Origin of the sequence: Planococcus sp. ANT_H30 (genome assembly GCF_008369335.1) — a bacterium.
Classification (GTDB): domain Bacteria; phylum Bacillota; class Bacilli; order Bacillales_A; family Planococcaceae; genus Planococcus; species Planococcus kocurii.
Genome location: NZ_VOBJ01000010.1, coordinates 57,672 through 108,722, shown reverse-complemented (window position 1 = coordinate 108,722; position 51,051 = coordinate 57,672). Strand labels below are relative to the sequence as shown.

The following is a 51,051-nucleotide window of genomic DNA, read 5'->3' as shown; positions in this document are numbered from 1 at the left end:
GCGGAGAAATGCCTTCATTACTGTTCTGTGATTGTCGATTTCAATTTTATTCCAGTTGATCTTTGGTTTTGTGTTGTCAAAATTCCTTATAGTTAGCGCTTGACTTATTTCACATTAAACGCTGTGTAACTTGCATAATAACTTTTGAACTGTCGTTTCTAAATTTTCTGCTTATTGGTAATATAATCATATACATATTCGAATAAGATAAATGCTGGAAACAGTCCACGTGAAAAAGACTAAACTGAAAGCAGGCAGAATTTAATGAAAGCTAAAACAATTGCAAAGAATTTTGGTTTTGAATTAGAAGAAGAGCCAATCAGTATCTATCCGTTCTCGCCAGTTTACCGGCTAAAAAGACCTGAAGGCGACTTTATCGTCAAAAAAACGCAACATCCAATTCAGAAAGCGAATCGTCTCATGAAGTATACAAAAACAATAAACAAACAAGGCATTGAGGTGATTATTCCAGCAAAGATTCCTGTAGAAAACCCGAGGACTTTCGACGAAGAAACCTACGTTGTTTATCCGTTTATTCATGGAGAGTCTTATGTAGGGAAGGATTGGGAAATCCAAGAAGCAGGAAGGTTGCTTGGAAGAATTCACGCGCTATCTCCTGTTAATAATGAATTTGAACTGGATATCTACAATGTATTTGATTTCACGGAAGAGGAAGTCACAGAGAGCTTCCAGTACATTGTGCAAAATGCAGCTCCACACGGCATCACGATAAATCCAAAATTAGAAGTCCGGCTTCTGCAAGCGGTTCGTCAACAGGCAGAGCTGAAGCAAGCAGACCTTATTTCCGTTGCAACACCGCATGATTTTAAAGCGAATAACCTTGTCTATACGCCAAAGCCTTATTTGATTGATCCGGATAATGCTGGATGGATTCCGCGAATTTTTGATTTGGCGCTGGTCCTGTTGTTATTTCACAATGAACTGGTCTCTGCGCCAGATCGACCTTTTACAAAACAGCAGTGGCACCTGTTTTTACTAGGGTACGGGGAATTTGTGATCCTATCTCAAGTGGAGAAAGCGAATTGGCTAAAAGCACTGGAACATGTTTTCCTTGATGAAGTCATGTGGCTAATGGCAGATGTGGAAGAAGATTGGCAGAATTCAGTACAACGCACGTTGTTTGAAAATCTTATCCAGTTGTTCTTAGATTTTGAAGAGTACAGTTTAACTTGAGTAATATGGAGTTAATTGAAGAAATAACTAGGTTTTGAATGTACCATAAGTCTAATTAAGATATATTCAAGACCCTTACTCTAAAGAAGTCAGAAGTACTTCGAAAGAAAATGGATTTATTAGGGGGAGTAATCCCTTCAAAAGATGCATTTTAAGAATTTAAAACTGTATTTTTGAATGGATGAAATTTAACATATCGCAGCTTATTGAAAGCTGTGTAAATAAGAGAGGAGAGAAGAGGTATTTCAAAGCACCTCTTTTTTCTCTTTTCTTAAAAAGTAATCATATACTAAAATCCCTTTTTAGATATGAGAAAAGAATATTTAAGATATTGAGGTAAATAATGGTATAATTACCTTGAAGTATAAGGGGATATTCACCATGTGTAAATCAAGACTAGTACATGAAAATAATAGAAATGTATGTTGAAAAATGCGCATAAAATTTCTCGTGGACTACAAAAAAGAAAAGAAAGACCTTTTGGTGTCGGATGAAATTATCATGACCAATTCACGGAAAAGTGGACTTCTTTAGGACGTATTTTTTAACAGCTATTTTTCGCTCTCAATAAAACTACGTCTTTTTAAATAATTATTTTATAGGTTATTAAGGAGTATATTAAATGAGAAAAACTTTCACTACTCGAAAAGTAAGTTTAGCAACGTTGTTATCTTTACTTGTCTCCGTTTCTGTGATATCAACTCTTTTGATTCTTACGATTTCGACTTATCATTCGAATAAAGAGTCCTTAACATCAACTTACTTGGCGCTTAATTTTTCCAAGGCTAAAAAGATGAGCCATTCTGTCGACTCATTATTTATTTCGATGAGAACCCATTTAGAATCTACCGCAGAGTTTTTGGAAGACCATGAGGAGATGACTGATCCAGAAATCCAGGAGCAACTAGAGCTTTTAAGAGTCAGCAGTGGCTATTTCAACTCTTTATCGTGGGTTGATGAAACGGGAGTTATCCGAGTTAACAGTCCAGGGGGCATTGGATTGCAAGGAACAAAAATAACCTCTGGTGTTACTAAAGATGTCTTAGATGCACGAGTGCCCATGCTGACTAAACCTTATGTGGGTCCCTCGAATCAGCTACTAGTTTTGATGAGTCAACCCATCTATTCGAATAATGGAACTTATAGAGGGATGATCGGAGGAACCATTTATCTTCAAAAAGAAAATGCCTTGAATCAGATTCTTGATAATGAGGCGAGTGATACTAGTGGTTCCCACTACTATGTTGTTGGCCCCAACGGAATATTGTTGTTTCATCCACAAAGCCAGCGGATTGGTGAAAATTTTTATGAACATTCACTGGTACGTAAAATAGCAGAGGGAAAAAGTGGAACAGAGATTGCGGAAAATGCCATAGGAGTTTCCATGCTATCAGCTTATAGTTATGTTCCAGAAGCAGGATGGGGAATTGTGCAGCAAACTCCGTATTCATTTGTTGAGAATTTACTGCTAACTGAGCTCCGGCAATTGCTAATGAAGGTGTTGGTGCCGTTTTTGTTTTTGCTTCTGTTGTCAATCTTGATCGCGCGAAAGTTAGCAGCTCCTTTTAATCGACTGGGCACTCTCGTAAATCGATTAGCTGAAGGAAAACCGATTTTCCAATCGGAAAAGGAAGTTCTGACAGAAGCTCATTGGAACCGGGAAGCGGACCTGTTAACCAAAAGTGTGGGTTTGGCTTTTGAAACAATCGAAAAAAATAATCTGCAACTCACTCAATCTGCACAGACCGACTCGTTGACAGGACTACTGAACCGGAGAAATCTGGACGAAGTTTTAAGCATCTGGTCAGCGGAAAGCCGGTTGTTCTCTCTACTGGTGCTGGATATCGATCACTTCAAGTCCGTTAATGACACGTATGGACATCAAGTGGGAGACAAGGTTTTAAAAATGATGGCCGAAACACTTTGTACAGTTGTAAGAAAAAATGATGTTTGTTTTCGATATGGAGGAGAAGAGTTTGTTATACTTCTTCCCCATACCGATTCTCAAAGTGCTTATAATGTGGCAGAAAAGATTAGGGGAAAAGTTGAAAAGACCAACTACATACCTAATAAAACCATTACAGTATCTATTGGAATTTCAGAATATCCAGCACAAACAAATTCGGTAACCGAAATTTTCGGGTTCGCGGATTCGGCATTGTTTACATCAAAGGTCGCAGGAAGAAACCGAATTACGATTTACTCAAGTTAAGCGAAATTCACTTATCCTTGTTAACCTTTTATAATCCGATTTGTAAAAAAAGTGTTCATCCTATTTTGTTACTGAATGGCAATCAAGGCTAAAGTATTAATCATACAGTTTTTGAAGAAATAACTGAGGATTTAATTCGATGGGTGGAAGAACATTTTGAGCAATAAGAAAGAAACTCAAATAAGAGCTTCTCAGATTGCAGACAAATGAATTTTTATGTTAGTTAAAGAATAAATAGTCGATTCATCTTGGGGATACAGGATTCTGCGTTCCATGCGGACGCTTTCCGCGGACAAGTCTTTGCGACGAAGCTAGCGCAGCGATACAGGAGCATCTCTTTGCTCTTCGCCGCATTGCACTCCGAATCCTTGAGAGAGTATTGATTAAAAGCAGATTCGTTGGTTACTCTCGCTAATCTGAGTCACATGCTGACAACCGGTTAAATTATACATTATTATTCATTTTTATAGACTTTGTCTACAGTCTGAGAAGCTCAAATAAGAGCTTTTTCTTTTTGTATGAATGAATCTGGACTACTATTATTTACTGAGATTTTCTTTTTAATACTGTATATTCCTCTAATGGAATTTATGGTAAACTTTACATAAATGAATTTTCTAAATTAAAAGTAATTAAAGTGGCGAGGAGGTTTTATGCTGGAACACACATCTTAAAAAAGACGTAAGAGCAGAAAAAGGTATCGCCAGTTACGGGCATTACAACGAAGAATATCCTTTTAGTAATAGGAATGCAGAACAAGAAGATTCATCAGAATTTTTTGGTTTAAAAAAGATACGAATTTTTTAGATACCAATAACAATTGAATGATGAGTTGTTATCGTTTCGATTAGCTTCCAGAAGGCATTGAGACGAACGAATAACAAAATGTAATAGTTAAAAACTGTGGCACATTCAGAGTGCTACTTCAGCAGGCTGATAAAATTAAAAGTATTTACAGTATCTATCAATGTTTATGGAGAGTAGGTTTGGTATGAAAGCGGTTCGTAATGTTTTGGAATTTTTAGAGGAAAATGGTGTTAAGTACGTATTTGGAATACCAGCAGGTTCGGTCAATGCTTTTTATGATCAGCTTTTAGATTTTCCAGAAATCACTCCAATTGTCACAAAACACGAAGGGGCTGCCTCTTATATGGCAGCATCTTATGCAAAATATTCTCAGCAGCTGAGTGTGTGCATCGGCAGTAGTGGCCCCGGAGGCACTAATTTATTGACAGGAGCTGCGAATGCAATGCGGGAGCATTTGCCCATTCTGTTTCTTACTGGGGCAGTGCCGGTCAGCACAATGGGACTAAATGCTTCACAAGAACTCGATGCTCAGGCACTCTTTCAACCTATAACCAAGTATAGTGTTACGGTTTTGGATTCAGCGAATTTATTGGATGAGATTGTAAAAGCGACACAAATTGCCCTTTCTGGTATACCCGGACCGGTTCATGTTGCGATGCCAATAGATGTGCAAATGGGGAATGTCGAAAAACTTCCTATACCAAAGATAGAAATAGAGCGACATCCACCTATAGATGCGACATTAGTCAAACAAGTAGCTGATCATTTGCTGCAGAAGAAAAAAGGCTTTATCTTTGCGGGACAAGGCGTACGTAATTCGGTAGCGCAAGTACTAGAACTTGCAGAATTGCTCAATTGGCCAATTGTTGCAACACCTGTGGCAAAAGGGCTTTTCCGAGAAGACCACCCTTTATTTTCTGGAGTGTTTGGTTTCGCCGGAAAAGATGATACGTCTTTGTTAGTGAATGAGGGAGATGCAGAAACACTACTTGTTCTGGGATCAAGTTTAGGTGAAACAGCGACAAGTAATTATAACCCAAATCTGGCAAAAGACCGATTCGTCATTCAAATTGATTTTGATTCTACCGTTTTTAACCGAAAGTATCCGGTTGATGTTCCAATACATGGAGATATGTCAGAGGGTTTAACTAAACTAATTGAAGAACTCAAAGCAAGAGGACTAGAGCGACCGACAACTGTGAAGGCAATTGGACGAGAGTCATCCGCTGATACAGAAGAGGAATTTAATACAAAGAATGTCTTACGGAAGTTACAGGAATTCTTACCAACTTCTACTCGATATACGATAGATATCGGAGAATTTATGGCTTATGTAATCCATGACATGGAAGTGTTGGAGGAAGACACGTTCGATATCAACGTACATTTTGGTGCAATGGGAAGCGGATTAAGCGCAGCAATTGGCTCGAAACTTGCTGAACCCAATCGACCGGTAGTTGCCATCACAGGAGATGGTTGCTTCTTTATGCACGGGATGGAAATTTTAACTGCGAAAGAATATAAATTGCCTATTTTGTTCGTCGTAATGAATAATGCGCGTTTAGGGATGGTATATCAGGGACATACGTTGCAATACAAGCGTTCACATCCATCCTTTGAACAAGAACCCGTCAATATTGCAGCAATGGCTGAAGCATTAAATATCCCGAATTTCCGTGTAGATAGCTTTGAAGATTTATCTCAAAATGTGTTAAATGCATTAACTTATTTAAACGGTCCAGCAATTTTAGAGGTTGCATTGGTTGATAACAACATCCCGCCAATGGGAGATCGAGTTAAATTTCTTTCTTCTTTTGGGAAGTAGGAAAGAAATTGCTATTGATAAACTGATTTCTAAAAGGTTACTGTTTAAAAAGAGAGGCCATTTAAGCTTCAGTAAACGTAATATCATTAAGAAAATAGCGTAGGCGATATTGAAGAAATGAAGTTTATCAAAAGGCTATGCCTTATTTGAAAATCTATAGAAATAGAATAAACGCCACAGCTCACTTTGTCATAGAGCTGTGGCGTTTATGGATTAAAGCGTATACGAAGTGATTTTTACTAGGATGTACACTTGTCTAGTAAGAGCTTAAGCATTTTCTCAAGAGAAAGACGCTTATATCTTTATTTTTTAAATTCAGCTTTAAGAAGGTAGACAAGATCATATTGTGCTAGTTCATCTATGTGATTTTCAACATCGTTAAAAAAATCAGTAGATAGACTACTTATAACTTGATCATTTGAATAACTAATATTAGCTAATACCAACTCATCGTCAATCGACTTTTTTTCACCTTCAAGTTGTCCCCAAACACTTGCCATATCAACCAAATCTTCTGGATTAATTTCTATATTACTTACGGAACCTGTATGACCGTTACTACTAATTCCAATATTAAACGTCTGTTTTTCACCATCGTTCTCTAGTTTGGAGGTTGCAAAAATAATAGTACCGTTACCCTCTGCCTCTGCAGATAGAGAACCAACTATCTCCTCAATCAATGTACCTGATTGGTATTTTTCAACCCATACAGATACCTCTTTGTATTCACTATTAATACTGAAATCGAAAACAAATGATTTATCTGAAGTAGTTGTCAATATCGCACGTTCTTTCTCTGTTAATTCAACAGCAGAAATAGAGTTTGATTTTTCAACATCATTTGCACAGGCGCTCAAAAAAACGAACGACAGTGCGAGAAGTGTAGTTACTCTTTTCATTTAATGCCTCCTTTTATCTATCTATTCTATTATCTGTTTATAGTCTAGTTGTGTTGAAGAAACTAACTGAATATTTTTATTATATCGCAAGAAATAGATTTTGACTGATGATTTGCTGGAAATTCATCTTTTTACAAGTTTTGTATTGGTTAATCATTAGTTTTAACGAGTCTATATAAAGAAACAGTATGATAAAAGCTAATCTATGAGAAGAGAAAGCTATTATTCTTCTCATCTCAAAGCCAGAGTAGTCGAAACTAGTCAAGGACAATCTGGAAATTTGCAGAAGGCAAAAGCAACTAAAAAAGCTTCCTTTTTACTGAGTTAGCTATTTGAAAGTAATAATAAATAGGGTCTGTTCTTTAAGGAGTTTGACTTAAGGAAATTAGTAGGGTATGCTAATTGAAAAATATGTAAATTCTATGATGAAGAGAGTAGTTGTAATTAGATCCACTAGCGAGTCAGGGATGGTGAAAGCCTGATAGGTTCTATTACGATGAAGCGCACTTCTAAGAAACTGCCTGAATAATTTAGTAGGGTATTGTCGGGATATCCCGTTATCATGTTGAGCCGGTCCATAATAGTTGGACAATAAGAGTGGTACCGCGGGAAAGCCCGTCTCTGTATAACATATACAGAGACGGGCTTTTTTATTTTTATCTAAAAAAGGGGGAGATTGTATGGATTTATTGAGAACTTACGCTGATGAAATTGCTTCAAGTTTGAGCGGAATACTGGAGTTTAATGAGGTTGTGAAATTGATTGAACAACCAAAATATAGCACACAAGGAGATATAGCTTTCCCCTGTTTCACATTGGCAAAGCTACTTAAAAAGTCTCCAGTAGAAATAGCAAAAGACTTGGCACAAAAAGTTTCCCATCCTTTTTTTGAAAAGGTAGTGGCGGAAGGTCCGTATGTAAACTGTTTTTATAACAAAACTGTTGTCAGTTTAAAAACGATAAAAACAGTTTTACATAAGCGCACTGAATACGGATCTTCTGATATGGGACAGTCAAAGGTTGTGACTTTAGATTTCTCTTCTCCAAATATTGCGAAACCCTTTTCTATGGGTCATCTTAGATCAACTGTTATTGGTAACTCTTTAGCAAACATATCCGAAAAATGTGGCTTCCAAACAGTTCGAATCAATCACTTAGGTGACTGGGGAACTCAATTCGGTAAATTGATTGTTGCTTATAAAGCTTGGGGGAAAGAAGCAGATGTAAAAAATGAACCCATTAGTGAATTGTTGAAGCTGTATGTTAAGTTCCATGAGAAAGCTGAGGCAGATCCGGCCTTGGAAAATAGCGCGAGACTGTGGTTCAAAAAGCTTGAAGACGGAGATGAGGAAGCGAGAAAATTATGGGAATGGTTCCGAAACGAGTCGCTTCAAGAATTCGCTAAAATTTATAAATTATTAGATATTGATTTTGATTCCTATAATGGTGAAGCATTTTATAACGATAAAATGAATGAAATAGTGAAGTTGCTTGAGGAAAAACAATTGTTGGTGAAGTCAAATGGAGCTGACATTGTTGATTTGAGCAACTATAACTTGCCGCCATTATTAATTAGAAAATCAGATGGTGCTACACTATATGGCACCCGTGATTTAGCAGCAGCTGTTTTCAGAAAAAGAAATTATCAATTTGATAAATCCTTTTATGTAGTAGGACAAGAACAGACACTGCATTTTAAACAATTGTTTTTTGTGCTGGAAAAACTGGGATACGAATGGGCAAATGACATGATCCATGTTCCTTTTGGTTTCATCTTGAAGCATGGGAAAAAGATGTCCACTAGAAAAGGCACAGTAGTATTACTGGAGCAAGTCATCAAAGAAGCAATTGGACTGGCAGAGAAAAATATAGCTGAAAAAAGTCCGACTTTGGCTTTCAAGGACGAGGTTGCAAAAATGGTCGGAGTTGGAGCTATCATTTTTCATGATTTAAAAAACGAACGTCAAAATAATATAGAATTCTCGCTTTCAGAAATGCTGAAATTTGAAGGTGCTACGGGTCCATACGTTCAATATGCGCATGCAAGAGCTCGTTCGATTTTAACCAAGTCTGGCATTGATAGTTATCATCTCAATCCAGTGGGGTTAAATGATGACTACAGTTGGCCGATCGTAAAGTTATTACTTGCATTCCCAGAAATTATTGCAAAAAGCTTTGATCATGCTGAACCTTCACAAATTGCTAAATACCTAATTTTACTGGCACAAGAATTTAACACCTATTATAGCCACGTGAAAATACTAAACGAAGATCTTGAGCAAGAAGGGAGATTAGCATTGGTTCAAGCAGTAACAATTGTCTTAAAGGAAGGGTTACGATTACTGGGAGTCAAAGCACCTGAAAAAATGTAAGGAAGAAATTTAGCGAAGTGCACGAACTAACTCTTATTTTGATAATAAACGCTAGAAACGTTTTATCTAGGATTGAATATCAGGAAGGGAGGAAGTTAAAGTGCTTTTCTCTTGCTTTATGTCTAGGATCAAATCATATGTACCCGTTTCACTGTTTAGAAGTAGCTATCTGGAGTTCGTATGAGTATATTTAATATAAAGATATGAAATACTCCGGTATACTGAAAGGCTAAACGAAGAAATAGCGGATAGCACGGCCATTTTTTTACTTGAGGGAGTATGTAGAATGATGTTGAAGTACTATACGAAACGTTATGAAGTAATCAAGCAGGGAGCGTATCCGACAAATCGGAAAAAACGAATGTTGGCTACTCTTGTGAGTGACATGGAGGCAGCTTATGCGATTCCAATGCAGAGAGATTTAACGTGGGAGAAGGAAAATGAAGAGGTTTTCTCACTTTACCGTCAGGTTTCTGCAGATAAAGAACTATTTTCTTAATTCTAGTGGATTGCTTTCAAAAAGAAAACGCCCAACCAGGGAACTGGTTGGGCGTTTATGCTTTCGTGTGCAGGGTGTATAAATGTCTCGAATAGCGAGTGCTTTTTACGATAACTAGATCACAAAAAGTTTATCGAGGAACGTTCGATTAATCGTTCGGACATTTGCGCAATACGGTCTCATCTTGTATGCATCCAAAAATCGTTTTTTTGATTCGTTAATCGACTAATTGTTTTACAACAGCCATTTCTTTGCCGAACCGATCTCCATGGTCCTCGAATCCCAAACTTGCATATAAATTATGGGCATTCAAGTTGTCTGGATGATAGCCGACGACAATTTTTGTGGCATGCAGTGATTTGGCCATCTCAGCAATCATTAATTTAGTTGCAGCTTTCCCAATTCCTTGACCTTGGAAGGCTTTGTCCACCATTATTCGGTATACCCAATAACCGTCAAGTTCCTCCGGAATAGAGTTATACATCAAAAAGCCGACTGCTTTCTCACCTGTATAGATGGCGTAAGGTTTTAAGCTAGTTTCAAACTTCGATTGAGCAATTGATACAGCATTTGGTTCCATGTATTGTACTTGTTCTTCTGCTACCTCTAATTCACAGCAGTCATACCAATTTTCTGCAGTCAATTCGACGATTTTCACATTTTCTATACTCATAATTTTCCCCTTTCGATTTTCGGGGAATGCGAAATAATGTTAATTAGGCGCTATCCCCTTGTACTCATTAATGGAAACGGTAATTTTGTTTGTCATAATAAACGCCTCCTTGTAAAGCACTGGCTCGTTTAGTGAAATTTCTGATCCTGTTGACTATAGCATTTCTTAGTAAATTTTTCTAGATGATTGAGGAATAATATACCAAAAAATTGTGTCATAAAAAACAAGAAGATAGAAGATTCGCTAGAAAAATGATGCATTCAATTGCTTATTTGTCCAAATTTATATACAACTTTTTTTAAACAGTAAATCTAGCTGATTTGGAAATTTTTATTGTTTGTGGGAATCAAGTCTAATAATTAAAATCTTTACTTTTTAACAATCTTTTAATTGTTCGAATTTGTCCGCGATGGTTAATCTCATCCTCCATGACATGGAACCAAAGATAGTAATTATTATAGAGAGTGCCACTAGGCCATATTTTTTCTTCTGCTAACCAACTGTCCTGCTTAGATTTTAGTAATGCTAAAGTGTCTTGTCGAACTTGATGTAATTCGTTCAAATAATAAACAAGAGGATTTTTTTGGATCTCCACTCTAGCTGTATCTCCAAGTTCTAAAGAAGTTCTCCATTTTATGTATTCACTTTCTGTCAAATCTCTATTTTCGCTTGAAATAGTTTGATGAACAAATTCAATAGATGCAATATGGGCCAAAAGAGAACCGATGGAATTCCCTCTTTTATCGGATAAATAATCCAGATCTCTTTGACTTAAATCAAAAATCTCATTTAGCGTAACTTCTCTCGTATGTTCCAACATGGAAACAAGTTCCCCAATTTTTTCAGAAAAATTTTCTGTGGGTATTATTCGATAATCTATCATCTGGTTGCCTCCATTCTTTATTAAGATTACTCGTAATATAGATTTTTTAAAGACTTATAATTCCGAAAGTTTTGATATAATTATAGCTACACTGTAAAGACGACCACCTGATGATCTTTTTTCTCTGGCTAATAGTAAATACTTGTGGAAGGGGAGAGAAGTCCGTGATTAAAAGTGAGAACGATATTATTGAATTGATACGAAAAGACGCATGGATGATGAAACTACTTAAAACGGTGAAGGGATTAAATCTTCCTGATAGCTGGATTTGTGCGGGTTTTATTCGCTCGAAAGTCTGGGATACCTTGCATGGATATGGTGAAAGAACTACTCTACGGGATATTGATGTAATTTATTATGATGCTGAAAATTTAGATGAAAAAATAGAAAAACAACTAGAAAGCACCTTAGTAAGTTTACTTCCTAATGTGCCATGGTCCGTAAAGAATCAGGCACGGATGCATAGTAGAAATAGAGTAGCACCTTATAGTTCAGCTATTGACGCAATAGCAAAGTTCCCAGAAACTGCGACCGCGCTAGGAATTAAATTAGACAAAAACGATAACCTAGTATTAATAGCCCCTCATGGAATCATAGATGTAATTAGCTTAACGGTTAGACCGACTCCTTTTTTCACGGCAAATAAAGAGCGTATTGCAGTCTATCAAAAGCGCATTCAACAGAAAAATTGGAAGCTTACTTGGAATCGGTTAATCATTACCTTACATATAAATGAGTAAAAGCTTCTTCGATAAATGTAAAGTAACCTAGCATCAGTTGTCAGAGACTAAATGACCGTAAAAGGTGGAAATATGGCGCAACCTTCCCCCATGATCCACTTGCTGATAATTATAGCGATTTGTTGTGGTTCGTCCCATTGAATCATATGTGACGAACCACCTATAGCTATTACTGAAACATTTTCAACATTGCTTCGCAGCTGACCAATCCCTGTCACTCTTGCCGCGTTCAAGCTCTTAGGAAGTTCTGCATAAAGCAAGAGTGTTGGCATCTTGATAAATGGATAGACTTCTGTAAAAGGCTCTTTAAAAAATGCTTTGATAATAGCGAGAACGGTAAAAGTCGATGCTGCCAATTCAAAGTTTCCATCCTGTCTCTTTTTAAAAAGGGACGCAGCGTATTTCTCTTTGCGTGAATCCCACCGGTTTGTATACGTCAGGTACTCCTGGGAAATTTCTTCTTCATTTGCAAATACCGACTGTTCCATGTAATTTCTCCACCCTTTATAGACATATTCAAATGTCATTTCGGGCTGGTTTTGCGGGAAAGTAAAACCGCCATCAAGCATGATCAGACCCTCAATTTTTTCTGGATAAAAGCGTGTAAAATGCAGCGCCATATCTGCGCCCCAAGAATGCCCCATAAGATAAAAAGATCCGGAAATAATTTTTTCAATCACTTGATGAAGCCATGTTGCTAAATTCGAAAAAAGATAATCATCTTCATTTAAAAAAGAAGAAGTCTCTCCATGTCCAGGACTATCCACTACAATTAAGTGGAAATTTTCTTCAAGAAGAAAGGCAAGTTCATCGAAACTATACAACCCATTTCCTGCAAGTCCATGAAGGCAAACAATGCTCGGATTTTTAGCATCCCCGTATTCATAGTAATTCGCTATTCCATCTTGTGTAGTTATTTTATAGTTCTGCATTTTTCTCTCTCCTTTACTTGAAACTCAAGCATCCTGATTGGGTTGTGATGAAAAAGTAGTCATTGCGGTAATACTATGTACAATTTATAAGTCCACATCGGTAAATCAAAAATCTGTACGCTTCTACTAATAAATAATAAAGTATTTTCATTATACTATTATTTCGGGCGGTAACTGGATTAAAATAGAAAAATTGGATATAGTAAATGAATCGTATTCTAGTTATCAGAAATAACTGTAAAAAGAGGTGGTTGTATGGATGAAGCAAAAAACCCTATTGTTATTGCCATTGCCAGTATTTCTGGTGGCGGAAAAACAACAATTACTAAAAAGTTGAATGAAAGATTATCAAATTCTAAAGCACTTTACTTCGATGAGTATGATTTAGAGGGCCCTGAAAATGTAATAGGTTGGCTAAATCGTGGAAATGATTATAATGAATGGAATCTTTCTCCTTTTGTAAAGGACTTGGAAAAATTGTTGACGGAACCTTTCGATTATATTGTATTGGATTTTCCGTTTTCCTATCGGCATGCTGACATGCATTCTTTCATCAGTTTTTCCGTCTTTATCGATACACCCTTGGATATTGCATTTGCACGTCGAACGATTAGGGACTTCCAACATAGCTCTACAGAAGAGATTATGGAAGCGATGAAACACTATACCTCACAAGGGAGAAGGGGCTATCTGGAGATGCTGTCCACAGTAAAGCCAAGTGCTGACTTCGTCGTAGATGGATCTCAATCGGCAGCTAGAATTGTAAGTTTAATACTCGAACAGATATAACTGTTTTCAATTTCTGCTGGTAGAGAAAATGGAGAGAAGGAAAATATTTTTCGTTAAATTTTTAAACAATATTCCGGTAGAGTGACTAACTTTTTATGGTTGAACTAATTGGAGCTAAAATCGACTTAGTTAAAAACACGAAAGAAAACTTGAACAAACTGTATTTTTGGAGATTTGAAGAAAAAAGCAGGAGGCAAAAAATGGAATGATTCGTACTACAGTATGTGATACAGAAGAAATATTGGAAATACTGTTTGACTGAAGAAAAAATCATCAGGAGTTCCAGCTTCTCTAGTAATTAGAACTGAAGAAAAAGTTATGGGCTATGTGGGGCATATTGGATAGACAAGAATACGAACTGACTCGAGACGGGAGTTGTCATTTACGATAAAGAATACTGGAATGGAGGATATGGTTCTGAAGCTTATGAACTTTGGATCAATTTCCTTTTTAACTCTACCAAAATGGGGAGTAGTCAGAATTGCTTGCTAATTAATCACCAGTTCTTCTTATTGTAGTTACATTAAGGATGAAAGTGAAAGGTTACCGACACAAGAATATAAGAACGAACAAAGAAATGCTATTTTAAGTCAATACAAGTTGAACATTTTAACTTCATACTAGAAAGGAGGATTGGATATATGACCACGTCTTATGTCAGATGGGGAGAAGCCACAGTTAAATTAATTTGGGAAGCGAATGATTCCCTTCCTAATTATCAGTTAATAACTAGTGTGCATGGCTTTTGTTTTTATGAAGGTCAGTTGCTCTTAGTCGAATTGAATCATCGTGGATGGGATTTCCCTGGAGGACATATTGAAGAAAATGAAACTCCACAGGATTGTTTTCAAAGAGAAGCGATGGAAGAGGGATATGTTTCAGGGGATTATCAATTGCTAGGACACCTCATTGTGGATCATTCTGAAAATTTGATTTGGGATGAAAATGGGAAATATCCTAAGGTCGGGTACCAAGTATTTTATCGAATGAATATCGAGACATTGCATCCCTTTAAAGCGGAGTATGAATCCTCACAAAGAATATTCGCTCCAATCAATGAAGTTGGTTTATACTACCCGAAGTGGAATGAAATTTATCAAGAAATTCTTCTGGAAGCGGCTAATTTCAGAACGAAATAACCTAATGAAGCAAAGGTGGCGTTAGCCCTTTTCTCGAGGATTTTTTAAGAATGCATAGTCTGTAACGAATTTTCTTAATGATATACAGAATTTAATGTTAAGTAAGGAGTGTAGGGATGGGATCAAGAATCATGCACTTAATCATTGCAGATAAAGTATCAAAAAAATTACCAATTGAAAATAAGCAAGTTTTTCTTTTGGGTGCAATTTCACCGGATGCAGCTTTTACTAGAAAACGAAAAACGGATTCGCATTTTTTTGAGGGAAGCTTGGAGGATGGGACAAGATTTGTGAACTACAAGCGCTTCATCGAAAAATACCCGACTGAAATTCTAAATGAATATGCGCTTGGCTACTTGACGCATCTAATTTCCGATGATGTATGGATGAAGCAGGTTTATTTCAAAAATAATTTCAAAAATCGTGTAGATGCTGATCCAAGGCTGTTGGAAAGATGGCATAACGACTTTAGAAAATTAAACGGGAAACTAATTGAATGGTTTAACTGCAGGTATCTGAAGGATGAATTAGTCGAAGACATTCTTTTCAAAAGCGCTATAGATGAAATCAAATTGGAGGATTTAAAAAAGTTTAAAGAAGAAACTCTTGAAGACTTCATATATAGTCAGGAAGATTTACTAAAAGAACTGGAAGTGTATTCATTCCAACAGATTTCAGGATATATTGATTTTTCAATTAAAGAAGTTATAGATGTTTGGTTGTCTTTGAATAAGGAGTCAACGAGCTCAAATTTATTGTAATACATGAAGATTGATCCTATTTATTTAATTTACATATTTTCAGATTATCGAAAGAGCAGATGTTAAAATGTATTTTTTCCAAGTTCTTATGTGGGAGGAGAAATGATGAATAGTAAAATTCATATCATGGGGGCTGCAGGATCAGGAACAACGACACTTGGCAACTCGTTAGCAAACGTCCTGCCATATACCCACTTGGATACGGATGATTATTTTTGGAAAACCAAATTCACTGAACAAAGGTCTACACTTGAAAGACAGGAAATGCTTAAGGAGGATTTGTCGCGAGATGATCAATGTATCCTGACAGGCGCTGTAGCTGGCTGGGGAAACTGCTTTGTGCCTTATTTCAACTTAGTTATTTTCTTATGGATTCCATCAGAAGTCAGGCTAGCAAGGTTGCAAGAGCGGGAAATAGAACGGTACGGAAATGCGGTTTCGCCTAGTGGCAGTAGATACGAGGAATCGCAAGTTTTTCTGAAGTGGGCATCCCTTTATGACCATGCAGGCATGGAAGTCAGAAGCAAAGCCTTGCATGAACAATGGATGGCCGAATTATCTTGTCCACTTTTAAGAATCGAGGGTGACTATTCAATCGAAGAACGTGTTGCGAAGGTTATGAACTACTTGAATAGGAATAATTCAAGTCAAATTTAAGGGAAGTAAAATTGAGGAGGAGTTGAGCGTGCCCAATTATCAAGGTGAAGAAAAACTAGTTGGAGGAAACGTTTCGGATGTCTATCGTAATGGAGACACAGTTCACCGAAAGTTAAAGCCAGAAAGTTTTAAAATTCATGAGCTTTTAAAGCATTTAGCGATTACAGGTTTCCGTCAGTCACCCCAATTTTTAGGGATAGATAACAAGGGGAAAGAGATTTTAACGTTTATTGAAGGAGAGGCTGGTAATTATCCAGTAAAAAAGTATATGTGGTCAGATGAAGTGCTGCAAAAGATAGCGAAAATGCTACGTCTTTATCATGATTCAGTAAGCAATTTTTCATTTGATGACAGCTGGCAATCGTTGGATAATACTCCCCCAAATTATGAAGTGATGTGCCACAATGATTTTGCCATATACAATATTATTTTCAATCATGAAAAACCGGTTGGTATCATTGATTTTGATAATGCTGGTCCTGGCCCGAGACTTTGGGACATAGCATATACCGTTTATACATGTGTCCCTTTAAGTAGGTATAATTTAGCCGAAGCAGATAAGGGAGAAGGTTATTATGATTCTTCAACAGATGCTGATCGCATAAAACGGCGAATAAAGTTATTTTTTGAATCTTATGGGGAGGATATAGAAGAAACGTTTTTGGAAATGGTATTGCTGCGATTAGAAGGATTATGTGAAACAATAGCAAGAAAAGCGAATGAAGGTGATCTAGCCTTTCAAAAGATGATACTAGAAGGCCACGTCGAGCATTATCAAAAGGAAGTTAAGTTCATTCGTGAATACGGTCATGAGTGGATATAATGTAGAATTTCTGAGTTTCACACAGTATGAAAAAAAGTTGAGCAAGAAAATAAGCTTGGAACAGACTACTTGTTTAAAATCCGCCTCGATTTACAGGGTTTATTAATAAGTAGAAACACAATCTAATTTTGAGGTGTATAGATGGCCAGGTTATTCTTTTATAGGGATTAAGTCTTAAGGGAAAAAGATCTTATACGTTACACATCATCGCTTCTTTTTTAATGAAATTGTACAGTTTCCTTTAAGGATAAATCTGAAATGCCAATAGAAGTGCAACAGGTCTTTTTCCAAGTTCTTATTCAATTATTGGTCTGAGAAACATTGAACGAGAAAGTATGCTCACTTCTATTCTACATTCTTAATAATGTTAGAGCGCAAGAGATAGATAGAGGAAATCGATAGAATTAGCAAACCGCATACCATCATGATACTGGAAATGGTGAACTGCATCACAAGTGCTAATGACACAAATGCATAAGACAAAGGCACAAGTCCGTTTGAAGAGGCATTAACAAGACTCATAACACGCCCGATTTTAGTTGGATCTGTCTGGGCTTGAATCGTTGAAATAAGCGAAACATTAATAAAAGAAGACAGAATGCCCATGAGCGAAAGCAAAAGAATTCCTTGCCACAGAAAACTGATATGACCCAGTAAAGTTAAGAAAATACCTAAAACACCAATCATCACCAGCATGGTTAACCCTTGCTTTTTTCGCAAATTCAGCACACCTACCATGACGGCACCAGCCAACATTCCACCTTGGTAAGAACTTTGAAGAAAGCTTAAATCCAGTACCTTTCCTTTGAGCACACTATCCACCAGTAACGGAATCCCCATCAGTAGCGGACCGAAAAAAAGAAATTGATAAAGATTAAAATCACCAATATATTTTTTAGAAATGGCATGCTCCATACATACGAAAATCCTTCCTTCAGTTCGGATTTTGTAGAAGCTCTGTTAGTGGTTAACGTTCTTTTTTCCTCCTTAATGAGTGAAGAGAAAAGAAATGTCAGCAGCAAAAAACCGGCAATGACTCCGAATAACAGACTGAACGAACCAAACGAAAGAATCCAACCGCCCAGCATCGGACCGGAAAAAAGAGCAATTTGATTGGAACTTTGAATGAAAGAATTCGACCGGGGAAGCGTCTCTTTCGCCACGACCGATGGCAGGAGCGACGTATTTGCCGGTGAAAAGAACGCATCGACAATTCCAAAACACAAAGCAAAAAGAATAAGTGGCCACAGTTCCAGCAAGCTGAGCTGCAGCAGTAAAATCATGCCCAGCACCAACAGGCAACGCACGAAACTGGAGATTAGCATGATGCGCGACCGACGGAACCGGTCGGCCCAGACACCGCCAAGCGTCATGAACAAGATCCGTGGCACCATGGTCGCCATCATGACGATGCCCAGCAGACTCTCTTTTTCCAGAACGGTGATGATGTACCATTGTTCGGTAAACAAGTACGTTGATAATGCTAGGAAAGACGCGGTACTGGAAAGCCACAGGAAAACAAACGAACGATTGCTGAACAAACTTGGAACTGGTTTTTCCTTTGCAGTTACTTGTGCTGCTTGGTCGATTGCCATGGGAGTTCTCCTTTCCGCCGCCTACTTGTCTTTTTTAAAGAGCAACTCGTCGATCTGGAAAGCCGTGGACATCAGGTAATAATGCTGTTTGTCGGGATGATCGTCCTCTTCTTTCAATGTCTTCAAGAGTTCGCGGTATTTTTGGGTGAATTCCACAAATTTTTTCTGACTCACCGTAAATTCGGTTTGAAGCGATAGATTATTCCATTCTTCTACGTGAGAAGAATGCAGTTCGAAGGATTCGTCCGGAGCCGTCAACACGCGGGTTTTCGCCCGGTCAATGACTTCCAGATACGACTGGCGTGTAGCTTCTTTGGATTCCACATACGTGAGCAGATGATCCGCCGGAATAAACCCTCTGGCGACTGCCTGATAGAATTTCAGGACATTTCCTCCGCACTCTTCTTTTCGGACCAGCTGAATGATGCCATACTTCTCCAATTCTCGGAGGTGATAGAGAACTTTAGCGCGCGAAAGGTTGAGTTCCTGGGCCAGCATCTGTCCCGTGTGAGGCTGTTCCACTAAATGAATGAGCATTTTAGTGCGCAGCGGATCACTAATGACTTTTAACTGTTCGTACGTTTCCAGAATAAAAATTGATTGTTGTTCCATTTCGAAAACTCCTTTCTTAACCGGTTAACTTTTATTAACCTGATTATACACATAAAAATTAAGAGAGTGCAAATTTTCCGAAAAAAATTTTAGTTATTACTTGAAAAGATTGAGCTATCGTATAAATACAAATACTAGATTAAAAATTAAATTGGAATTTTTAATCTAGTAGATGTAGTTTAGAGGAAAGAGAAATAGAAAGTGCAACGCTAGAATAGAAACCTGAATGTTTACACCAAAATTTACAGGGGGGGATTAAAACGATGAAAAAATTAATGGATACTGAATTTTTCACTTTAATGAAAATGACTAATGGTGTTTTTGCAGCCATCGCAAAACCAGGTAAAGGCGCATTCAGTAACGCTGGCTTTGTTGATTTAGGTACTGAGCTTCTTGTATTTGATGCATTTAATACACCTTCTGCTGCCAGAGAGTTAAGACAGCAAGCTGAGAAATTGACTGGAAAGAAAGTGAAATACCTCGTAAACAGCCATTATCATGGCGATCACATTTTTGGCAATCAGATTTTTGAAGAAGAAGTGATTATTTCTACTGAGGTAACTAAAGAATGGATTAAAGAAAAAAACGCCATAGGGGATATGGAAACTGAACTTACAGAAACCACGCAATATCTACATAACCTAAAATTACAAATATCCATTGAGGAAAACGAAATCATCCAACAGAGCTTAACAAATCAATATTTAGAAATGACTAAGTTGCTTGACGAGCTTCCTACGCTAAAGCTCGTTCTGCCTTCTTTTACTTTTGAAAGAAAAGTGATTATTTCAGGAACAGAACGAAATGCTGAATTATACTGCCTAGGTGGAGGGCATTCACCGAGTGACACGTTTCTGTACGTTCCGCAAGAGCAAGCGGCTTTCATGGGCGATATTGTAACCGAAGAGCTCCATCTACCAATTTTTCAACCAGATAACTTTTTAACTATTTTAAAAGAAATCCAAAAGATAGACATACAGGTACTAATGCCTGGACATGGACAAATTGGTACCACTGAAAAGGTTGACACAATGATTCAGTACATATCCATGCTGATTGATGCTGTAAAAGATGCACAAAATGCCGATATTCTTTTAGCTGATTTTGTTGCGAACTTTGTTGTTCCGAGCGAATATGAAAAGTGGAAGGGAACGCAAGGAATCCAGCGTAACTTAGCATCCGTTTACAATTTTTATGCGGCGACAAAATAAGACAACACGTTCTTACGAGGAAATACATATGCTCTTCAAAATAATCAGCATCCTCGCTGTAGAAAACCTGTAGAGCGATGAAGTTGTTCCTATAAAGGAGGTGGATTGTATGAAAAAGCCGATTAGATTTTTCTTTCTTATTTCAGCTAGTTTTGTTTTCATCGCATTTCTCGTCTTGCTAGGTGGAAGCTTGTTTTTGCATAAGTTCTTAGAAGAAACACTTGATCCAAACATTACATATGTTCAATCAGTGAAAGCCCTTCTGACACAAAATGCGAACGGAGAAAGTGAAAGGCGGATAAAAGAAATTTCTGTGCATGAAAATCATCAACACATTTCTATTTACTATGAAGAAAATTTCGCCGCTCTTTTGCCTCTTACGAAAGAAACATTAGACTTAGCTATTGCCAAAAACGAAAAACTTTTCGGTGAAGTCCGATTAGCACCGGTGGATCTACTCGTCTTTGAAGATCTCAAGGAATTAAGAGGATTTTCAGAACTTGAAAATATAGATGGATTTTATTCTGATTTCGATAAAGTACTAGCTTTTCATAATTCTAATAAGGAACTTATATTGGCAAAAGATAAAATTGCCTTGTACGCTTTTCAGAAGATGCTGTTGCATGAATATACTCACTATGTATTTTCTCAAAAAGTACAAAATCCAGCTACTTATCCCATATGGTTTATAGAAGGGATAGCTGAATACGTAGGAACTGACCCGAATGAAGTGAGCTTTCCATGTAGGGGATAAGGCTTAACAAACACTTTGTCTCCTGTTATTCCAAAATGCTTTTCAGAATGGTTTGTGATAGAGAATAGAAAAAATCAGTCTCTCATTTGGATTTTAGAGCAGTTGTCTTTATATTGATGCAGAGATGCAATTTTTTTAGACATCTCGATTCATCAGTATCAGAAATTATCATAAAATTGGTATTTACTAGTTAAATAAAGTTGTGGTAATATTATGGAAATTATAAATGAGAAAAGCATGGAAGAGAACAGTAGATAGCTAAACACTTTTTCTAGAGAGCTCCCATTGGTGAAAAGGAGTAGAAGTGCGTTATTGAAACAAGCCTCTGAGCATCATGAAGGAACCTGCATTTAAGGGGATGTTGTGACGGGAGCTCCCGTTATTGAGCTAGGTAATCGCCATTTTTTGGCCGTACCGAATGAGGTTAATCCGGTGACGTATTAACAAATAGGGGTGGCACCACGATTTTAGCAATCTCGTCCCCAAGACAATTGTCTTGGGGACGAGATTTTTTGTTTAGCTAAAATTCAGTGGAGGAGCGGTTACGATGAAAAATTGGAAGTACTCTTTTTTATTGTTAGGTGGTATCGGTATTTCAAATATAGGCAGCTGGGTTTATCTGATTGCCTTGAACTTAATTATCCTGAATGAAACCGGTTCTCCTCTAGCGATCGCTTGGCTATACATTTTAGGACCGATCGCGACTATTTGCTCGAACTCATGGGCAGGTAGCCTGATCGACCGAATTAATACGAGGAAATTTATGATTGGGTTAGATATTTCACGTGCTTTATGTATTGCATTAATCCCTATGCTTCCTTCACTGTTCTATGTTTATGTCATCGTATTTATCATTAATATGGGAAGTGCCATGTTTGAACCCACGTCAATGGTGTATATGACCAAACTCATACCAGAGAAGGATCGTCAACGATTTAATGCGTTAAGAAGCTTTATTAATTCTTGCGGAACATTAACTGGACCTGCAATAGCTGGTCTATTGTTTTGGATGGGGACACCTGACACGGCTATTTATATAAACGCAGTGGCTTTAATATTGTCAGCTTTCATCATTTTATTATTACCTAATGTTGATACACAAACAGTCTTATTGGAAACGGAAAAGCTTTCTTGGAAACTAATAAAAGCTGATTTTGATGTAGTCTACAAGTTTAGCCAAACCTACCCATTTGTGTTGAAAGTGTATCTTTTTTTTGTGGGAATGACGATATTTATGACTGCCCTCGATTCATTAGAAGCGGCTTTTGCAAAAGGAGTTATTGGTTTATCAGACACTAACTATGGATTCCTATTAAGTATATTTGGAACGGGGATTATTTTGGGTTCACTAATAAACACCATTTTTTCCAAACAATTAACAGTCAACTTGTTAATAGGCGCTGGCTCTGTGTTTACTGCAGTCGGTTATATCACTCTCTACAGTGCACAAGGGTTTGTTAGTGCTGCACTTGGAACGTTCATTATTGGATTTGCTATTACTTTTGCAAACACGGGTTATTTAACCTTTTATCAAAATACTGTACCGGTATCTATGATGGGGAGGTTTAGCAGTTTATTCGGTATAGTTGAAGCATTTTTTATTATTATTCTAACTATCTTAATTGGATTAGCCGCTGAACTAACTTCAATCAGGCCTGTAGGATTAATTGGGGCGTTTATGTTCTTATTGCTAGGCGTTAGGGTCTTTAAGGTCGTAACAGCTAGAAAGCGAAATATCTATTTTAGGGAGAATTTGACTTTAAATGATTAATTTTTTATCGATTTACTATTTTAATGGATGCATCCTTGGGCTAATACAGGATCGAAGTTATGGCAAGAATTTTAGAACGTCAAATAATTCGAAGGAGATTAAGAACTGATGAAAGATTTCTTTCAAGTGATGACACAAGAACAAGCAGAAGAAATTGCGAATCATTGGCGTTATGAAGGTCAGTATTCTTTTTATAACATGGATGCTGACCAAGAAGATTTAGCAGCATTTTTAAATCCCCAAAAACGTAAAGATTCTTATTTTGTAGTTATCAAAGAAGAACAAATTAGCGGATTTTACAGTTTCAATCAGATTACGGACGACGTGATTGATATAGGACTAGGAATGAAACCGGATTTAACCGGCATTGGAAATGGTCTTCAGTTTTTGAAGAAAGGCATAGACTTTGCAACATTAACATACAGCCCCAAAAAGATTACCTTATCAGTTGCTACTTTTAATGAAAGAGCGATAACTGTTTATAAAAAGCTGGGATTTAAAGAGGTCGAGTATTTTGTACAAGCGACAAAAAAGCTTATCCAAGAAAAATTTCCTGCTGGCTGGGGAGGCGCTGCAGCGCTGTATACCCAAGACGGAACTAGTTTGACGAGCATTGCTCTTGAAGTAACTAATGCATCTACAGAATTATGTATTGAAACAGGAGCTATATCAGAAGCACATAAACTCAACAATGCTGTAACGCATTCGATTTGCGTGGTTCGTGAAGATGAAAAAGCACAATACATGATTCTCAATCCTTGTGGTGTTTGTCAAGAACGTCTTTTTTAGTGGGGAGAAGAAGTAAAAGCCGCCATCACAACTTCTGAGAACAGATTGATTTATAAAACATTGAAAGAGTTACAACCCTACCACTGGTTTAATGCCTTTAAAGATTAAGTTAGAAAAGCCGCGGTTATGTGAAAGCTTTTAAGAAAACGATACCAAATAGATTTTATTCGAATAGAAATTAGAAGAGGGGAGTGGAATCATGGAACACACGATGGGATTATATGATGAATACGTTGAATCAATTATTGAAAGAAAGAAAAAAGTAGAAGTAAGATTGAACGATGAAAAGAGAAGAAAAATTAAAATTGGGGATACCATCAAATTTATCAAAATCCCCAGTCAGAATGAAGTGATACGAGTGGTTGTACTGGAACTTAAATCATATCCCACGTTTCAAGCTATGTATGAAGATGTTCCATTCAGTGATTTTGATTGCGAAGAATGGACAATGGAAGAAATGATAAAAGGGACTTTTGATATCTATTCGGTAGAACAAGAGCAAGCTTGGGGTGCTTTAGCTATTGGAATAAAACTAATTTAAGAGTAGAAAATGGTCACTTCAAAAACAGCAAGTATGCTTTTGGTATCATTTACAGACTCATATTATCCCTTGCACAGTCACATTTAATGTGTTTTATCTTGACGACTAGAAATTGGTTAAATCTTTGACTATCTATTCAAACAAATCAAGTATGATCGGAGGACATAAGATGAATGGTTTTGGAAAGTTTATTACCGCTTTATTGATCTTCGCTGGAATTCTTTCTGTATTTTTTGGCGGCATGCTTCATATCTTGAATACAGGAGATGTCCATTTATTTGGCTTCTTTGGCGCAATTATCATATCGTTGGTTATCTTATTTGTTTTTATTACAGAAAAAAGAAATGGAAAAAAAACGATTCTGTGGATTTCTTTGTGTTTAATGGCAGGAGCCGCCTTTGCTGTTCCTCATTACTATAAAGAAAGTTTTGAGAAAGTGAATGATTCAGAAGTAGATCTCTATGCATACGAGCCATTTAAAGAAAGTGAAAAACTAGCTAGATTGGATCAACAAGCCTCTTTCAAAATAGCGGGAGAAGTACCGATAATAGACGGAGCAACGGCTCTCTACCCTTTATTTTCAGCATTTGCAGAAGCCACTTATCCAGAAGATCTTTATAATCCATATAAAGGTCCTGTCGCTACGACTACGACTCCTTCTGCTTATAGTCGGCTTATCAAAGGAAATGCCGATGTGATTTTTGCTGCAGAACCTTCCAGTGGCCAAAAAAAAGCCGCAGAAGAAGCAGGGGTAGAGCTAGAACTGACGCCGATTGGACGTGAAGCTTTTGTGTTTTTCGTCAATTCTCGAAACTCGGTTACTGATTTAGCGAGCAAAGATATCCAAGGAATCTATTCAGGAGATATTGAAAATTGGAAAGAACTTGGTGGGAAGAACGATGAAATCCGCCCTTTTCAACGCCCCGAAGATAGCGGCAGCCAAACGATGTTTATTAAATTCATGGAAGACCAAAAAATTAAAGAGCCTGAAACTGAAGATTTGGCTGGAGGAATGGGCGGTATAATAGAGGAAGTAGCAAGCTACCGGAACTACAAAAATGCCATTGGTTATACGTTTCGATTCTATTCTACTCAAATGGTTCGCAATGACAAAATCAAATTGATAGCAGTTGATGGCATTGAACCAAACATTGAAAATATCCGTTCGGGCAAATATCCTTTAGCTGCTGAATTTTATGCTGTTACCGCTGGAACAAAAAATCCGAATGTACAGCCGTTAATTGAGTGGATCCTTTCTGAAGAAGGACAAAAATTGGTAGAAGACACAGGGTTTGTTGCAGTTCAGTAGAAATTTAAAGAACCTTAAGAGGAGATAACCAAAAAAATACAAAATCAATAACCAAATAAACTAAAAAGAGCTAGTAAGGATTTTTTTTAGGGCTAATAAAATTGGAATGATAAAAGACAAGAAGAAGTAAAAGCATTTACATTGAAATAGTGAAACTATTCTCAGAAATCTTACGTCTATGGGGTATCCAGGAGAGGATGGTGTAATGAGTGGTTGAAAATGATGGAGAGTACAACTTAAACGAAGAACAAATTGAGCAAATAATGGATGAACATGGCGAATATTTGCTTCGTTTCATTTATGTATACGTCAAAGATTGGTCTACTGCAGAAGATATTTTGCAAGAAGTATTTGTAGCTTACTATCTAAAATCTCACCAGTTTGAATCTCGTTCTTCCTTAAAGACATATCTTTCCAAAATGGCTATCAATCGCTGTCATGACCATTTACGAAGCTGGAAAAACAGACGAATTGTCTTCTCAGATGCAATGACCCAGTGGATTTCTAGTTCGAAATCCACTGAAAAAACGTATGAACACCAAGTCGTGAGATCTGACCTAATCAAAAATGTAATGGAACTGCCGATTACATATAGAGAAGCCATTATTCTTTATTATTACCAGCAGCTCACTATGAAAGAAATCAGTGAACTGCTGGCATGTCCAGAAAACACTATTAAAACTAGACTGCGAAGAGCCAAGCGCTTGTTGAAGAATAAAACCGATTCAAGTGAATGGGAGGGATTCCAGGATGAACAAATTTAAGCATGAAATGGATGATTTTTTTGGCGTTAATCCTAGATTCAACAAATCCTTAAAACACAAGATGCTCTTGAATATAAAAGAAGGTAAATCGAATAAATTTTCTAGTAAAAGATATGGTTTTTTTAAGTATACGGCCATCTTCGCATTTCTTTTATCACTGGTCACATTTTTTCTAGTACAAGCTGTAAACGAAACAGCACAAGAAACACAGAAACCGTCGACTGGAAAAGTGGAGGAATTGGTAGTGACAGATACGGATACTGTAGCTGAAATTCCGATCTTTACAGCGTACGAGGAGCCTTTAGAAATATTTGACTTCAAGTACGATACCATGGATAGAGGAAATCACGAGTATGCAGCACAGCCCTTATTGATTGATCCATTTGCGTATAGTGAGAAAAAGATTGCCCGAGGAGACGTAGTCACATACGAATATAAATTTTCCGAAGGTTTACAGAAGACCATTTCGCGTGTTATCGGATTGCCAGGTGAAAGCGTTGAAATTGTAGATGGCCACATTTTTGTTGATGAACAGAAATTGGAAACTTTTTATAGCAGCGCCCATCGATTGGGAATAGATTCTTATGAAGAGTACAGCCAGCAGGTTGAAAAAAACACATCTTCTACTAGCGATACTTCAGGAATGAAAGAGATATTCCAAACGAATATGAAAAAAATTCAGTTGGCAGAAAATGAAGTTTTTCTAGTTGGAGATGATTGGTTGCGAGGAAGTCAGCATACATTGAAGTTAGAGAAAATTCAAGGCGAAGTAATCGGTTATTACAAATCAGTTTACTAAACTAATTAAAGTCAACTGTGCTGGAATGTTCGGTTATTACTGTTGATTGGATTGTGTAAATTACATCATAACTAGTGAGGAGACTTTTTATGAAGAAATGGAGCGTTCTCATTCTTTTAGTTGCAACATTAACAGCATGTTCTTCCTCAATTACTGAGAAAAAACTACCAATCGAAATGATAGCTCATAATAGTCTATCTGATGAGGAGCAACTACTTATTCCAACAAGTCCCAAAGACTCATTAGTCACTAAAGAAGCGGTATCTGCAAAAATCAAAGCTCAGTTCCATTCTACTTATAAACAACAACAAGTTTATTCAGTAGTATTCAATGGTACCGACACAGCTACAGCTGGCAACCTTATCGTCTATGTTGATTTAGATCAGAAAACTGTAGTTGGCAAAGCGTTTCAAGAACTTGATTAACTGCATTTCTATATGATTAAAGAAAGAAGTGAGTTCAGGTGCAATATGTGTTAAGTACAGTAATTACGATTCTACTTGCTATTATTGGATTTTTTGCGAGTGTCACACTTTTAATTTTCACAGTAGGTGACAGCGATATAGTTATTCTCTATTCATTGGCAATTGTTATAGGCGTTCTACTGGTTGTTGTGATTAATCAATTGATAAGGTTAAATAAACGTCTTGAACGATCGCAAAACAAATTCCTTTGATGCGTGCATGAGTTAATGTAAAAAAAGCGCATCTACTTCTGGATGATGGATAACGTTTCAGCGCGCTGAGCCCACTGGAAAGCGAAGTGGCCAACCCAGTTGGAGGTTATACATCACGATTCAGTTTAATAAGACTTTGTCTACAGTCTGAGATCCCATGTGAAAGCATGGGATCTTTTTTTTGATGTAAATCCCTCCCAAATAAATTTAATGGATAAAAATTAAAACTATATTTTCTTAAGTATACATACTTTGATTGGTCAAAAAATTAAATTAAAATAAAAATAAAAAAAATATGTCTAAATTTTCAGTAAACATGGTATTATTGAACTGGGTATAATATTTTACTACTAGTTTTTCGGAACAGAAGTAATGGTTAATTTTTCGCATAAATGAAAAGTTATACAAAATAGTGAAAATACACCAATTGAATTCATTTTGTCATTAACTTGTGAATTAATGACAAAACGGACGCGTTACATCTTATTAAAAGTGTTTCTCGGAAGATGACGATTACTAACCTGGATACTCAAGCAAGTATAGAAGGACTAAGAGAGAAAAAACTATAAAGAAAGAAGATGAGAAGATGAATGTTAAAGGGAAGAAAGTGACTTTACGAGCATTGGAAAGAGCAGACATGGAAGAGTTGCGTAGTTATTATAATGATCCAGAAGTAGCCCACCTTCTCGGAGGATGGACAATTCCAATTTCTTCTGAACAACAAAATCGATGGTTCGACCGCTTAGAATTTGATAATCGAAATCTACGTTTGGCGATTGAGACAGAAGAAGATGGCTTTATCGGCATTTCAAATATTTTAAATATTGATTATAGAAATCGTTCAGCCCATCACGGAATTTTAATAGGGAAAAAGAACATGCGTGGACACGGTTATGGGCGTGATACGGTTATGACTACCATGAAATATGCATTTGAAGAACTGCAACTACATCGTTTAGAAGGAGATATCCTTGAACATAATGTTCCTTCTTCCAATTTGTTTCTAAAAAAATGTGGCTGGGTTGAAGAAGGTAGAAAACGGGATTATGCATACCGCAACAACCGCTATTATGATCAGGTAATCGTCAGTATTTTAAAGAAAGAATATGATCACTTATGTTTGGAACATGGTTATTGGAAGACAGACAGTTAACTTTTTTGAGAATTGTATTGTTGATAAACAAACCTCGGCTTATGAGATGAAGTCATAAAACTCGATCAAGCTGTTGTGTGATGACAGTTAATCGGGTTTTTGAGGATTTTTTAAGTAAGCGGATATAAAATCATCAATCCAACGAAAGTTAATTATTTTAAAGGCTTAAATCACAGCTTTTATTTTGGAGGGTGAAGAAATGACTGATAGATTGAAAGGGAAAATTGCAGTAATTACAGGTGCAGCTGGAGACTTAGGTGCAGCTGCTGCAGAAATTTTTCTGAAAGAAGGCGCTAAAGTTGTGCTAATCGATCGGGACCAACAAAAACTTACAGAGTCCAGAGAATACCTTTCGCAATTTGGTGAACTATTTAGCATCATAGCTGATGTGACTTCAGAAAAAGAAGTTGCAGACTATGTTGATGAAGTCGTGAAGCGATGGGGAAGAATTGATGTTTTTTTGAATAACGCAGGCATTTTAGGAAGAGTTGCACCTTTAGTAGAACAATCTGTTAAAGATTTTGATTTGATTATGAATATCAATGTGAAAGGTGTTTTCCTCGGATTGAAAAAAGTACTACCTATCATGATTGAGCAAAAAAGTGGCAGTATCATTAATACTTCTTCTGTTTCCGGTTTAATGGGAAGTGGTGGGAATTCGCTTTACGCGGCTTCAAAGCATGCAGTAGTCGGATTGACTAAAACAGCAGCTTTAGAAGCAGGTCACCAATCAGTCAGAGTAAATTCAATTCACCCAGCACCTCTAGACTCCACAATGATGAGGAAAAACGAAGAAGGCATTAACAGCGACAATCCATCAGAAGTCCGGGAAAGAATTTCATCCCGTATCCCTTTAGGAAGATATGGGTCCACGTCAGAAGTGGCAAAACTTCTTCTATTCCTGGCAAGTGATGATTCGGAGTTTATAACAGGTAGCCAATACCGTATTGATGGGGGCATGGGAGCGCGTTAATCAACATGACAAGATGCAAAATTCTAGAAAAACAAAACGAGGCGGCTTTTTTCGGCGTTAAAATAAAGGGGATGAGGTTATGAAACTAGGCATTATGCAACCGTACTTTTTCCCGTACATCGGATACTGGCAATTGATTAAAACTGTTGACACCTATGTGATTTATGATGATGTGAATTATAAGAAAAAAGGGTGGATCAATCGAAACATTATTTTAGTGAATGGAGAAGAAATGGCTATCTCGTTAAAAATAACTAAAGTAAGCCAAAATAAACGAATTAATGAAATTGAAATTGAAAATGACGTTATTTATAACAAAAAATTGCTGAAAACGATCAAAGAAACCTATAGTAAGGCTCCTTATTTTCATGAAGTTTTCAACTTGATAGAAAATGTTATCAACCAAAAAGAGACGAATTTGGCTAAATACCTTACAAATTCGATTCAAGAGATTTGTAAATACTTAAATATTCAGACAACTATTTTACTTTCTTCTGACTTGAAAAAAAATGAGGTGCTTAAAGGTCAAGATAAAATATTAGAGATTTGCGAACTGCTTTCAGCAAAAGAATATGTTAACGCTTATGGAGGTCTATCCCTTTATTCTTCAATGGACTTTGAATCGAAGGGCGTTAAATTAAAGCTCATCAAAACAAACGATATTGCTTATCCACAAAAAGAGTTAGCGAACTTTGTTCCTAATTTATCCATTATTGATGTGATGATGTTCAATAGTCCTGTGAAAATTAGCGCTATGTTGGATGATTTCACAGTGATTAAAGATTTCGCCCCTCAAATTCATTCCGTGAGCATCAGCGATTAGTTTGAGAAAGGCAAGGAAAGTTAGGAGGTCAGCCGCAATGAGAAAAGATATTCTAGTAAGTGTCGATTGCCTGGCTTATAACCATGAAAATTATATAGCACAAACGATTGAGGGATTTTTAATGCAAAAAACGAATTTCGACTTTGAAATTCTCATTCACGATGATGCTTCAGTAGACAACACGGCTAAAATCATTAAGAAATATGAACAAGATTTTCCGAATCTGATAAAACCTATTTACCAAAAAGAAAATCAGTTTTCTCAAGGTGCAACGATGCTTCAAATAAATCAACGCCGAGCAAATGGCAAGTATATCGCTATTTGCGAAGGTGATGACTACTGGACTGATCCTTACAAATTACAAAAACAAGTTGATTATTTAGAAGCAAATACTGAGTGTGTGTTGAGTGTTCATTCTGCTTTTAAAATTTCCGATACCTGCAAACGAGTAGTGGGGAAAGTGAGGCCAAGTCGTAGAGATCGAATATTTTCGATTAACGAAATTATTGAAGGTGGTGGCGAACTTTTTCCAACGAATGCGATGGTTTACCGGCGTGAAGTGGCCGATTATGTACCCGCTTTTTATTTTGATGCGGGTTTTGGCGACTATCCTCTAACCATTCACCTAGCACACCATGGTCAAGTGCATTATACAGACCAAACCATGGCTGTTTACCGAGTAGACGTAAAAGGCGCCTGGTCTGAAAGTGCGATGTCCACTGTGATGAAGGAAGTTCGTCGAAATGAAGAAGTAGCAAGTTTGTTAGATGCAATAAACGGCGATACAGATTTTCAATACAACGAAACGATTGTCCAGACAAAAAAGAAAAACATGTTCTATTTGTTGCTGAGACAACAGGAATTCAAGAAAGCCTTCGGTAGAGAGTATGCAGCATTTTATTTGCGTAAAGAATTTATAACAAGAATATATAAAAAAGTTTCAAAAACCATGCACTATTCAAAGAACACTGCGTTTCATTGGTCAAGAAAATCAAAAAAATTGCCTTTTTAGCCTGTACAAAAAAAGCATTTTCACGCGGATAAATCAGTAGTAAAGGCATATCTCATAAAAAAGCAACTAGTGATGTTTCACTAGTTGCTTTTTGGATTGTTTATACACGCTAACCACTGTTGAATTCCACATCTTTATAAGATTTAAGCGCATGAGAAGAAAAGAGTAGCTTTAAGATTCAGCAAAGATAAGAATGGCAACTATTTTTTTGATTTTAATAGATTCTCCATAAGTTTCCTGTATTATATAATAAAAGGCTTAAATTGCTTAGCTTAAAATGAGTAATTGGAAGGGGAACAAAAACTTGAGTCTGAAATCAAAGTGGATCGTAACCGGTCTAGTATCTGCACTGGCGATTACGCTGTGCTTGCCGACAACTGATGCAAGTCCGTTGAGTGAACTTGAAAAAAAACAGCAAGATACTGAGCAAAAAAAGAGTGAATTAAATTCGGGTATTCAAAAAAAATCCAATGAAATTAACGAAAACCAAACAAAGTTAACTGGAATTATGATGGAAATCACAGAATTAGACAATAAAATCACAGAAGTTGAATTTAAAATAGCTGATGTACAAGAAAAAATAGACCAAACCCAAAATGAAATTGATGTGCTGAAAAAATCAATTTCAGAATTGGAAAAGAAAATTGCAGAACGAGATAAACTGTTACAAGAACGTGCTCGTGCAATCCAGTTAAGCGGCGGCTCGGTAGATTATATAGATGTTTTGCTAGGAGCTAATAGTTTTATTGATTTTATCGATCGCATCTCTGCTGTAAATACGTTACTAGAAGCAGACCGAGAAATCATGCTTCAGCAAACAGGAGATAAAACGCTTTTGTCTAAACAACAAACGATTGTGGAAACGAAGATGACTCAACAAAGAGAGCTTCAAAAAGAACTTCAAGCATTGAATCATTCACTTGCTGATCAAAAGAATAAACAAAATGGACTTGCAAAAGAGGTAACAGCAGAACAGAAACGGTTGGCAGCAGCAAAGTTGAAACTTGAAGATCAATTCGAAGAAGAAATAGAAATTAGTGCCGAATTAGAGCAACAAATCGCTGATGAACAAGCTCGACTCGCCGAGTTGGCAAGAAAAGCTGAAGAAGAGCGTAAGCAGAAGTTAGCAGCTGAGCAAAAACGACAGCGAAAAGCTGAAGAAGCTCGTATAGCTGCAGAGCGTAAAGCAGCAAAAGACTCTGGAAACAAGATTTCGGGCGCATCCAGTCCTGTAGCAATACTGCCGGTAACCCCAGTTGTGGGGTCTCCTTTTATTAGCCCAGCAGACGGTCGTCATACATCAGGATTTGGCGGACGCGATATTGGAGATGGAGCTGAAACACATTTAGGATACGATATTGCCAATGAAACTGACACGCCTATAGTAGCCGCAGCAACAGGATATGTCTCTTACTCCGGAGTAATGGGTGGCTATGGAAAAGTTGTGATTCTTACACACTCAATCGAAGGACAAACCTATGCAACCGTTTATGGTCATATGAGTTCAATCAATGTTTCAACTGGTCAAGCCGTGTCACAAGGAGAAAAAGTTGGAGGAATGGGCAGCACCGGTCGTTCTACAGGAACCCATGTACACTTTGAGGTTCATGTGGGAACTTGGAACGGTTCACGTTCTAATGCTGTAGATCCATCTCTCTATATAAGATAAGCTTTCTAAAACGGATAAATAGTTGAAGGGGCTGTCCCAGAAGGTCATGAACAATGACTTTCTGGGACAGCCCTTTTTGCATGCGACAGAACAAGCAGAGGTCGATTGCAACGGCCGCTTTCCATGGCAGACGCAAAATGGATGCAGCAAGTGGGTTCATGACGATCAGGGACAATCGGTCGTTTCAGAGAAATTACCTTCGGCACCTTGAAAACTGCACACGGAGTTCGGGATTCTCCGTCTGTTTTATGTTAGAAACTTACAGGGAAGTCCATTTTATGCATAAACTATTTTACAGTTGTGATTTTCGATTACGTTTAGTTCCGTTTACCGATTCAGCTCTTATAAAACCAATCATTATTTGTGACTATCCACAAATAATAATTCAATAGTTCGTATGTAAATCTATATAGTAATCGCGAGGAAATCAATAGTATTTTAACTATTCTAACTACTGGAGGGTGAGAAGATGAACAAAACTGCAGAATCAACCGCTAAGCTTCAAAAAAGTGAAAAACCAAGCTTTTTTCAAAAAATGCTAACGAAAGTAGAAGTGTACGGCAATAAGATGCCGGATCCCGTCACTCTTTTCGCTAGTTTTACACTCATTATCTTAGTAGCATCTGCTATTTTTTCGTCACTAGGAATTACATCTACGCATCCAGGTACCGGTGAAGAAATTCAAGTTGTCAATATGTTGAATGGTGATGGTATTCGTACAATTTTTGAAACACTAGTACCAAACTTTACCGGTTTTCCGCCACTCGGTTTGGTCTTAGTGGTCATGTTAGGCGTAGGTCTTGCAGAATCGACAGGACTTGTTACGACGTTCATGAAAACAACGATTTTGAACGCTCCGGCTAAAGTGATTTTGCCAACGATTCTTTTAATTGCCGTTTTGGGAAATACAGCTGCTGATGCCGCTCAAGTTGTGCTACCTCCAATTGCCGCTATGATTTTTGCAGCACTTGGCCGCAATCCAATCGCTGGTCTGGTCGCGGGTTATGCAACCGTTACCGGCGCTTTTAGTGCTAATTTAATCGTTAGCATGCTCGATCCACTATTATCTGGATTTACACAAGCAGGAGCAAATTTAATTGATCCTAGTTACGTTGCGAACCCGGCAATCAATTGGTATTTTATGATTGCCTCGACCTTTGTCATCATTCCTGTATCTATGTTTGTAACGACCAAAATTACAGAGCCACGACTTGGGGTATATACGGGAAAAGTCGATAAGTTAGAAAAAACAACTACTGCAGAAAAACGTGGTTTGTTGTGGGCTGGCATTGCGCTTGCACTGTATGCAGTTGTGATCTTGCTTTTAGTACTTCCAGAAAACGGTATTTTGCGTAATCAAGAAACCGGCGGCATTATTGTTTCGCCATTTATGACGGGGATTGTACCCATTATGCTTTTCGGATTTTTACTCCCTGCCCTAGCCTATGGTTTCGGATCGAAAGTACTGAAAAATGATAAAGACGTTGCTGAGCACCTAACAAAGGCCATGTCTGGAATGGGTGGTTATATTGTTCTGGCTTTCGTAGCTGCTCAAATGATTGCGTTTTTTGGTATGAGCAATTTGGGACCCATCATTGCGATTGAAGGTGCAGGTTTCTTGAAGGGCATTGGCTTTGAAGGTCTACCATTGATTCTTGGATTTATTATGATCGCAGCACTGATTAATTTACTAATTGCCAGTGCTTCTGCTAAGTGGGCATTACTTGCACCGATATTTGTTCCCATGTTCATGATGCTGGGCTACGATCCTGCAGTCACTCAAGTGGCCTATCGCATTGCCGATTCGATCACGAATCCAATCACGCCCATGCTCGCATACTTTGCAATTTTATTGACGTTTGCAAAAAAATACGATAAGAATATTGGGATTGGTACATTACTTGCAGCCTTGTTGCCATATTCGATAGCCTTTGCGATTTTCTGGCTAATCTTATTCACTGTGTGGTTCTTACTCGGTTTGCCGCTCGGTCCTGGAGGAAATATTTATTTACCATAAACTAAAGGAGGAATTTCAATGTCTTTGAAGATAAAAAATGTCACGATTTACACAGGTAGAGGTGACAAGCTCATCCAATCAGCTATCATTGTTGAAGCAAATAAAATTATAGCAGTTGGAGAAGAAGCAGTTGATAAAGAAGCTGAAACCGTAATCGATGGTCAAGGGAAAACCATTGTACCTGGATTCTTTGATATGCATATTCATCTTGGCATGGACGGAATAGCTGACCCATTTTCTCAAATTGCCACTGATAGTCAGGCGACTTCTGCGTATCGTCATCAAGCTAACGGAAAAAAACAGTTACAATCAGGCGTGACCAGCGTCCGCAATTTAGGATCTAAATGGCACATTGATTTGGCCTACCGGGATGCAGTAAATAACGGAATTGTTACAGGGCCTACTGTTTATGGCTCTGGTCAACCTATTGTCATGACAGGTGGCCACGGATATCCACTCGCTTCTGAGGCTGATGGGGAAGACGAAGTCCGTAAAATGGCGCGCCAAACTTTGAAACAGGGTGCCGATGTATTAAAGTTAATGGCAACTGGAGGTGTCATGACACCTGGAGTCGATCCAGGTTCTCCACAACTATCGGAAAGCGAAATGAGGACAGCGGTTGAAGAAGCGCTACATGCTGGTAAGACAACGGCTTCGCATGCTCAAGGGACTGTTGGTATTCAAAATGCTGTGCGTGCGGGAATTACGACGATTGAGCATGGTATTTTTCTTGATGATGAAACGATTGAACTAATGATTAAACACGATACCGTATTAGTTCCTACTCTTGCAGCACCTTATTATATTGTGCAAAATGCAGATTCAGGCGCGATTCCACCGCACGCTGTCAAAAAAGCTATGTACTGTTACGAAGTTCACAAAGAAAGTTTTCGAAAAGCTGTAGCTGCGGGCGTGAAAATTGCTGCGGGCACAGACGCTGGTACACCGTTTAACTTGCACGGTGACTTTGCTAAAGAACTTGAGTTGATGCATGAAGGTGGGATGTCTATTCGTGACATTATTACTGCTGCAACTTTTTCTGCTGCTTCCGTTCTCACTGTTCAAAACGAAACGGGATCATTGGAGAAAGACAAAATAGCCGATTTTATTATCCTGTCTGAAGACCCAGAAGATAAGCTTTCTGCTTTTCGTTCAGTCGAAACCGTATATCAAGGAGGAGAAGTTGTCCATGTCTACTAATATTCAGAAAACGTCTATACAACATGAAAAAATCCAAAAGTTAGCAGGTCGATTAGAAAATCTATATTCTGAAATGGTTAGTATCCGTCGTCATCTTCATCAATATCCTGAACTTTCTCATCAAGAAGTCGAAACACCTAAATACATTGCTGAGTACTACCGAACTTTAGGATTAGAAGTCAGAACCGGTGTTGGCGGGCGAGGTGTAGTCGCTAAATTCAATGTTGCTCATGCGCAAAAAACCATTGCTTTCCGTGCGGATTTTGATGCTTTGCCGATTCAAGATCAAAAAGATGTCGCTTACAAGTCGACAATTCCTGGTGTTATGCATGCTTGTGGTCACGATGGACATACAGCGGCACTAATGGTTTTTGCTAAAAGCTTAGTTGAAAATCCTGAGCAAGTGAACAACAATGTCGTCTTTATCCATCAATTCGGTGAAGAAGAATACCCAGGAGGTGCACAAGCGATGATCGCAGATGGTTGCCTTGAAGGCGTTGACGCAGTATATGGTTGCCACCTTCAAAGTACGATGCCTTCAGGAACCATGTACTACAAAGAAGGATTTATCCAAGCTGCAGTTGATACCTTTATCATTACCGTTAACGGCAAAGGTGGACACGGTGCTATACCGCAAGAAACAATCGATCCCATTGTCACAGCGTCACACATTGTTACAGCACTTCAGTCGGTCGTCAGCCGTAATACAAATCCTTTAAAGCAACTCGTTATTTCTGTCGGCTCTATTAACAGCGGCCAAGCCAATAATGTCATTCCTACTACAGCGGTCATGACCGGGACGATCCGTTCTTATGAACCGGAAGTACGCGCGCTCGCTGCTGAAAGATTAACAACAATCGCAAATCAAGTGGCAAAAGCATTTGGGGCTGAAGCCGATACCGCAATTGAAAAAGGTTATGATGCTTTGTGGAATCATTCTGAGGAAACCCAATTAGCCAAACGTGCAATGGAGGGAATTCTTGGGGCTGAAGCGGTGATCGAAACCCCATCAGTCATGCCCGGTGAAGACTTTTGCTACTATACACAACATAGACCGGGTTCTTTTATTTTCGCGGGCGCTCAATTAGCAGAAGACGACAGAGTGTATCCACATCATCACGCTCGGTTTGATTTTGACGAAACGGCAATGCTCCATACAGCTAAATCATTTGCTGCGATTTTATTTGAATATGAGCTTGTAAAATAAACTTTGTAACGGTCCCATAAGCCTCTAGTCTAAAACAGACAGAGAAAAAGAAACTCTTTTTCTCTGTCTGTTTTTTCTTGTAATCGTGATAAGCTAGAATTCACTACATAACTAGAGAAAGTAGAGGATTGCTATGAACCAGATACCTGAAAAAAACTTTTCTCCTTCCCAAATGGAAGCGCTTATTAAAGTGGCGGAAGCAGTTAATTCTACATTAAATATGAATGAATTGTTTCAGTTAACTCTAAAAGAAGCGATCAAAGCAATTCCGGATGCTGATGGAGGCGTGCTCTTTTTGTACGATGAAAGCATACAGAAACTTGTCTGTTTATCATATGTCAATTTCACAAGTGATGTAGAAGGTATTTGCTTAGATTCACATGAATCGTTTACTGGAAAATGTTTTTCTACGCGAGAACCCGTTTTAATCACTTCTGCTTCTCAACTTGCAGGCGGAACGAAATCAATGAGTGATCAAAATAAAGCATTACTTGCAGCTTCAATTGCTCAACATACAGGTCCTTATGCTTACCGGGCTATGTGTGTTCCGTTAATTACAGAAAATGATGCGTGCATCGGTGTCATTACGCTGAATGGGTTTGCAGAACATGGAACTTTTACAGAAAAAGATTTACGTTTACTTCAGGCAATTGCAGGTCAAGCAGCCATTGCACTTGCCAAAGCTCGTCTGCACGAAGATGTAAAAAAGAAAAATGAACAATTCGAGCAAATTATCCAGTATCAGCAAAAACTTCTCATAAAAATGAGTGATGGTGTCGGTTTGATGCAAATGCTCGAACAATTAGCTGATCAAATTCAGAAACCTTTATCAATATTGACAATTTATGGTGAAGATTTGCAAATGGGAGACCAGGAAAAACACACTCATAAACATGAATTCCTCATACAAAGTGGACGTTTCTTGTTGGGCAAATTGCTAGTAGCTACCAAACAGAATGAACAACTTTCCGATTCAGACGTGTACTTTATTCAGCAAAGTATTCTGTATCTCACTCTCGAAATTAACCGGAACGCTGCACTCCGTGAAGTGGAACACCGCTTTAAATCTGAATTAATGGAAGACCTTTTAAAAGGAATGTTAAGTGATACGTTTATCAAAAGAGCTAAAGATTTAGGGTTAGATACGCGTTTCCGATTTTTGCCAGTCGCTGCAGAAGCCGTAATGGAAGAGGATAGCAACACACTTGCAGCACTTATGGCTAGAAGAGAAATCGCTCATTTGTTTCAGATGGAAGTAAACCAACGTTTTCCAGGAAGTTTAATCGTCTCAAAAGAGCAGTCTTTTATTTTTTTGTTGTCAATCAAGGACAAAGCCACAAAACATGACTTATTGGAAAAAGTTAAGCGCATGGCAAAAGATTTGCAAGTGGCTATTTCGCATCAACAGCTAGATGCTACTGTCAAGTTGGCTGTTGGACCGTGCGTTTCGCAAATCGATCGTTTGCCGGATTCCATAGAAGACTCTTTGAAAGTATTAACGTTTATGCGCTCTTCTCGAGTTAAAGATAAAGTAATGGACTACCAATCACTTGGTTTCGAGCGACTTCTCGTATCTAATAAAGACAAGGATATTGAAGCATTTATTATTTCGACATTGGGACCGGTCATCGACTATGATCGGAAAAAAAGTGCAGAGCTTTTAAAAACGCTAATAGCCTATACACAATTTATTCAATTTCCAGGTCAAGCAGCAAAAGAATTGCATATTCATTTGAATACGCTGCACTATCGATTAAAAAGGATTTCAGAACTATTAAATACAGATTTACAAAACCCCGATGAGTTATTAAATATCCAGCTTGCCTGTAAGCTTTTGAGAAATTCTAAGACTTAGTAAAACAATGTTGTTTTGTAATATGAACTTTTAGCCATTTGGTATAAACTACTGACGAAAGAGACACTGTCTTGTCAAATAAAATGGCAGGTAATGATACTAGAGGAAGTTAAAGGGAATGAGGTAAAAACAATTCCAGCTAGTCATTTTCGAATGGTAGATACCCTTTCTATTGATTTTAAAAATGAGTTGATTGTGCTCGTTTAAAGAACAAGAACAACAGTAGAAACTTTATGTTCATACGTATTGAATATTAGGGGCCTGTACAACAATTAGCACCTTGATTTTGATACGACAATAACGGGTAAAACTACAGCAGCAATACATGGTATAAATTAAAACAACTGTCCATCTAATCAAATTTAATCGAAATAAAAGCTAATTAACTGGAAAAATTCCACTAGTAACTGCATAAACCCTTGCAATTATTAAAGGGACAAAATGATTAAGCTTCAACTTATTTCTCATACATACATATTTAAAATTTTATTTCAATTAATGACAGAAAAATTAAATAGTTCATAGATTTAGGTATTTAAACCCTGTACAATAGGACTAGATAATAAATTAGTTTCATTTAAAATCATGGCCATTCCGAATAAAAAAGAAAGGTTATTGTAAAAAGTAAATAGTTAGAATGTGCATCAAATGTTAAATGGTCTTTTTATTATCTAAATTGAAAAAGTGGAGAGTGATTATTTTGATGAAGAAGTTTGTATCAATGTCATTAATGCTCGTGTTATTAACAGGTGTAGCAAGTCCAGCTTTTGCAACGAGTGATAAGGATTATGAAGAAGCAATTCGCATGATTGAAAAAACCAACCTTGAGATTGATAAAAAAATCGAAAAAGCTGTAACAGAAGCAGATGAACTTCAAGCCGAGTATCTACTAGACATACGAGAAATTGAAGAAGGTGGCAAAATTTTTGATATACAAAAAGAAAAAAACAAAATACTATCAGAAATGGAAGAATCAAAAAATGATGTGAATAAGCAACAAAAATACGAAGAAAAGTTGCTGAAATTAGAAGCGAAACTTGGTGAAGAACAAGCGAAAATCGAAAAAGAAATGAAAGAAATTAGCGCTGAAATTGAAGAACTTACAAAAATAATGATTTTAACAGAAGAAAAAGATTCAAGTAAATTAAATAAACAGGTCAATAAGCTAAATGAAAAACTGAATAAAAAATCTATAAAGCATGCCGAAATAACTGCCGAGTATACCGAAGATTTAAATGAAGTTATTACAAAAATTTATGATGTAACACTTAAAATGTCTGCCGAAACAATTGCAAAAGCAGCCAGTAAAGGGGTAGAGGCGGAATGTAGCTGGAAACTTGTACGTTTTGCTGATCAATGGGTTTGGATTGATCCAATTCGTGTAGTTGGCAGGAGATAATTTTTACAATTCAGCATTTTTATGTAGTACAATAAAGACGAGTTCATTGTGAACTCGTCTTTATTCGCATTAAGGTGGGATGATATGGACGGTTTTAAAGTCGGTAAAAAAGGAGAATTCCTCGAAACGGTTAGTTTTGACGATAACTCAGTCTTCAGCCTTATTACTAAAGGAGATGGTGTTGAAATATTGCATCAATCCATCGAAGAGGAAATGTTATTTTATGTTTATCCGAGTGAAAATGCGAAAGCAATTGAGTTTTATTTTATTATTTCGGGAGAAGTCCTGTATGAAGCTGATCACCGACAAGAGAAACTAGGTCCTGAAGATTACTTTACGACACGGGGCCTTAAAGAACCCATTTATTTTACTGCATTATCTAAAGTAACATTATTATGTGTTTTCACAGAACAGACATTCTTTCATATTAGTAATGACATCTCGAAATTAATGGATATTATGAACCAAGTTGAGGAAAAAGATAGGTACACAAATAAACATAGTCACCGAGTAGCTGCCTACTCGGTTAAAATTGCTCAAAAGTTAAAATTAAACAAAGTTCAACTTGAAAATTTAATCGTGGCGGCATTCTTACATGACATTGGAAAAATCTACGTACCTTCAGAGGTGCTAAATAAACCTGGCCGACTAACCGATGAAGAATTTGAGATCATGAAAAAACATCCTCTTGATGGGGCAGAAATGGTAAAAAATTCGTATTATCATGAACTTGTACCGATTATTGAACAGCATCATGAGAGACTCAATGGCAGTGGCTATCCTTATGGGTTAAGTGGAGATACAATTCTTTTGGAAGCAAGAATTATTGCAGTAAGTGATACTTTTGATGCTATGACAGAAGATCGGGTATATAGAAAAGCACTTAGCGATGATACAGCGATGGGCGAACTAAAAAAAATGGCTGGAACACATTATGATCTAGATGTAGTCGATGCTTTTGAACGAGTCTTATTAGAAGAAGGTAAAATCGGTCGAATAATTTAACATAAAAAAGCAAAAGACAACTGGAATGATTCCAGTTGTCTTTTGCTTTTTTATGAAACGAGTTATCTCCGATTATTCACTGGTGAGTTTACTGGAAACAATCTCTCGTACATACTGCATTGTCCGTTCATGAGCTTCTAGTGCAGAGTACCGATTGCGGTTATTTAAAACATTTGTAAACATTCCTTGCCATATTAAGTTAGTTAGTTCGTTTAGTTCTTCTGCTTGCTTTTCATTCAATAAACCTGCTTTGATCATATGGCTTATCGCATGACGACCGCGTTCATCAATACTGCGCTCCATTAGTGCTGGTTTTAATTCTTCCGATACGTCTAATAAATCTGCTGGGTAGAGTTCGTAATAATGTATTAATAAACTTTCAGGATGTTCCCCTAGATCCATTAAAAATGCAGCATGGAAAACTTCAGGGTTTTTAAACGAGTAGTCACTAAATACTTCCCATGCAACTAAGTATTTCTCTATTGGATCCGTTGTTTTCTTCATCTCTGCAGTGACCGATTCAATATAAGGTTTCATGAATTTCAATGAGGCAAAGAACAATAAATGCGATAATTCTCCGAAGTAGTTATAAATCGTAGCGCTATTATAACCTGCTTTTTCTGCTACCTTTCGAATTGTTATATGTTGGTAGCCTTCTGTTCGAATTAACTCCTCAGTAGCATCTATAAAATAGGTCCACATCCGTCTTTTTTTTAGTTCTTTATTGTCCAACTAGGTCCACTTCCTCGAAAATTATTTATTTTTAAAAAATATTGATTATTCCTTCAAAATTATGATAACATAAAAAAATAAAAATAATCATGATTATAATATAAACTTGATTATTTCTAATTGTACAAAGGGGGAATTATAATGGGGAAAGTAAAAATTGATCCGCTGGTTTTCTGGTCTTCGCTGGTGGTAATCGTTGTTGCAACACTGTCACTAGTAATTTTTAGAAAGTCAGCAGAACCTGTGATGAACAAGATGATGACAGGAATAACTTACAACTTAGATTGGGTCTTTCAATTTCTAACGTTTGGCGTGTTCATTTTACTCGTGTGGTTAGTTTTTAGTAAGTACGGCAAAGTGCGTCTGGGAGACGAAGCGCCTGAATTCTCAACATTTAGTTGGGGCGCTATGCTGTTTTGTGCGGGGATGGGCACAAGCATTATGTTCTGGTCGATGATGGAACCGATGTATTACTACATGGGTCCGCCTTTTGGGATAGAGCCTAATAGCAAGCAATCTGCAGAATGGGCAGTAGCTTACGGTATGTTTCATTGGGGAATTTCTGCATGGTCACTTTACGCTTTACCGACTGTTACAATTGCCTATTCTTTTTTTGTAAAGAAAAATCGTTCATTGAAAATCAGCACAGCCTGTAAAGGGATTTTAGGGAAATATGCTGATGGACCGATTGGGAAAATTATTGATATATTGGTTATTTGGAGTTTGGTCGGAGGACTTGGAACTTCACTTGGTCTTGGTGTACCCATGGTCTCCGCAGTTATCGGAGAAATTTTTGGTGTTCAACAATCGCTGCAACTGAGCATCATTATTATTGTTATTTGGACAATTATTTATAGTGCAAGCGCTTATATGGGATTGTATAAAGGCATTCGTAAACTTAGTGACTGGAACGTGTATTTGGCGTTAGGATTGGCATTGTTTGTTCTAATTACGGGACCAACTTTATTTATTTTATCAAACTTTAGCAATAGTTTTGGGTTGATGCTTCAGAATTTCGCATTGATGAGCTTTTCGACCGATCCAATTGCAAAAGGCGGATTCCCGCAAGCGTGGACCGTTTTCTATTGGGCATGGTTCGCTGCGACTGCACCTTTTATCGGCTTGTTTGTAGCAAGAATTTCTAGAGGACGCACAATTCGTGAGTTGATCGTGCATATTCTATTGTGGGGCTCACTCGGTAGCTGGATTTATTTCGGTATATTTGGTGGGTATACGCTGAATTTACAACTAACAGGTGCATTAAATGTGGTTGACATCCTAAATAGCAGCGGCGGTCCTGCTACTATTGTAGAAATTTTAAAGACAATGCCACTCGACTTTTTAGTCTTACCGTTTTTTGCAGTGCTTGCTTTTATCTTCTTAGCAACTTCACTCGATTCGGCGACATATATTCTCTCTGCAATTGCAACGAAAGAGTTGATAGGAGATCAAGAACCGGCACGTTGGCATCGTATGCTCTGGGGAGCCATTCTTGCTGTATTGGCGATTTCGTTATTAATGATTGGCGGACTTAAAGTTATTCAAACTTCTTCCGTCATTGTATCGGTACCTGTCATTCTCTTGTATGTCTTACTGACACTGTCGCTCTTAAGATGGCTCAAACAAGATTATCCTGATACTCCGCTTGTATACAAAACAACAACTAATGAAGAAATAATACAAGAAAACAAAGCAAAAGAATAAAACAAACAAAATTTCTAAGAGGTGAATAACTAATGGTTTTTAACGTTCGTGAAAGTACACGCAGCATTAAACGAGAATTTCCGCATGAAGTAGAAGTGACAGACCACATTTGGATACCGATGTCCGATGGTACACGATTATCTGCAAAGTTATGGATTCCTAAAAGCGCAACAACCAACCCAGTACCAGTCATTTTGGAATATCTTCCTTACCGAAAAAACGAGTTCACCGCATTGCGTGACTCAATTCGTCATCCTTATTTTGCTGGCCATGGTTATGCTAGCGTGCGTGTAGATATTCGCGGTTGCGGAGACTCTGAAGGATTTATCTATGACGAATATGCTAAACAAGAACAAGATGATGCGCTTGAAGTTCTTGACTGGCTATCAAAACAACAGTGGTCTACCGGTTCGGTCGGTATGATTGGGAAATCATGGGGCGGCTTTAATGGGTTACAAGTCGCAGCTTTGCAACATCCCGCATTGAAAACCATTATTACCTTATGTTCAACAGACGATCGTTACGCTGATGATGTTCATTATAAAGGTGGTGCGGTACTGGCTTCAGATATGCTGTGGTGGGCTTCTACAATGCTCGTATATAATGCGCGTCCTGCAGATCCAGAAAATTTTGGATCTGCATGGCGAGAAAACTGGTTAGAGCGGTTAGAAAAAACACCGCCATTTGTTGAAGAATGGATGCGTCATCAGCGCCGAGACGATTATTGGAAACACGGTTCAATTTGTGAAAACTATGAGGATATTAAAATTCCTGTTTACGCAGTTGGTGGCTGGGCAGATGGCTATACAAATGCGGTATTCCGCTTAATGGAAAAGCTAAAAGGACCGAAAAAAGGCTTGATTGGTCCTTGGGCACATGAATATCCAGAAGTCGCAGTACCTGGTCCTCAAATTGGATTTTTACAGGAATGTCTTCGTTGGTGGGACCAATGGCTGAAAGAAGAAGAAACGGGCATCATGGATGAACCTGCACTGCGTATGTGGCTTCAAGACGCAGTACCACCAAAAACCGACTATCACATTCGTCCTGGTGAATGGGTTCTTGAAAAAAGTTGGCCAACACAAAATACACAAGAAAAAATTTACTATTTGGGCAATCACCAGCTAGTTACAAACTCGAATTACGGGATTGAAAAGTTAAAAACGCACCAACAACATGGGTTATATGCGGGCGTTTATTGTCCATTTGGACAAGAAGGTGATATGGCTTCAGACCAGGCAATTGAAAACGGCTTATCTAATACTTTTACGAGCAAACCGCTCGTTAAAGAACTGAGCATTTTAGGTTTTCCAAAAGTAAAACTGAAAGTAACAAGTGACAGGAAGCGTGCGAATCTTGCTGTACGTTTAAGTGACTTATCTCCCGAAGGAACTTCTAAGTTAATATCGTGGGGGCAGTTAAATTTGACGCACCGAAACAGTCACGAATTCCCTGAAGATGTACCTGTCGAAGAAGAATTTACAGTATTGGTTGAGATGGATGCTATTGGCTATAAAGTACCAGTAGGTCACTGTTTACAATTATCTGTATCTCCAACTTATTGGCCGCATGCATGGCCAACAGCTGATGAAGGTGAGATTTTCATTATTAAAGATGAAGATACGCAATTGATTTTGCCTGACTACACCAATACTACAAAAGAGCAGGACATCATTCCATTCGAGCATCCTGAAACAGCCGCTGTTATGGAGCGCGAAATCATGCGCGAAGCTGGACGAACACGAGAAATCAATCACAATACGGTTACAAATGAGTGGATTCTAAATGATTTTTCAGACGAAGGATGTCGTCGTTTACCAAATAACGGTCTTGAGTATGGGAGTACGAACAAGAATGTTTACCGCATCACAGAAGGAAATCCATTGTCTGCATCTGTTCAGTGTGACTGGACTTTGACAGTAGGAAGAAAAGACTGGCAGACACGTCTTGAGTCTAGTTCGACTATGACGTCGGATGCGCAGAAATTTTATGTCACGAGCCAGTTAAAAGCGCTCGAAGGAGACAACGTGCTTTATGATACATGCAAGACTTTTGAAGTCGATCGTGATTTTAATTAATCGACTATCCTAACAATAGGCGGGGATGTAGTGAGTTCGATTTTGTTGCTTATTGTCGTTATAAATGTTGCTTACATGACGCTTTTCACGTTGCGAATGATTTTAGTTATTAAAGGATATCGAAAAATCGCTGCATTTTTGTCTATGATTGAAGTGTTTATCTATTTAATGGGATTAACCATTGTTCTTGATAATTTAGATAACCCATTTAATCTGGCAGCCTATTGCTTAGGATGGGGAGCTGGAGTATATCTTGGAGGTATAATTGAAAACCGCTTAGCGCTTGGTTATATTGTTTTTGATATTATCGTCGATGCTCTCGAAATTGATTTGCCAATGCATCTACGTGGCAAAGGTTACGGAGTGACTTCCTGGACTGCTGAAGGAAAAGATGGAGAACGTCTGTGTTTAAAAGTTCTTGCTAAACGAAAAAATGAAGCTAAGCTTCGTAAGTTTGTTACACAGTTATCGCCAAAAGCCTTTATCATTTCCTATGAGCCTAGTCGCTATAACGGCGGATTTCTTATGGGGAGCTTTGAAGCAATGATGAAAATTAGTAAGTAAATACAAGCTATTTTAACAAAAGACTTCTTGTTCATTCAAGAAGTCTTTTGTCATCTATTCAAGTATAAGCAATCTGCAAATATTGGGCTGTCACGTAATAACTTTTTTATTCATAAAGATCCTTAAAGCGCCTCATAAACTTTCGGTCGATGCGCTGCTTGAGCTTCCAAGGGATTTTGCCATGTAGCAGTTGCTTACCATAAGAAAGAAATGCTTCGCCTTCGCCTGTCGATAAGATTGCGATGAATTTTTTTTGTGGATGGAATGGCAACAGCTGGTCTTTGGATAAGTGGTTAGTTAAGTTCTTCCAAAGAATCGGACCTTGCCGAACAGCGTATACCCCATTTTTCGCAAGCGTCGGATAGCGGGCGATTGTGATGCAATCCCCGGCACCAAAAATATCGGGGTACAGAACGCTTTGCAACGCCTCATTGACTAATAGAAATCCACTGGTATCTGTGGGTAATCCGGAAGTGCGGAACAAAGCTGCACTTTTGGGTCCTGTCAGCCAAAGAACAGCTGATTGGGGATGCTGTTGATTTGTGCTGGTGGTAACTCGGGTGTCATCAATCGCTTTAATTGACACGCCTGAGAAAAAAGACAGCGCTTTTTGTGTAGCGATCGCTTCGATTTTTTTCGAAGCCCGTTTGCCTTGTCCAATCAACAAAGCAGTTGAACTAAACAAGGCGATGTTTGCCGGTAAATTTTCTTGCTTTCTCCACGCAAGAACAGAAAAGGCCAATTCAACACCAGAAGCCCCTCCTCCAACAATCACGGGGTGTGCAGCATTGCGCACGTGTTTAAGTTGTTCTGGGAACCGGTAGTTGGGTTTAATCGATAAGGCGTGTTCTGATATAGACTCTGGGACATCTGTTTGGGATCCAATATCAAACGATACTGCGTCATACGAATAGATCGCATCGTCTGCACCAGTTAAGATTTTCGCTTTTGGATCAATAGAGATAATGGCATCTTCTACAAACAAAGCACCAATTTTTTTACACAGCTTTTTCAAATCAATTCGAATATCATCTAGGCTGTAAACACCTTCTGTGTAACCTGAGAACATGCCAGAATAATACTGATAAGGAGAAGCAGAAATCAACAAGACGCGCCAACTTTTCGAATGATCATTATTTAGCTGTTCTAGACAATGCAAATGTGCATGGCCGCCTCCTACTAAGATCAGAGTTTTCATATCATTTCACTTCTCCCTATTTCAAAATCCGCCTAGCTTCAGCCATGCGTTGACCTATCGTAACAAGCTGCACCGCGAAAAAAATCAGGGCAATCGTAGTTAAGTATGTTGAAAAAACAATCATTAGGGTAAAGAGTATAAAGCCTTCTGTTCTTTCAGCTAGTCCTGCCTGGTAATAGAATGATTTCATTCCTTCTTTATCTGCCAATGCACCAACTGTCAGAAAAACAGTCATGGCGACAATAATAGAGGCACTCAGCAACAACAATGCCCACATTGAATCGGGAAAGCGGAAGGCAAGTCCTAAAATGACACTGATTTCTACGAGGCGATCAAAGCTTATATCGAGCAATGTCCCCCAGGCAGACGGCTTGGTTTTTCTGGCCATCGTGCCATCGACTACATCCAAATAACCAGAAAACCACAAAACAACAACTGCCCAAAATGGCTGGTCTAAATAAATAAAAAGGCCTGAAGACATGCCGACAATAAAGGCGATTTTTGTTACACCATCAGCAGTGAAATTCAATTTAAGTAATAAATCTGCCGTCTTTTCAACAGTCGGCTGAACGTGTTTCCGTGCGTGCGTATCCAGCATCAAATGCACCTTCTTATTTTCAAGATAGTTTCAGTATATAATACAGAGCCGTTTCTAACCCGTAATTCCACTCGGATTTAAAATGAGCTGGATTTAAGACTAAGTATAAAGGACCGAGGGAAATTAAGAGTAAGTTTTCAGTATTTATTGTTAAGATAGAATTAATTCAGAAAAGAAAGGAAATGATATTGATGGTTAAAAATTATGATATCGCAATAATTGGAGCTGGCGCAGCTGGACTAACGGCCGCATTTACAGCAGCGGGGTTTTCAAAAAGCGTTGTGCTAATCGATAAAAATCTACCAGGCGGAGAATGTACTTGGTCGGGGTGTATTCCGAGTAAGTCATTAATCAATATCGCAAAAGAAGTTCATCACGCTAAGAAGTACACGCCAAGTCTTCAAGTTGATACTTCAGTCGTGTTAACAGACATCCAAGAAGTTATCCAAAAAGTTTATGCTGGTGAATCTCCGGAAGTATTGCAGCAATCGGGCATAGACTTTATGAATAGCTACGCCAAATTTGTTGGACCGCATACATTGGAGGTAGACGGTGAACGGATCGAAGCAAAGAAAATCATCTTGTCTACAGGATCATCACCAATGGTGCCACCAATAGATGGATTGGACAACGTGTCTTATTTAACAAATGAAACCATTTTCACACAGAAATCGTTCCCGAAAACGATGACTATTCTTGGTGGTGGAGCGATCGGAGTTGAACTGAGTCAAGCGTTAAACCGAATAGGTGTTAAGGTAACGCTTGTTGAAAAATTCGAACGGATTTTGCCGAAAGACGAAGAAGAATTAGTGTTGATGATCCAGCAGCGTTTAATTGATGAAGGTGTCATCATTCATACAGGTGCGACTGCTGTTCGAGCTGAGCAAAAAGACGACATTATCGACTTGAAAATCGAAAAAAATGGCAGCGAACTGACGGTTTCTGGTGAAGGACTGCTTGTTGCGCTTGGTCGTCAGGCAAACGTTAAAGGATACGGTCTGGAAACAGCAGGCGTTGAGTTTGATTCCAAAAAAATTCAAGTAGACGATCATTTAGAGACAACAACTAAAGGGATTTATGCGATTGGGGATGTTGTGGGTCCTTATCAATTATCCCATATGGCAAACGCACAAGGGATCACCGCTACTCAAAATGCCATTTTGCCGATTAACCGAAAAATGGATTACGAGCACGTGACTTGGTGTACATACACAGATCCTGAACTCGGCAGATCTGGTTTATCTGAAGAAGAAGCGCGTGAAAAATACGGCGATTCAATTCGCGTTTATGAACACCAGTATGCGGATTTAGACCGTGCCAATACGAAAAAAGATAGCATGGGCAAAGTGAAAATTATTTTGGATAAAAAAGGCTATATTTTGGGCGCGAGTATTTTGGGGGACCGTGCAGGTGAAATCATTAGCCAAATCCAAACCATTAAAACCTTGAAAATTAATATGGGCAAATTATCAGGAGTTATCCATCCCTACCCAACTTATAGTGAAGTATTGGTGAAAATCGGCAAGAAGGTTTATGTAGATAATTTATTGAACCAACCCCTCGTTAAAACTTTTAATAAAGCTAAAGATGGGGAATTATCAGTCGAAAAAATGGCGCTGTATGGTACTGCGGCTGTAGCAGGAATCAGCCTAGCGAACATTGCCATTCAAAACAGTGTCAAACCAAAGCTCGGTGAAAAAAACGGCCGCTTAAAAGAAATGCCCTCATCGCCCAATGCGGTGTCATCACAAACTACTGCTAAAGACAAGCATGTCCCAGCATGGCCTTACAACGGCAGTAAAAATGATGCTAAAAAAAGTTTGATCGGTATGCTAAAA

At 37.9% G+C, this 51,051-nt stretch carries 45 protein-coding genes, 2 pseudogenes and 2 other annotated features (1 of these 49 cut by a window edge); of the genes and pseudogenes, 37 read left to right on the top strand and 10 right to left on the bottom strand.

The window, feature by feature from the left end; translation table 11 throughout:
* Positions 1 to 264 precede the first annotated feature (264 nt).
* The 3 genes from FQ085_RS16190 (at position 265) to FQ085_RS16180 (ending at position 6,038) form a co-directional block, all read left to right on the top strand.
* Positions 265 to 1,194 (top strand): aminoglycoside phosphotransferase family protein, encoded by a 930-nt coding sequence (locus FQ085_RS16190; protein ID WP_149457152.1) that lies wholly within the window; start codon positions 265 to 267, stop codon positions 1,192 to 1,194.
* Positions 1,195 to 1,816: 622 nt separating this feature from the next.
* Complete coding sequence (locus tag FQ085_RS16185) at positions 1,817 to 3,406, top strand: sensor domain-containing diguanylate cyclase (RefSeq protein WP_071154055.1); 1,590 nt, start codon at positions 1,817 to 1,819, stop codon at positions 3,404 to 3,406.
* 991 nt (positions 3,407 to 4,397) lie between these two features.
* The gene (locus FQ085_RS16180; RefSeq protein ID WP_149457151.1) at positions 4,398 to 6,038 is read left to right on the top strand and encodes a thiamine pyrophosphate-binding protein; all 1,641 of its coding nucleotides are present in this window, start codon (positions 4,398 to 4,400) and stop codon (positions 6,036 to 6,038) included.
* Positions 6,039 to 6,340: 302 nt separating this feature from the next.
* Here the strand turns inward: FQ085_RS16180 and FQ085_RS16175 are convergent, their stop codons facing one another.
* Positions 6,341 to 6,937 (bottom strand): hypothetical protein, encoded by a 597-nt coding sequence (locus FQ085_RS16175; RefSeq protein WP_058385420.1) that lies wholly within the window; start codon positions 6,935 to 6,937, stop codon positions 6,341 to 6,343.
* Positions 6,938 to 7,350: 413 nt separating this feature from the next.
* Positions 7,351 to 7,563 (top strand) — a binding site (T-box leader).
* Positions 7,564 to 7,617: 54 nt separating this feature from the next.
* Between FQ085_RS16175 and argS the strand changes: the two genes are divergently transcribed.
* Positions 7,618 to 9,309, top strand: coding sequence for an arginine--tRNA ligase (gene argS / locus FQ085_RS16170; RefSeq protein ID WP_149457150.1), 1,692 nt, complete (start codon positions 7,618 to 7,620; stop codon positions 9,307 to 9,309).
* 286 nt (positions 9,310 to 9,595) lie between these two features.
* Positions 9,596 to 9,808 (top strand): hypothetical protein, encoded by a 213-nt coding sequence (locus FQ085_RS16165; RefSeq protein WP_058385418.1) that lies wholly within the window; start codon positions 9,596 to 9,598, stop codon positions 9,806 to 9,808.
* A gap of 217 nt (positions 9,809 to 10,025) precedes the next feature.
* Here the strand turns inward: FQ085_RS16165 and FQ085_RS16160 are convergent, their stop codons facing one another.
* Together FQ085_RS16160 and FQ085_RS16155 are read right to left on the bottom strand one after the other, a co-directional pair.
* The gene (locus tag FQ085_RS16160; protein ID WP_071154060.1) at positions 10,026 to 10,481 is read right to left on the bottom strand and encodes a GNAT family N-acetyltransferase; all 456 of its coding nucleotides are present in this window, start codon (positions 10,479 to 10,481) and stop codon (positions 10,026 to 10,028) included.
* A 352-nt stretch (positions 10,482 to 10,833) separates the two neighbouring features.
* Positions 10,834 to 11,364: a DinB family protein gene (locus FQ085_RS16155; protein WP_149457149.1), complete on the bottom strand. Its 531-nt coding sequence runs from the start codon at positions 11,362 to 11,364 to the stop codon at positions 10,834 to 10,836.
* A gap of 164 nt (positions 11,365 to 11,528) precedes the next feature.
* Here FQ085_RS16155 and FQ085_RS16150 point away from each other — a divergent pair, with 164 nt between their 5' ends.
* Complete coding sequence (locus FQ085_RS16150; RefSeq protein ID WP_237150158.1) at positions 11,529 to 12,104, top strand: nucleotidyltransferase family protein; 576 nt, start codon at positions 11,529 to 11,531, stop codon at positions 12,102 to 12,104.
* 47 nt (positions 12,105 to 12,151) lie between these two features.
* Here the strand turns inward: FQ085_RS16150 and FQ085_RS16145 are convergent, their stop codons facing one another.
* Positions 12,152 to 13,036, bottom strand: a complete 885-nt coding sequence (locus tag FQ085_RS16145; RefSeq protein WP_058385414.1) for an alpha/beta fold hydrolase — start codon at positions 13,034 to 13,036, stop codon at positions 12,152 to 12,154.
* A gap of 255 nt (positions 13,037 to 13,291) precedes the next feature.
* On the opposite strand from FQ085_RS16145, the gene FQ085_RS16140 reads away from it, so the two are divergent.
* From FQ085_RS16140 to FQ085_RS16120, 5 genes are all read left to right on the top strand, one after another.
* A complete protein-coding gene (locus FQ085_RS16140) occupies positions 13,292 to 13,825 on the top strand; it encodes a nucleoside/nucleotide kinase family protein (protein ID WP_149457148.1) in 534 nt (177 codons plus the stop codon).
* A 641-nt stretch (positions 13,826 to 14,466) separates the two neighbouring features.
* Positions 14,467 to 14,964 (top strand): NUDIX domain-containing protein, encoded by a 498-nt coding sequence (locus FQ085_RS16135; RefSeq protein ID WP_149457147.1) that lies wholly within the window; start codon positions 14,467 to 14,469, stop codon positions 14,962 to 14,964.
* Positions 14,965 to 15,080: 116 nt separating this feature from the next.
* The gene (locus tag FQ085_RS16130) at positions 15,081 to 15,725 is read left to right on the top strand and encodes a zinc dependent phospholipase C family protein (protein WP_149457146.1); all 645 of its coding nucleotides are present in this window, start codon (positions 15,081 to 15,083) and stop codon (positions 15,723 to 15,725) included.
* A gap of 105 nt (positions 15,726 to 15,830) precedes the next feature.
* Positions 15,831 to 16,382 carry a P-loop NTPase family protein gene (locus FQ085_RS16125; protein ID WP_058385409.1) on the top strand — a complete coding sequence of 184 codons (552 nt, stop codon included), beginning with the start codon at positions 15,831 to 15,833 and terminating at the stop codon, positions 16,380 to 16,382.
* 28 nt (positions 16,383 to 16,410) lie between these two features.
* Complete coding sequence (locus FQ085_RS16120) at positions 16,411 to 17,205, top strand: phosphotransferase (RefSeq protein WP_149457145.1); 795 nt, start codon at positions 16,411 to 16,413, stop codon at positions 17,203 to 17,205.
* 345 nt (positions 17,206 to 17,550) lie between these two features.
* Here FQ085_RS16120 and FQ085_RS18390 read toward each other — a convergent pair whose 3' ends face one another.
* Genes FQ085_RS18390 through FQ085_RS16110 form a run of 3 tightly spaced genes read right to left on the bottom strand, consistent with a single transcriptional unit; the run spans position 17,551 to position 19,412 of the window.
* On the bottom strand, positions 17,551 to 18,018 hold the full coding sequence (locus tag FQ085_RS18390) for an MFS transporter (protein WP_262499832.1): 468 nt from the start codon (positions 18,016 to 18,018) through the stop codon (positions 17,551 to 17,553).
* A gap of 26 nt (positions 18,019 to 18,044) precedes the next feature.
* Positions 18,045 to 18,800 carry an MFS transporter gene (locus FQ085_RS18385; RefSeq protein WP_262499831.1) on the bottom strand — a complete coding sequence of 252 codons (756 nt, stop codon included), beginning with the start codon at positions 18,798 to 18,800 and terminating at the stop codon, positions 18,045 to 18,047.
* A 21-nt stretch (positions 18,801 to 18,821) separates the two neighbouring features.
* Positions 18,822 to 19,412 (bottom strand): ArsR/SmtB family transcription factor, encoded by a 591-nt coding sequence (locus FQ085_RS16110; protein WP_149457144.1) that lies wholly within the window; start codon positions 19,410 to 19,412, stop codon positions 18,822 to 18,824.
* A 263-nt stretch (positions 19,413 to 19,675) separates the two neighbouring features.
* Here FQ085_RS16110 and FQ085_RS16105 point away from each other — a divergent pair, with 263 nt between their 5' ends.
* The 22 genes and pseudogenes from FQ085_RS16105 to FQ085_RS16005 all read left to right on the top strand — a co-directional run bounded on the left by FQ085_RS16105 (position 19,676) and on the right by FQ085_RS16005 (position 42,339).
* Positions 19,676 to 20,623, top strand: a complete 948-nt coding sequence (locus FQ085_RS16105) for an MBL fold metallo-hydrolase (protein ID WP_058385405.1) — start codon at positions 19,676 to 19,678, stop codon at positions 20,621 to 20,623.
* Positions 20,624 to 20,732: 109 nt separating this feature from the next.
* Positions 20,733 to 21,377: a hypothetical protein gene (locus FQ085_RS16100; RefSeq protein ID WP_149457143.1), complete on the top strand. Its 645-nt coding sequence runs from the start codon at positions 20,733 to 20,735 to the stop codon at positions 21,375 to 21,377.
* Between the two features lie 229 nt (positions 21,378 to 21,606).
* Positions 21,607 to 21,864, top strand: a binding site (T-box leader).
* 60 nt (positions 21,865 to 21,924) lie between these two features.
* Entirely contained in the window at positions 21,925 to 23,148 is a 1,224-nt protein-coding gene (locus FQ085_RS16095; RefSeq protein WP_149457142.1) for an MFS transporter, read from the top strand.
* 108 nt (positions 23,149 to 23,256) lie between these two features.
* A pseudogene (locus tag FQ085_RS18410) lies at positions 23,257 to 23,637 on the top strand (GNAT family N-acetyltransferase); the annotation flags it as partial.
* Positions 23,638 to 24,045 (top strand): annotated as a pseudogene (locus FQ085_RS18405) (cytidine deaminase).
* Positions 24,046 to 24,136: 91 nt separating this feature from the next.
* Entirely contained in the window at positions 24,137 to 24,478 is a 342-nt protein-coding gene (locus FQ085_RS16085) for an ASCH domain-containing protein (RefSeq protein ID WP_058385402.1), read from the top strand.
* A gap of 169 nt (positions 24,479 to 24,647) precedes the next feature.
* Positions 24,648 to 25,787, top strand: coding sequence for a PstS family phosphate ABC transporter substrate-binding protein (locus FQ085_RS16080; protein WP_149457141.1), 1,140 nt, complete (start codon positions 24,648 to 24,650; stop codon positions 25,785 to 25,787).
* Positions 25,788 to 25,996: 209 nt separating this feature from the next.
* On the top strand, positions 25,997 to 26,551 hold the full coding sequence (locus FQ085_RS16075; protein WP_262499830.1) for a sigma-70 family RNA polymerase sigma factor: 555 nt from the start codon (positions 25,997 to 25,999) through the stop codon (positions 26,549 to 26,551).
* A complete protein-coding gene (locus FQ085_RS16070; protein WP_058385400.1) occupies positions 26,538 to 27,350 on the top strand; it encodes a S26 family signal peptidase in 813 nt (270 codons plus the stop codon). Before FQ085_RS16075 ends, FQ085_RS16070 begins: the two co-directional genes overlap by 14 nt.
* Positions 27,351 to 27,439: 89 nt before the next feature.
* Positions 27,440 to 27,775: a putative periplasmic lipoprotein gene (locus tag FQ085_RS16065; RefSeq protein ID WP_262499829.1), complete on the top strand. Its 336-nt coding sequence runs from the start codon at positions 27,440 to 27,442 to the stop codon at positions 27,773 to 27,775.
* 38 nt (positions 27,776 to 27,813) lie between these two features.
* Positions 27,814 to 28,026, top strand: coding sequence for a hypothetical protein (locus FQ085_RS16060; RefSeq protein WP_058385398.1), 213 nt, complete (start codon positions 27,814 to 27,816; stop codon positions 28,024 to 28,026).
* Positions 28,027 to 28,612: 586 nt separating this feature from the next.
* On the top strand, positions 28,613 to 29,179 hold the full coding sequence (locus tag FQ085_RS16055; RefSeq protein ID WP_058385397.1) for a GNAT family N-acetyltransferase: 567 nt from the start codon (positions 28,613 to 28,615) through the stop codon (positions 29,177 to 29,179).
* 199 nt (positions 29,180 to 29,378) lie between these two features.
* Positions 29,379 to 30,152 (top strand): SDR family NAD(P)-dependent oxidoreductase, encoded by a 774-nt coding sequence (locus FQ085_RS16050; protein ID WP_058385396.1) that lies wholly within the window; start codon positions 29,379 to 29,381, stop codon positions 30,150 to 30,152.
* Between the two features lie 79 nt (positions 30,153 to 30,231).
* Positions 30,232 to 30,975 (top strand): WbqC family protein, encoded by a 744-nt coding sequence (locus FQ085_RS16045; protein WP_058385395.1) that lies wholly within the window; start codon positions 30,232 to 30,234, stop codon positions 30,973 to 30,975.
* A 37-nt stretch (positions 30,976 to 31,012) separates the two neighbouring features.
* A complete protein-coding gene (locus tag FQ085_RS16040) occupies positions 31,013 to 31,987 on the top strand; it encodes a glycosyltransferase family 2 protein (RefSeq protein WP_058385394.1) in 975 nt (324 codons plus the stop codon).
* Positions 31,988 to 32,291: 304 nt separating this feature from the next.
* Positions 32,292 to 33,656: a murein hydrolase activator EnvC family protein gene (locus FQ085_RS16035; RefSeq protein WP_149457139.1), complete on the top strand. Its 1,365-nt coding sequence runs from the start codon at positions 32,292 to 32,294 to the stop codon at positions 33,654 to 33,656.
* 469 nt (positions 33,657 to 34,125) lie between these two features.
* Positions 34,126 to 35,673: an AbgT family transporter gene (locus tag FQ085_RS16030; protein WP_078080391.1), complete on the top strand. Its 1,548-nt coding sequence runs from the start codon at positions 34,126 to 34,128 to the stop codon at positions 35,671 to 35,673.
* Positions 35,674 to 35,691: 18 nt separating this feature from the next.
* Positions 35,692 to 36,873 (top strand): metal-dependent hydrolase family protein, encoded by a 1,182-nt coding sequence (locus FQ085_RS16025; protein ID WP_058385392.1) that lies wholly within the window; start codon positions 35,692 to 35,694, stop codon positions 36,871 to 36,873.
* Entirely contained in the window at positions 36,863 to 38,080 is a 1,218-nt protein-coding gene (locus FQ085_RS16020) for a M20 metallopeptidase family protein (protein ID WP_058385391.1), read from the top strand. Before FQ085_RS16025 ends, FQ085_RS16020 begins: the two co-directional genes overlap by 11 nt.
* 133 nt (positions 38,081 to 38,213) lie before the next feature.
* Positions 38,214 to 39,935 (top strand): GAF domain-containing protein, encoded by a 1,722-nt coding sequence (locus FQ085_RS16015; RefSeq protein WP_149457138.1) that lies wholly within the window; start codon positions 38,214 to 38,216, stop codon positions 39,933 to 39,935.
* A gap of 703 nt (positions 39,936 to 40,638) precedes the next feature.
* On the top strand, positions 40,639 to 41,334 hold the full coding sequence (locus FQ085_RS16010; RefSeq protein WP_058386904.1) for a hypothetical protein: 696 nt from the start codon (positions 40,639 to 40,641) through the stop codon (positions 41,332 to 41,334).
* 84 nt (positions 41,335 to 41,418) lie between these two features.
* Positions 41,419 to 42,339 (top strand): HD-GYP domain-containing protein, encoded by a 921-nt coding sequence (locus FQ085_RS16005; protein ID WP_149457137.1) that lies wholly within the window; start codon positions 41,419 to 41,421, stop codon positions 42,337 to 42,339.
* Positions 42,340 to 42,411: 72 nt separating this feature from the next.
* Here FQ085_RS16005 and FQ085_RS16000 read toward each other — a convergent pair whose 3' ends face one another.
* Positions 42,412 to 43,071 (bottom strand): TetR/AcrR family transcriptional regulator, encoded by a 660-nt coding sequence (locus tag FQ085_RS16000; RefSeq protein WP_262499828.1) that lies wholly within the window; start codon positions 43,069 to 43,071, stop codon positions 42,412 to 42,414.
* Between the two features lie 141 nt (positions 43,072 to 43,212).
* Here FQ085_RS16000 and FQ085_RS15995 point away from each other — a divergent pair, with 141 nt between their 5' ends.
* From FQ085_RS15995 to FQ085_RS15985, 3 genes are read left to right on the top strand one after another with little or no spacing between them, the layout of a single operon-like run.
* On the top strand, positions 43,213 to 44,775 hold the full coding sequence (locus FQ085_RS15995; protein WP_149457136.1) for a BCCT family transporter: 1,563 nt from the start codon (positions 43,213 to 43,215) through the stop codon (positions 44,773 to 44,775).
* A gap of 32 nt (positions 44,776 to 44,807) precedes the next feature.
* Positions 44,808 to 46,853 carry a CocE/NonD family hydrolase gene (locus tag FQ085_RS15990; RefSeq protein ID WP_149457135.1) on the top strand — a complete coding sequence of 682 codons (2,046 nt, stop codon included), beginning with the start codon at positions 44,808 to 44,810 and terminating at the stop codon, positions 46,851 to 46,853.
* A 30-nt stretch (positions 46,854 to 46,883) separates the two neighbouring features.
* Positions 46,884 to 47,417, top strand: a complete 534-nt coding sequence (locus FQ085_RS15985; protein ID WP_149457134.1) for a DUF2179 domain-containing protein — start codon at positions 46,884 to 46,886, stop codon at positions 47,415 to 47,417.
* 106 nt (positions 47,418 to 47,523) lie between these two features.
* Here FQ085_RS15985 and FQ085_RS15980 read toward each other — a convergent pair whose 3' ends face one another.
* Together FQ085_RS15980 and FQ085_RS15975 are read right to left on the bottom strand one after the other, a co-directional pair.
* Positions 47,524 to 48,615, bottom strand: coding sequence for an FAD-dependent oxidoreductase (locus FQ085_RS15980; protein WP_149457133.1), 1,092 nt, complete (start codon positions 48,613 to 48,615; stop codon positions 47,524 to 47,526).
* Between the two features lie 16 nt (positions 48,616 to 48,631).
* Positions 48,632 to 49,213 carry a CDP-alcohol phosphatidyltransferase family protein gene (locus FQ085_RS15975; protein WP_149457132.1) on the bottom strand — a complete coding sequence of 194 codons (582 nt, stop codon included), beginning with the start codon at positions 49,211 to 49,213 and terminating at the stop codon, positions 48,632 to 48,634.
* A 191-nt stretch (positions 49,214 to 49,404) separates the two neighbouring features.
* Between FQ085_RS15975 and FQ085_RS15970 the strand changes: the two genes are divergently transcribed.
* On the top strand, positions 49,405 to 51,051 hold the 5' portion of the coding sequence (locus tag FQ085_RS15970; protein ID WP_149457131.1) for an FAD-dependent oxidoreductase. It continues 237 nt past the right edge of the window; 1,647 of the gene's 1,884 nt are visible here — the first part of the coding sequence; it begins with the start codon at positions 49,405 to 49,407; the stop codon falls past the right edge of the window.

Excerpts from the sequence above, each read along its gene's own strand:
- argS (WP_149457150.1), top strand. The coding sequence starts at position 7,618 with ATGGATTTATTGAGAACTTACGCTGATGAAATTGCTTCAAGTTTGAGC.
- FQ085_RS16080 (WP_149457141.1), top strand. The coding sequence starts at position 24,648 with ATGAATGGTTTTGGAAAGTTTATTACCGCTTTATTGATCTTCGCTGGA.
- FQ085_RS16160 (WP_071154060.1), bottom strand. The coding sequence starts at position 10,481 with ATGAGTATAGAAAATGTGAAAATCGTCGAATTGACTGCAGAAAATTGG.
- FQ085_RS16085 (WP_058385402.1), top strand. The coding sequence starts at position 24,137 with ATGGAACACACGATGGGATTATATGATGAATACGTTGAATCAATTATT.
- FQ085_RS16010 (WP_058386904.1), top strand. The coding sequence starts at position 40,639 with ATGAAGAAGTTTGTATCAATGTCATTAATGCTCGTGTTATTAACAGGT.
- FQ085_RS16110 (WP_149457144.1), bottom strand. The coding sequence starts at position 19,412 with ATGGAACAACAATCAATTTTTATTCTGGAAACGTACGAACAGTTAAAA.
- FQ085_RS16140 (WP_149457148.1), top strand. The coding sequence starts at position 13,292 with ATGGATGAAGCAAAAAACCCTATTGTTATTGCCATTGCCAGTATTTCT.
- FQ085_RS16165 (WP_058385418.1), top strand. The coding sequence starts at position 9,596 with ATGATGTTGAAGTACTATACGAAACGTTATGAAGTAATCAAGCAGGGA.
- FQ085_RS16025 (WP_058385392.1), top strand. The coding sequence starts at position 35,692 with ATGTCTTTGAAGATAAAAAATGTCACGATTTACACAGGTAGAGGTGAC.
- FQ085_RS16030 (WP_078080391.1), top strand. The coding sequence starts at position 34,126 with ATGAACAAAACTGCAGAATCAACCGCTAAGCTTCAAAAAAGTGAAAAA.
- FQ085_RS16100 (WP_149457143.1), top strand. The coding sequence starts at position 20,733 with ATGAAAAAGCCGATTAGATTTTTCTTTCTTATTTCAGCTAGTTTTGTT.
- FQ085_RS16145 (WP_058385414.1), bottom strand. The coding sequence starts at position 13,036 with ATGCAGAACTATAAAATAACTACACAAGATGGAATAGCGAATTACTAT.
- FQ085_RS16105 (WP_058385405.1), top strand. The coding sequence starts at position 19,676 with ATGAAAAAATTAATGGATACTGAATTTTTCACTTTAATGAAAATGACT.
- FQ085_RS16185 (WP_071154055.1), top strand. The coding sequence starts at position 1,817 with ATGAGAAAAACTTTCACTACTCGAAAAGTAAGTTTAGCAACGTTGTTA.
- FQ085_RS16175 (WP_058385420.1), bottom strand. The coding sequence starts at position 6,937 with ATGAAAAGAGTAACTACACTTCTCGCACTGTCGTTCGTTTTTTTGAGC.
- FQ085_RS16065 (WP_262499829.1), top strand. The coding sequence starts at position 27,440 with ATGAAGAAATGGAGCGTTCTCATTCTTTTAGTTGCAACATTAACAGCA.
- FQ085_RS16125 (WP_058385409.1), top strand. The coding sequence starts at position 15,831 with ATGAATAGTAAAATTCATATCATGGGGGCTGCAGGATCAGGAACAACG.
- FQ085_RS16190 (WP_149457152.1), top strand. The coding sequence starts at position 265 with ATGAAAGCTAAAACAATTGCAAAGAATTTTGGTTTTGAATTAGAAGAA.
- FQ085_RS15990 (WP_149457135.1), top strand. The coding sequence starts at position 44,808 with ATGGTTTTTAACGTTCGTGAAAGTACACGCAGCATTAAACGAGAATTT.
- FQ085_RS18385 (WP_262499831.1), bottom strand. The coding sequence starts at position 18,800 with ATGGCAATCGACCAAGCAGCACAAGTAACTGCAAAGGAAAAACCAGTT.
- FQ085_RS16050 (WP_058385396.1), top strand. The coding sequence starts at position 29,379 with ATGACTGATAGATTGAAAGGGAAAATTGCAGTAATTACAGGTGCAGCT.
- FQ085_RS16055 (WP_058385397.1), top strand. The coding sequence starts at position 28,613 with ATGAATGTTAAAGGGAAGAAAGTGACTTTACGAGCATTGGAAAGAGCA.
- FQ085_RS16045 (WP_058385395.1), top strand. The coding sequence starts at position 30,232 with ATGAAACTAGGCATTATGCAACCGTACTTTTTCCCGTACATCGGATAC.
- FQ085_RS16040 (WP_058385394.1), top strand. The coding sequence starts at position 31,013 with ATGAGAAAAGATATTCTAGTAAGTGTCGATTGCCTGGCTTATAACCAT.
- FQ085_RS16095 (WP_149457142.1), top strand. The coding sequence starts at position 21,925 with ATGAAAAATTGGAAGTACTCTTTTTTATTGTTAGGTGGTATCGGTATT.
- FQ085_RS15980 (WP_149457133.1), bottom strand. The coding sequence starts at position 48,615 with ATGAAAACTCTGATCTTAGTAGGAGGCGGCCATGCACATTTGCATTGT.
- FQ085_RS16015 (WP_149457138.1), top strand. The coding sequence starts at position 38,214 with ATGAACCAGATACCTGAAAAAAACTTTTCTCCTTCCCAAATGGAAGCG.
- FQ085_RS16005 (WP_149457137.1), top strand. The coding sequence starts at position 41,419 with ATGGACGGTTTTAAAGTCGGTAAAAAAGGAGAATTCCTCGAAACGGTT.
- FQ085_RS15995 (WP_149457136.1), top strand. The coding sequence starts at position 43,213 with ATGGGGAAAGTAAAAATTGATCCGCTGGTTTTCTGGTCTTCGCTGGTG.
- FQ085_RS15975 (WP_149457132.1), bottom strand. The coding sequence starts at position 49,213 with ATGCTGGATACGCACGCACGGAAACACGTTCAGCCGACTGTTGAAAAG.
- FQ085_RS16180 (WP_149457151.1), top strand. The coding sequence starts at position 4,398 with ATGAAAGCGGTTCGTAATGTTTTGGAATTTTTAGAGGAAAATGGTGTT.
- FQ085_RS16020 (WP_058385391.1), top strand. The coding sequence starts at position 36,863 with ATGTCTACTAATATTCAGAAAACGTCTATACAACATGAAAAAATCCAA.
- FQ085_RS16155 (WP_149457149.1), bottom strand. The coding sequence starts at position 11,364 with ATGATAGATTATCGAATAATACCCACAGAAAATTTTTCTGAAAAAATT.
- FQ085_RS16130 (WP_149457146.1), top strand. The coding sequence starts at position 15,081 with ATGGGATCAAGAATCATGCACTTAATCATTGCAGATAAAGTATCAAAA.
- FQ085_RS16135 (WP_149457147.1), top strand. The coding sequence starts at position 14,467 with ATGACCACGTCTTATGTCAGATGGGGAGAAGCCACAGTTAAATTAATT.
- FQ085_RS16070 (WP_058385400.1), top strand. The coding sequence starts at position 26,538 with ATGAACAAATTTAAGCATGAAATGGATGATTTTTTTGGCGTTAATCCT.